Here is a 57,671-nt window from a genome sequence, read left to right as displayed (position 1 = left end):
GAGAACTTAAAATCCCGGCTATGGTTCGGGAATCAAGAGTTCAATGAGCGGCCGGATGGGCTAACTCTGACTTTGACGCAATATTTAGAGTAAGAGTGATGAGGGCTCACGCCTACAGCTTTCCTCTACAGCAGGTTATCCTAAGGCCCGCTTGACCAGCGGGCTTTTATTGTTATTCGAACTGATTATGCTTCAGGGACACGCGCGGCTATGGTTACTTTGCCTGCTTTTCTTTTATTTTTTCGAGGGCATGAGGCAGATTCTGAATAAACTTCACGCCAAGATAAAACGATCCTTTGCCGAGTAGCTTTGCCGTCGAGGCAGCTCGGGCCATACCTGTACCATGCGAAAAGTCATCCTTAACCTCACTCCAAGCATCGCCCATCATGTTGTCCAGCGACTCGCTGAATGAAGGACTGCTGTTTTCTTGCGTGTCTTCTTCCATGCGCTCTCTCCTTGATCAAATAAGCTCACATCAATGAGGTGAGCTTGCTGTAAAACGCGCTTCGCAAGTAATCAGGTCTCAACTGCGGAAATGATCTTCGCCTGACCGCGCTCCCGCTCTTTGATTTTTTCCTTCGCTTGACTCGCACTGCTCGCTCGCACGCTTGCGGTGACTACCGAAGAACTAGTGCCACGGGTATATGTTACGCGGAAGTTCTTGTCGCTCATCACTGTTTCTCCAAGTGATATCAAAGTGCCTAGAATATGAGTTTCTATCAGTTGGATCCAAAAAATTCAAGCTATGAGTGCCAGGCATTTCGTGATTTCTACCTGAGACGGTCTAGACAAGGGGCTTTAGTGCGCGACGGTTTCATCGAGTGCAGGCTTTCTGAAAAGAGCTGACAACGAATCTGATGCGGGAGAAGCGAAAGCGATAACAGCGCCGCTTGAAGGCTGAACAAGATATGCGGCCTCAGGTCGCCCTTACCGTTTCTCAACCGCAGGTGTATCGTATTCGCCTTTTGCGGGCCCCAGGCCCGTCGCTGATACGTGAGGTAGTTGAGTTCATGTCCTTTACCCGTCGACAAATACTCGGTGGTCTGGCCGGTCTTGTGGTGGTTGGCGTGGGGGCCGGTGGCGCGTCGCGTTACTGGCTGGGGAAAATGGCCGACGCCGAGGCTGGCCACGACTATGAGCTGATCGCCGCGCCACTGGATGTCGAACTGGTGGCCGGTCACAAAACCGAGGCTTGGGCGTTCGGCCCGTCGGCGCCGGGCACCGAGTTGCGGGTGCGCCAGGGCGAATGGCTGCGGGTGCGCTTCATCAATCACCTGCCGGTCGCGACCACCATCCACTGGCACGGCATCCGTCTGCCGCTGGAAATGGATGGCGTGCCCTACGTCTCGCAGCTTCCAGTGTTGCCGGGCGAGTACTTCGACTACAAATTCCGCGTGCCGGACGCCGGCAGCTACTGGTATCACCCACACGTGAACAGCAGCGAAGAACTCGGTCGTGGCCTGGTCGGCCCGCTGATCATCGAGGAGCGCGAACCTACCGGTTTCAAGTACGAAAAAACCCTGAGCCTCAAGAGCTGGCACGTCGATGAAGAGGGCGCGTTCGTCGCGTTCAGTGTTCCGCGTGAAGCGGCGCGAGGCGGCACGGCCGGGCGGCTATCGACCATCAATGGCGTGCCGCTGCCGGTGATCGATTTGCCTGCCGGGCAAATCACTCGCGTGCGTTTGCTCAACCTCGACAACACCCTGACGTATCGCCTCAACATCCCTGGTGTCGAAGCGCAGATCTACGCGCTGGACGGCAACCCGATCGAACCACGGCCATTGGGCAAGGAATACTGGCTCGGCCCCGGCATGCGCATTTGCCTGGCGATCAAGGCACCGCCGGCCGGTGAAGAGCTATCCTTGCGCAACGGCCCGGTGCGCCTGGGCACGCTGCGTTCGGTGGCAAACACCGACGCACCGACCCAGTGGCCGCCCGCGCTGCCCGCCAACCCGGTGGCCGAGCCGGACCTGGCCAATGCCGAGAAACTCAACTTCAATTTCGAATGGGTGGGTTCGGTGTCGGTCAACGTCGACAACGGCAAGCCGCCAAGCCTGTGGCAGATCAATGGCAAGGCCTGGGACATCACCGACAAGACCTGCGCCGACCGGCCGATCGCCAAGCTCGAAAAGGGCAAGAGCTACATTTTTGAATTGAAAAACATGACCCAGTATCAGCACCCGGTTCACCTGCACGGCATGAGCTTCAAAGTGATTGCCTCGAACCGGCACAAGGTCATCCCGTACTTCACCGACACGTACCTGTTGGGCAAGAACGAGCGCGCGCAAGTGGCGCTGGTGGCAGATAACCCGGGGGTCTGGATGTTCCACTGCCATGTGATCGACCACATGGAAACCGGCCTGATGGCCGCCATCGAGGTGGCGTGATGCGCCAGATTCGTCCCGCTGCAATTATCGACCGCAGTCGCGACCGCGACTTCATGCGCGAAGCCCTGACCCTCGCTGCCCAAGGCGCAGCCCTCGGTGAAGTGCCGGTGGGCGCGGTGTTGGTGCAGGACGGGGAAATCATCGGTCGCGGCTTCAACTGCCCGATCAGCGGCAACGACCCCAGCGCCCACGCTGAGATGGTCGCGATCCGTGCTGCGGCGTTGGCCGCCAGTAACTATCGTTTGCCCGGCAGCACCCTCTACGTGACCCTTGAGCCGTGCAGCATGTGCGCGGGCTTGATCGTGCATTCGCGGATTGCGCGGGTGGTGTACGGCGCGCTGGAGCCCAAGGCCGGGATTGTGCAGAGTCAGGGGCAGTTTTTCACCCAGGGCTTTTTGAATCACCGGGTGCTGTTTGAAGGCGGGGTGTTGGCGGAGGAGTGTGGTGCGGTGCTCAGCGAATTCTTCAAGGCCCGAAGAGCCAAACCCGCAGACTGAACACTAATCAAAAATGTGGGAGCGGGCTTGCTCGCGAAGAGGGAGTGTCAGTTGACATTAATGTCGCCTGATACACCGCTTTCGCGAGCAAGCCCGCTCCCACATTTGAATCTCCATTGGGTAGGGAGATCGGGGTTTATTTGCGGGCGACGATGACGGCACGCATCGGCGCCGGCAGTCCTTCAATCGTCTTGCTGTGGTCTTCGGGATCGAGGAAATCGCTCAGCGACTGAAACTTCATCCACTCTGTCCCACGCTGTTCATCAACGGTGGTCACGCTGACATCCACACAACGAACATCCGTGAACCCGGCTCGCCGCAGCCACAACTCCAGCGCCGGCACCGATGGCAGGAACCATACGTTACGCATCTGCGCATAACGGTCTTCCGGCACCAGCACTTGTTGCTGATCACCTTCGATCACCAGCGTCTCCAGCACCAGCTCGCCGCCCTTGACCAGGCAGTCCTTCAGCGCCAGCAAATGCTCGATTGGTGAGCGGCGGTGGTAGAACACACCCATGGAAAACACCGTGTCAAAGCCTTCCATGTTCGGCGGCAGGTCTTCGAAAGGAAACGGCAGGTGCCAGGCATTCGGCTCGGACAGGTAACGCTGCACGGCCTGGAACTGGCAGAAGAACAGCCAGTTCGGGTCGACGCCAATCACGCTGTCGGCGCCGGCGCCGAGCATGCGCCACATGTAGTAACCATTGCCGCAGCCGACATCGAGGATGCGTTTGCCCTTCAGGTCCAGGTGCGGGGCAACCCGCGACCATTTCCAGTCCGAGCGCCATTCGGTGTCGACGTGCACGCCGAACAGGTCGAACGGCCCCTTGCGCCATGGCGACAGGCCCATCAGCGCCGTACGCATCTGCGCGCGAGTTTCGTCGTCGCAATCGGTGTCCAGCGTCAGGCCATTGAGCAAATCAACTTTGCTCGGCTGGATCTTCGGCAAGGCGTCCAGCGCACTTTGCCAGCGCTCCAGGTCGCCGTGACCCTTCTCCATTTTCTTGTCGAGTTGCGCTTGCAGGGTGTTGGCCCAATCGGCCAGCGGGGTGCCGGCCAAACGGCGGGCAAGGGGGGACAGATCAATCATGGCAAGGCAATCAACGAGGCAAAGTTAAGACACTGGAACCACGGCACGACTTTCGAGAACCCAGCGGCCAACAGGCGTTCGCGGTGTTCTTCGAGGCTGTCGGGCTTCATGACGTTTTCGATGGCGCTGCGTTTCTGGGCAATTTCCAGTTCGCTGTAGCCGTTGGCGCGTTTGAACGCGACGTGCAGATCGGTGAGCAGCGCGTGTTCTTCCAGATCGTTGAAGCGCAGCTTCTCCGACAGAATGAGCGCGCCGCCCGGCAACAACGATTGGCGAATGCGCGAGAGCAACGCGGTGCGCTGCTCGGGGGCGATGAATTGCAGGGTGAAGTTCAGCGCCACCACCGAGGCTGGCTGGAACTCGAGGGCGAGGATGTCGCCCTCGATCACTTCCACCGGCAACAACTCCTGGAACATCGAGTCCTGACCGTTGAGGTACTCGCGGCAACGCTCGACCATCGCCGCCGAGTTATCCACAGCGATAACCCGGCAACCGTCGGTGCGTACGTGACGGCGCAGGGCCTGGGTCACGGCGCCCAGCGACGAACCGAGGTCGTAGAGCACGCTGTTGGGCTGGGCAAACTGCGCAGCGAGCACGCCGAGGTTTTCGACGATGGTCGGATAACCCGGCACCGAGCGCTTGATCATGTCCGGGAATACCCGCACCACGTCCTCGTTAAAGGCGAAGTCAGGCACTTGGGCCAAAGGCTGGGCGAAAATGCGATCGGGTTCTTTGCTCACGGCGGTTCCGGCGGTGTAAATGGAAAGGCCGGCATTTTAGCCAAAAGGGCGCGGGGATGCTTGGGTTGTCCGACGTGGCGAGGGGATTTATCCCCGTTGGGCTGAGAAGCAGCCCCAAAATTGCCCGACAGGGTGTGTCAGGCAAAGTGTATGCATTGTTTTTACGACTGCTGCGCAGCCGAACGGGGATAAATCCCCTCACCACAAGGTTCAGCGCGGTTTCGGGCCGAACGCCGACGCTGTAATTCCCCATTGCCCGACCCAGTAGCTGAGGATGATCACATAGGGTGCCGCTTCGAACGGCAGCACAAACCGGCTGATGCCAATCACGCTATCAGAGAACACAAACGCCACGGCACCCGCCGCCGCCAGCAACGCCGAGCGCTTGGGCACGTCAGTGCCGAGCCGGGCCAGCGCCCGCCAAAGCATCGCGCTGATCGCCATACCGTAAACAATCACCGGCACCAGCAACGGCCCCAGCCCGTGGGAAATCAGAATCCCCAACAGCACTGCACCAACGACCAGCGCCAGGACCAACGGCAACATCGCCAACCGCCGACAATCGCTCAGGTACGCTTTCAAGTACGCCAGATGCGCCACCAAAAACGCCCCAAGGCCAAACACAAACAAATCCCCCGGCCATGCCAGCAACACATCACCGAGCAGAGAGAAGATCAAACCGAGGCTGATCCAGCGCCGATACTCGGTGGGCGGCGCGTCGTGCAGCCATCCCAGCAAGGCCAACACCGGCAACGGTTTGACCAACAGGCAAAGCAGCGCGGCATGCACACTCAGCCCGTAGAGAAAGGTCACCGCACCCATCAGTGCCAGAATCAGCCAGCCCACGATCAGTTAACCGAGATCGCGCAATCGAAGGTTTTGACCGCCGGGACTTCCGGCGCCCACGGCTGCGAGTAGGTCAGGCGCAAACGGCCAGTACCGGCGGCGAAGGACTGGAAGCGCCAGGTCGACATCCCGGCGCTGCCGACAATCCCGGCATCTTCCGGGTTGCTATAAACCTCGGGGCTAAGTGCCCGCAACACGCCGCCGGCGGAATCCTGAATGGACCAGCGATAACCCGTGGTCGGGTTGCTCGGCAGAATCACGATCAGATTTTGCCCGTTGCTCAACTTGGCCGGGCATTCGCTTTGTTTTTCCACGGTCACGTTCTGTTTCGGTTGCGTGGCGCAGGCGGCCAGCAAAGAAAGGGCGAGGGGGACCAACAGGCGGGTGGGGGACATAAGATCAGCGGCTCCGGCATTCACGACGAACGGCGAGCATAACTGAAGATGCGACAAAGTGTGACGGTCAGGTCGGGTTGGTGTCCGGGCTGACGCCATCGCGAGCAGGCTCACTCCTACAGGGGTTTGTGGTGAACACAGGATTTGTGAACACCACCTCTCACTGTAGGAGTGAGCCTGCTCGCGATAACGGTAGTCATGTCACCAAAGAACTATCAGAACAATATCTTCGCCACATCCGCAAAGCGCTTGGCAAAGTGCACGGTAATCCCTTCCTTCAGGTACTCCGGCAATTCCTCAAAGCTGCCACGGTTCGGCTCCGGCAGGATGAGTTCGAAGATCTTCTGCCGCCGCGCCGCGATCACTTTCTCGCGCACCCCGCCAATCGGCAGTACATGCCCGGTCAGTGTCAGTTCACCGGTCATGGCGATGCCTTTTTTCGGTGCCTGGTTGCGCGCGAGGGAGAGCAGGGCGCTGGCCATGGTCACACCGGCGCTCGGACCGTCTTTCGGTGTGGCACCTTCCGGCACGTGCAGGTGGACGAAGGCTTCATCGAAGAACTTCGGATCACCGCCAAACGACTTCAGGTTGGAGCTGACGTAGCTGTAGGCGATTTCCGCCGACTCTTTCATCACGTCGCCCAGTTGCCCGGTAAGTTTGAAGCCACGGTTGAGCGTATGAATCCGCGTCGCTTCGATCGGCAGGGTCGCGCCACCCATGCTGGTCCAGGCCAAACCGGTGATGACACCGGTGCCGGACAGCACTTGCTCGTTGCGGAACACTGGATGGCCGAGTGAAGCTTCCAGGTCTTTCGGGCCGATCTTGATCACTGCTTGCGGCTCGTCGATCAGCTTGACCACAGCTTTGCGCACCAGTTTGCCGAGTTGTTTTTCCAACTGACGCACCCCGGCTTCACGGGCGTAACCGTCGATCAAGGCTTTCAAGGCACTGTCGCTGATGGCCAGGCTGGTTTTCGCCACGCCGGCCTTTTCCAATTGTTTTGGCCACAGGTGACGCTTGGCGATGGCGATTTTTTCTTCGGTGATGTAGCCCGACAGGCGAATCACTTCCATCCGGTCGAGCAACGGGCCGGGGATAGAGTCCAGGGTGTTGGCGGTGCAGACAAACAGCACTTTCGACAGGTCCAGGCGCAGGTCCAGGTAGTGGTCGAGGAATTCGACGTTCTGTTCCGGGTCGAGGGTTTCGAGTAGCGCCGAGGCCGGGTCGCCCTGGTAGCTCTGACCCATCTTGTCGATCTCGTCGAGCATGATTACCGGGTTCATCACTTCAACGTCTTTCAACGCCTGCACCAGTTTGCCCGGCTGCGCGCCGATGTAGGTGCGTCGATGGCCCTTGATCTCTGCTTCGTCGCGCATGCCGCCGAGGCTGAAGCGATAGAACGGCCGGCCAAGGGATTCAGCGATGGATTTGCCAACGCTGGTCTTGCCCACGCCCGGCGGGCCGACCAGCAGCACGATGGAACCGCTGATCTCGCCTTTATAAGCACCGACCGCGAGGAACTCGAGGATCCGGTCCTTGATGTCGTCGAGGCCAGCGTGGTGTTTGTCCAGCACCTTGCGCGCGTGCTTGAGGTCGAGCTTGTCCTCGCCATACACGCCCCACGGCACGGCCGTCGCCCAGTCGAGGTAGTTGCGAGTGACCGCGTACTCCGGCGAACCGGTCTCGAGGATCGACAGCTTGTTCATTTCCTCTTCGATGCGTTTCTGCGCCTGAGGTGGCAGGACTTTGCCTTCCAGGCGTTGCTCGAACTGCTCGATGTCGGCGCTGCGATCATCCTTGGTCAGGCCCAGCTCTTGCTGGATGACCTTGAGCTGTTCCTTGAGGAAGAACTCGCGCTGATGCTCGCCGATCTTGCGGTTCACTTCGGCGGAGATTTCTTTTTGCAGGCGCGCAACTTCGACTTCCTTGCGCAGCATCGGCAGGACTTTTTCCATGCGCTTGAGCATCGGCACGCAGTCGAGCACTTCTTGCAGTTCGCCGCCGGTAGCGGACGTGAGCGCGGCGGCGAAGTCGGTCAGTGGCGACGGATCGTTGGGGCTGAAGCGGTTGAGGTAGTTCTTCAGTTCTTCGCTGTACAGCGGGTTGAGCGGCAGCAATTCCTTGATCGCGTTGATCAGCGCCATGCCGTAGGCCTTGACCTCGTCGGTCGGCTCGGTGGGCTGGTGCGGGTATTCGACTTCCACCAGGTACGGCGGGCGATGGTGTTTGAGCCAGGTTTTGATCCGTACCCGGGTCAGGCCCTGGGCGACGAATTGCAGTTTGCCGTTTTCACGACTGGCGTGGTGCACCTTGACCAGGGTGCCGTACTCCGGCAGTGCCTTGGTGTCGAAATGGCGCGGATCTTCCTGGGGCGTGTCCATGTAGAACAGGGCCAGGGAGTGGTGATCGGATTTGCTCACCAGGTCCAGGGTTTCAGCCCACGGTTCTTCATTGACGATGACCGGCAGCACTTGGGCCGGGAAGAACGGGCGGTTGTGGATCGGGATGATGTAAACCTTGTCCGGCAGGTTCTGGCCAGGCAGGGCGAGGCCTTTGCCGGTGGAGTGGTGTTCGATTTGGTCTGTTTCGGCGTATTCGCTCGGGTCTTCAGGGAATTCTTGCTGGTCGCTCATGGGGCACCTGCGCAATGGGGTATGGGTCTTAGATGGGGCAGGTGGGGGGTGGTTTCAATGGGGATGGATATTTCAAGGTGTGTGTTCAGGTTTTTGACAGGTCTTTTGGACTTGGCGGCCTTAGGGCCGACCATGTTCTTGGTGGTGGTGTGTATATCCATTTTTGCGGTAACGGCGGCTGGCGGTTTCGCCCTTACGGCGAGGCACCTTTTCCAAACGCCGAAAAGGTAACCGAAAAGGCTTTGCTCCTGCGTGCGGCCCGCTCGCTGGGGCTCGGGGTTCCTTCGCTGCGGGATTGATCCGGGGGCATCGCCTACGGTTTGCTGCGCTGCACCTCCTCTCGATGTGTTTGGCTGCGCCAAACGGTCGCTGCGCTCCCACCCCCGGATCATTCCCTCCACTCAGCCTTCCGACGTCGCCCTTGGATCAAGATCAAGGGCTGCAGCCGAGCTAACGCTCATCCTGCGAGTGGTGCGGCTGCGCCGCGAGTTTCATGTAGGAGCTGCCGCAGGCTGCGATCTTTTGATCTCGCTCTTGAACTTGAACTTGAACTTGAACTTGAACTTGAACTTGATCTTGATCTTGATCTTGTAGGAGCAAAGCTTGCTCGCGAAGGCGGCCTGACAGCCGACCCATTTCTTGCAGGCAGCACAGAAACAGCCTGACAGCCGACTCTTCTGCTTCAGGTGGACATCAATCCTGTGGGAGCTGGCTTGCCAGCGATGGCGGTCTTAAAGCTCACTAATTTTTAACTGGCTGTAATCAACTCCAATGTGCAATTGAGTCTGCGCGCGATCATGGCGCTGAGACGCTCGTCGGTGGGTGTTGCTATCTAAGCTATATCCCGTCGCCGTCACTGGATTATTGGATCTAAAAACCTGTCAGATCTGTCAGGTGTTTCTCTTGCGATTCACCCGCACGATCTGCGCTCCACTTTGCAATTCAACGGAGCTGAATATGACTGATGCCAATGTTGTGACCTCAAGTACCTCGGGAGTTTTTACGGCGAAGATTCAGAAGGGGGATTTTATAGCGACTGAGGTCAGTGTCTTTTTTGATGGCGAATATTGGCATTGCTACGGTGCAGAGAAAACCGCCAGTTTCGGGGATCACAGAACGATCTACATTCATGTGAAACAACTGCAACCAGACGACCTGCCCACTTTCCATAAGCTCACGTATCGCTCCCTGTTAGGCAATGTCCTGGAGCGTGCCAGTGCGGATGCAGGTACGGTTACCATTGATTTCAGCCCGACGGCTGGCCGATACCGGATGTCTTTCGATGTAAAGGCCAAAGATCTGTCAAATCTCGATATCGATATTCTGGGTGAATTTGATCTGGTTACGCAGTAACGACCCTGGTTCTACAGGGCTGCACGCGTGGGCGGCTGCGATCGAATGTCAGTCCACTCCGCACGCGCGCATTGGAGCATCAGCCTTGTGCAGGTAGTTCCACGTTATCCAGCACGCGATTCACCGCCAGCTCTGCCAGCATGATGATTTGCTGGATCGCCAGGATCGTATGCCGCTGCGGCGTATCCACATAAGCGGCAATATCGCTGGTCATGATGCTGGCCGAGGCCAGTGATTCGCAGGCGTGGGCCAGCAGGCTCTCGTTATCCATGTCGCTGACGACCTGGAACATGGTGCTGGGTTTGTGGGATTTCAGCGTAATGGCGGAAGGTTTCAGGTAGTGGTCGAGCGCACGCTCGGCGGCTTCGTGAAATTTTTTCGAATCTGGAGATTGGTAGGGGAAGTGTCGTCGGTTTCGGGGGATTGGGGGTAGGTTTGAACATGGTGAGACTCCAAGTGAGAAATGGAGCCGCCACTGACTATTGCCGCGAAGCAATTAAGGGTGGCAGCTGTACGCAGGTTCGCGGACCGAACATTTGGCAACTCGGCATACCCGAAGGTATCCCGCGCACAGCCGCCATCAAACCAAACTACTAGCACCGAAGCGCTCTGGTTTGGGCCGGCGATTATGCATCAAATCGAATGAACTACTCGGGCCGCGACGCCCGTTCGCTGAATATGCAGCGACCCCCGAGCCTATCCAGCCAATTTCCGAGGCACAACCGACGCGACTTGTCGGAAAACTCCGCGCAATTTTCAGCGTCTGTAGGACAAGCACATTTCCCACAGGCCAATGCGGATCAAACTTGTGGGAGCGAGCCTGCTCGCGATAGCGGTGTGTCAGTCACATTGATGTTGAATGTGCTGCCGCCTTCGCGAGCAGGCTCGCTCCCACAGGGTCCTCAGGTGTATGCAGAAATGTTGGGCACAAAAAAGGCGATGACCCTTGCGGGACATCGCCTTCTTCTTTACCGCCGCTAAAACTTACTCGGACAGTTTGTAAGCGATCACGTAGTCGCCCATTTTGGTGCCCAGCGAGCCGTGGCCGCCAACGACGAGCAGTACGTACTGTTTGCCGTCCTTGCCGGTGTAGGTCATTGGTGTCGCTTGGCCGCCGGCCGGCAGGCGCGACTTCCACAGTTCCTTGCCGCTGTTGACGTCATAGGCGCGCAGGTACTGGTCCAGCGTGCCGCTGAGGAAGCCGACGCCGCCCGCAGTCACCATCGAGCCGCCCATGCTTGGCACGCCGATCGGCAGGCCGATAGGCAATGGCGAGCTGTCGCGGCTGGTGCCGTTTTTGCGTTTCCACACCACTTTGTTGGTGGTCAGGTCGATGCCGGTGACATAGCCCCAGGCCGGGGCCTGGCACGGTACGCCGAACGGCGACATGAGCGGGTGCATGGTGACTGCGTACGGCGCGCCAGCATTAGGCTGGATGCCAGCGGTTTCGCTTTCGCGCTTGCTGTCAGCCGCCACTTCGGCGCGGGGGATCAGTTTCGAAACGAACGCCATGTAGTTCGGGCTGGTGAACAGGATCTGGCGAACCGGGTCGACCGAGACGCTGCCCCAGTTGAACACACCGACGTTACCCGGATAGATCAGGCTGCCCTGCACCGACGGCGGGGTGTACTGGCCTTCGTAACGCAGTTCCTTGAACTGGATGCGGCACAGCATCTGGTCAAACGGACTGGCGCCCCACATGGCTTTTTCGGTCAGTTCCGGGGCCAGCAGGTTCAGGTCCGAGCGCGCCTGGGTCGGTGCGGTGCGGTCGCCTGGTACTGCGCCTTGCGGTACCGGAATTTCGCGAATCGGCACAATCGCCGTGCCATCGCGACGGTCGAGCACATACAGGCTGCCCTGTTTGGTCGGTGCGATCAGCGCCGGCTTCACGCCGTCGGCAGTTTTCAGGTCAAGCAGGGTCGGCTGGCTGCCGACGTCCATGTCCCACAGGTCGTGGTGGGTAAACTGATAGTTCCAGCGAACCTTGCCGGTGGCGAGGTCCAAAGCCACGAGGCCGGCGCTGAATTTCTCTGCGCCGGGCATGCGGTCGCCGCCCCATTGGTCAGGCATCTGGTTGCCCAGTGGCAGGTAAACCATGCCGAGTTTTTCGTCGACGCTGGCCAGGGACCACATGTTCGGCGAGTTGCGGGTGTAGGTTTTGCCCGGCGCCAAAGGCTCGGTCGCCTCCGGATTGCCGCTGTCCCAGTTCCAGACCAGGTGACCGTCATGCACATCAAAGGCGCGGATCACGCCGGAAGGCTCGTTGGTCGATTCGTTGTCGGTGACGTGACCGCCCATGATCACCAGATCACGGGTAATCGCGGCCGGGGAGGTGGCGTAGTAGCCGCCCGGCGTGAACGGACCGATACCCTGAGTCAGGTCAACGGTGCCTTTATTGCCGAAGCCTTCGCAGACCTTGCCGGTGTCGGCGTTGATCGCGATCAGGCGTGCATCGGCGGTTGGCAGGTAGAGACGACGCGGGCAGGCCTGGGCAACGGCTTTCCCGGCTTCGGAGATGACAGCGGTCGAGGCATTGGCAGACTTGGCGTAGTCGTTCTCGTCGTAGTAAGAGACGCCACGGCAGGTCATGTGGGCGAAGCCCTTGAAGCCCACCGGGCTCTTGATCTGCGGGTCGAAGCGCCAGAGTTCCTTGCCGGTGTCCGGGTCCAGCGCCAGCACTTTGCTGTGAGCGGTGCAGGCATAGACCATGCCGTTGACCTTCAGCGGCGTGTTTTCGTTGGTCAGCTCTACCGGGTCATCGGCGGTCGGCAGGTCGCCGGTGCGGATACGCCAGGCTTCCTGCAACTTGCCGACGTTGGCCGGGGTGATTTGCTTCAGCGGCGAGTAGCGGTCACCGAATTCGGTGCGGCCATAGGCCTGCCAGTCGCCATCGGGCATGGCCGGGGCGGTGCTGGCCATATCGGTTGTGTCGCGGCCCAACTCGCCGAAGACTTCACCCGGATGCGTGAATTGACTGGCAACGGCGGTGGCGCCGGACAGAATCACGGCGACGCTCAGCGCAGCGGTGCCTAGCGGTGCAGCGCCATCGCGCAGCAACGGTCGGCGGAACCACGGCAACAAGAGAACTACGCCCAGCGCGAACCACAACGACAGGCGCGGCACCAGTTGCCACCAGTCGAGGCCGACTTCCCACAGGGCCCAAACGGTACTGGCGAACAGCACCACTGCGTACAGGCCCAGTGCTGCGCGGCGAGCGGCAATCAGCAGCACGCCGCTCAGCGCGAAGCCGATACCGGCCAGCAGGTAATACAGCGAGCCGCCGAGCATGCTCAGCTTGATCCCCCCGGCCAGCATGGCCAAGCCCATTAGCAGAAGCAGGATACCGAGCAGGCTCGGCAGCAGACGGCTTCGGCTCAAAGCACCATCAGTGCTCATAGTGTGGTTCTCCGTGACGTTTAAGTAGTCCCGCGCTAGTTCACTGTAGATGACGATCAGGCGTGGGTATTGGTTCAGATAAAAACTTGTCTAGCTAACGAATTTCATGTGGGAGCGAGCCTGCTCGCGAAAGCGGTGTGTCAGTCGACTTCTTTGGTGAAGTTGAAATTGCTATCGCGAGCAAGCTCGCTCCCACAGGGGGGTGTGGTGTGGGTTAGAACGATGAGGTGATTTTGATCCCGCCAATCAGCGCGTCATCGACCTCGTCCACGCCACCGGGGTGGCGGATGTATTGCAGGTTCGGGCGCACGGTCAGCCAGTTGGTGACGTGCACGCCGTAATAGAGTTCGGCGCTGTATTCGGTGTCTTGCGGCGGCAGGAACGATGGGTCGTCGTAGTCGTAGACGGCACGGGCCTGATTGGTCGCCTCGGCGTTCTTGCGATAGGCCGGGTTAACGTGAACCCGGGCCAGGGCGAAACCGATGTCGTCTTTGGTGCGCGCATCGAACAAGCCTTTGTAGACGACGCCCGCCTGGACGTAGTTGTCGATGGCGTTGGTCTTCTTGTCGTGCATCGTGCCGTTGGCGAACACGCTCAAGCCACGGGAGTTGTCGCTGGCGCGGCTGGTGATCTGCTGCTGCACACCCAGCCACACGCCGTGCTTGCTCGACGCGCTGCGATACGCTTCGCCGCTCAGCGCTGCGGGCTGGCCATTGCTGTCTTTGTAGGCGTCTGTGGCCTTGGCGTTGCTGTAGTAATAACCGGCGCGGTACTCGCCCGGCAGGCCATTGAGCTTCGGCGACCAGACCAGTTCAATCGGCAGGATCGCGCCTTGGGTGCCGCTGCCGCTGAGCTTGAAGCCATTGCCGCGATCGAGGTTCGAGGGGTTCTGCTCATAGGCGCCGATTTGCGCGTAGAGCTCCGGCGTCAGGTGATATTTGACCCGCATTGCCCATTGGCTGACCGGCCAGTTGTACCAGATGCCGCCGACCCAGTTGCCGACCTGCGAGCCACAGAAGGCCAGGTTCTGGAAGTCGCACGGGAAGCTGTTGAAGTCTTCGCCTTCGCCAAAGCGGCCGACCTTGATGTCGAGCTTCTGGTCGAAGAATTTCTGCTGATACCACATCTGCGTCAGGCGCCAGGTCTGGCCACGGCCCCAGACTTCCTGGGCCGAAGTGAAGCCGCCGACGCGTGGATCGTTGATCCGGTCGTTGCTGATGTTGTTGCCGTTGCGTTCGGTGATGGTTAGTTGAAATTCGGCGTCGTCCCAACCGAGGATCTTCTGCAGGTCCAGGTGCGTGCCGAGGCCGAACTGGTCGCTGTAGCGGGCGGTGCGGTCGTGGTCATAGCCGCCATGCAGGTTGCTGCCCATTTCGCCGGTGTAATCGACTTTGAAGTCATAGCCTTTTTCCGAAAGTTCGCTGCGCGTGCCGTTCCAGTCACCGAGCATCCACGGTGAGTCGCTATCAAAGGCCGGGGCCGCGTGAACGCAGGTGGCGAGGCCCAGCGCGGTGCAGCCGCCAAGGGTGCGCAGTACTGAGGTAGCGCTGTCTCGGGAGAAGGAAAAATCGGGCATGGATAAGTCTTTTTTTGGTGTTTTCGGGATGCAATTCGAGCGCTTCAATATGTCGCAGGCAGTGAAGCGTTTCAGCTTAAGGGCGGCAGGATAATGATCTGTAACAAAAAGACAAAGGGCTTTTGCAGACATGCAGCATTTCGCAATCGGTAACAGTGCGGCAAACGGGCGCATTGTGGGCCGTGTGCTGGCCTGCGATCTTTGCGGGTTGGCCTACATTTGAAGGTAGGCCTTCCACCCGATCACCCCCTCGGCTAAGGTGCGCGGCTTCTTTATTCTTTCTTCGCGCAAAGGCCCGGCATGACCGAACTGAACAACAACCCGCTGCACGGCGTGACCCTGGAACAGATCCTCAACGTCCTGGTCGAGCACTACGAATGGTCGGGGCTGGCCGAGCGTATCGACATTCGCTGCTTCAAAAGCGATCCGAGCGTCAAATCGAGCCTGACCTTCCTGCGCAAAACCCCGTGGGCGCGGGAGAAGGTTGAACATCTGTACGTGAAGTTGATGCGCACCAAGCGCCCGGTCTGAGATGGACGCCGTCTGGCGGCGACGCCTGATCACTTGCGCTGCCGTATTGGGTTGGGCGGGATTGGCTATTCAGCTTTATCTGATTTTCTTCGCGCGTTTGAGCGTCAACGCCAGTCTGTTGGGCGGGCTGGTGAGCTTTTTCAGTTACTTCACGATTTGGACGAACACGCTGGTGGCGACGGTGTTGACCTGCGCTGTAACTGATCGCGAATCCGCCGCACGCCGCTGGTTTTTAAAGCCGTGGGTGAGTAGCGGGATTGCCGTGAGTATTGTCGTGGTCGGTCTGGCCTACAGTATTTTGCTACGGCATTTGTGGCATCCGGAGGGTTGGCAGTTTGTTGCTGATGAATTGCTGCACGACGTAATGCCGCTGCTGTTTTTGGGGTATTGGTGGTTTTGCGTACCGAAGGGCAGATTGCGCCTGTGGCATCTGCCACTGTGGCTGATTTATCCGCTGGTGTATTTCATCTACGCCTTGCTGCGCGGGCATTTGCTGGGCGCGTATGCGTATCCGTTCATTGATGTGGCGGTGTTGGGTTATCCACAGGTGTTTATTAATGCCGGGGGGATATTGGTGGGGTTTGTGGTGATCGGGTTGCTGGTAATCGGCCTCGACCGCTGGCGCGCAACCCGATCTTCACATCAGTGAGGAACATGTGCTGGATGAGAACTTCTGGTGAATGAGAACCTGTGGTGAGGGGATCACCAACCACAGGTCATCACTGACCACAGGTCATCAGTAACCACAGGTCATCGCTGACCACAGGTCATCGCTGACCACAGGTCATCATTGACCACAGGTAATCATCAACCACAGGTGATCACCAGAAACAGCGGATTTGTGTCACTCCTCTTCAGGAGTGCCATCCGCCCGCCAGTAGCCCACCGCTTTGACGAACTGATCATCCAGCCCGTGCTCATCCAGCAGCACCCGGCGGATCTGCCGTGACACTTTGGTCTCGGTCGCTATCCACGCGTATAGATCGCCACTCGGCACCTGCAATTGCTTCACGGTAGTCAGCAGGTTGTTCTTGCCGCCGTCACGCAACACCCAGATCACATTGACCTGCGCGGCGCTTTCCAGGCGTTGCTGTTCGGCGCCGTTCGCCACTTCGATGATCACCAGCGCGCGGCGATTGGCCGCCAGGCCTTCCAGGCGTCGGGCGATGGCGGGCAGGGCGGTTTCGTCGCCGATCAACAGGTAGCTGTCGAAGATGTCCGGCACGATCATCGAACCCCGTGGCCCGCCGATGTGCAGGAACTGACCCGGCTCGGCCTGCTCGGCCCAGGTCGAGGCAGGGCCGTCGCCGTGCAGGACGAAATCGATGTCCAGCTCCAGCGAATCCAGGTCGTAGCGACGCGGCGTGTAATCCCGCATTTCGGGCATTGGTCCGTTGTCCTTGCCAGCGCCAAGTACCATCGTTTCCAGCGCCGCTGTTTGCGCCGCGTTCTGCGGGAACAACAGTTTGACGTGGTCGTCCGTGCCGAGGCTGACGAAGCCCGCCAGTTCCGGCCCGCCCAAGGTAATCCGACGCATGCGAGGCGTCAGGTCGACCACACGCAGCACTTCAAGCTTGCGGCGTTTGATTTCGTGCATCACGCGGTGAATGGTTTGGGTATCGACTGCAGTCATTCGGCTTTCTCCGAGGCAGGTTGAACGGCGGGGCCGTCGACGATGGCTTTGGCGGTGTCGTTGAGCAGGTCACGCACGCGGATGATTTCTTCCGCACTCCAGCGCCCGTGATGCATTTGCAGTGCATGACGCAGGTTATGCACCGCTTCATGGATTTCGGCCGGGCGATCATGGCCGCGCAGCGAGCGTTTGCTGACATCGATGCGCATCCGCACACCTTCCAGGGCAATCGCCTGGTCACTCAGGGATAGACGTCCGGCGTCGGTCACGCTGTAGCGTTTTTTGCCGCCCTCGGCGTCACCGGCGATCATTTCGCTTTCTTCCAGAAAGGTCAGGGTTGGGTAAATCACCCCGGGGCTGGGGCTGTAGGCACCGTCGAACATGCCTTCGATCTGGCGGATCAGGTCGTAGCCGTGGCACGGCTGCTCGGCGATCAGCGCCAGTAACAGCAGTTTCAAATCGCCAGGGGCAAAGACCCGTGGGCCACGGCCGCCGCGTTCGCGGCCTGGGCGTTTCTCGAAGCCGTCGCGGCCGTCACCGTGTTCGCGGTGGGAATGATGGTCTCTCATTTTTTGCGTTCTCTCGTCGTGTTTAGATACAACTTAAGATATATCTTACGGATCGTGCAAGCACAAATGACCAACGGTCGTCACCGCCACCACGAGCGCGACGCGCCCGCAAGGGGGCACCGGTTAAGCGTTTTTCGCCGCGACGGAAACAATAAAGCCCTATACAGCGTTATTTAAGTTTGGTTAATTACTCTAAAGCATCAACACTTTCCTTGTTTTATGGGCGCTGTAGTTTGTGTCTTACAGAAGTAGCGCGGCGCTTAGTTTTTAAAGTCTGTCGTGATGTAGTACGGGTCTTACAGTCAGCTTGTTATTTTTCCTGAAAGTTGCAATTTTTCTTTCAAGTTTGATAGCACTTTGGCTACGTGTTCGCCGGAAACAGCCTGCTTATTTCATGGTGGGAATAGGGGAGTATTCCTCGGCGCTGAAGGTTCACTTTCTTACATGGTTAAAGCAGGGTTTATTGACTCTTCCGATCCTGTAAGCAGCGCTGGACTTCAGCCAATTCCCACAAAGAAAATGACAGGAAGTTAATCATGCTCAAGCAACTTGCGATCGCTACTCCTCTGGTCTTGCTGACACTGAGTGCTTCGGTGGCCTTTGCGGCCGAAGAATCGCGAACTTCGATCAATATCGTCGCGGACATTCCGAGCAAGGTGTTCCACGCCCAGCCGGTCGATCCGAACTTCGGTAAAAACGAAGAAATGCGCTACGTCATTGGTGCCGGCACGCTGTCTCCGGTTCGTGGCACTTACGACATTCAACACAGCCAGGGCGCCGTCGGCGCTTATGTCGAAGGCCGGCCACAGCCACTGTTCAACGGTTCCAATACCATTGCGCTGACTTATACCTTCAACGGTAGAACCCTCACCGGCGCATCTGAAGAAGTTGTAGGCGATACCGAATCCAACGGCGGCATGCGTGCCGACCTGGTGATCACGGCCGCCAAACCTGCCGATGGCCAGTTCGGTCTTTACACCGCCACACCGGTGGTGATGTTCGACGCGATTCCACGCGTAAAGCCATAAGGCACGTTTCACTATTGCCTGTCATGGGTGATGAGTTCGCCCGGCCGGTCGCTATCAGTTAGCGCCCGGTCGGCGTTCGGCCGGTCAAACAAAAAGAGTAATCAGTTCATGTTCCCGATGACACCCATCGCGGCTGCGCTTGCGCTGTTGTTTTGTGCCAGCGCGGCGGCGGCTCCGGTTTCCACCGGTTCTACACCGCGAAGTCTGTTGGCCCAGGCCAAAGGTCTGCCGGCGGAGTTCGAGGAGCATTTTTTTGATGTGCCGCTGGCGGTTCGCGTGGAACTTGATCAGCAGCCGTTGGGGGAGGCGATGGTCGTGCTGTCTCGCGATGACCGCATCACCCTGCTCGAATTTACCGACACCAGCGACAGCCGATTCACGGCGGCCGAACGCGACACCTGGGCCAGTTACCTCAAGCCCGGCGTGGCGCTGGGCGACTGTATCGGACAATGCCCGGAACAGATGCTGGCGGTGCACTACAACCTGGAAAACTCGCTGGTATCGATCCTCACCGAGAACGCTGAGCGCGACACTGAAGTCAAACGCTACTACGACCAGCCCGAAGGCGGCAGCAGCGGGCTGATGCTGCGCAATCAGCTCAACCTCAATGGTGGTCAGGGCCAGGACCTGGGCGGACGCTTTGGTCTGGAAGCCAGTGGCAGCCTCGGCAGCTGGAGCCAGACGTTCAACATGCAACTGGCCCGGCTGGGTGGTCCGGATGACCAGCTCTACCACGCGGTACATGAGCTTTACACCCAGCGCGAATTGCAAGGCAGCTTCGCACGCCTGGGTTATTTCACCCCCAATTCAGAAGGGCTGACCCGCCAACCGCGAACGTTTGGCACCAGCCCCGACACCGCCGTCGGCGTCATGTTTGGCAGCTCCGACAGCCTGGCAATCAACAGCCCGATGCCCAGCGTGTATCCGATCTACGTCACGGCCAACCGCCAGGCTTCGGTCGAGATCCTGCGCGACGGTTTGCTGATCAACACCCAATCGGTGCCCGCCGGCCTGCAGACCCTCGACACCCGACCACTGCCCGGCGGTATCTACGAAGTGGAAGTTCGGCTGATCGAAGACGGCCAAATCACCAGCACCAGCCAGGAGCTGGTCTACAAGCCCAACAACTGGCGCAACCTTGATGAGCGCTGGCGCTACAACCTGTTTGCCGGGCAAGAAACCAAGCTGCTGAGTAACTGGGACCAACAGGCCAGCGGCAGCGCGACGGCCGGGGCTTCGCTCAACTACTTGATGCATCCACGGGTGATTCTCGGGCTGTCGGCGCGGCAGATTCGCGAAAAACTGCAATACGGCACGTCCATCGACTGGACCCTGGCCAATCACATCAGCCTGTACGCCAACGTCTACCAGACGCAAGACCACGGCACCGGCGTCGATCTGCAAAGCCTCTATAACTACGGCTCCGGCAGTGTGGTCTTCAGCCACAACCGCAGTTGGCTCGATACCACGGATACCTACGACACCCTGTCGGACGGCACCCGGGTGCGGCAACGCAATGTGTTTGTCGGCGAGACCAGCAACTCATCCCTGGCGCTCAATCATCGGGTCAGCAGCAAAAACTCGGTAAATGCCCGGGTTTCTCATAGCGAGGGCAATACCGAAGGCGTTGGTGTGGATCTGGGCTGGACCCAGCGCACCGTGTTCTTCGGCAGTGATGCCAACTGGCGGCTGGCATTGTTCGACCGCCCGGGCAGTTACAGCAGCGGCGATGCGCGCAATCGCGGGGTCGACCTGAGTCTCAACCTGGCACTGGGCGCACCGGGCGAGCAGATTTCCGGCAGCCTCGGCTCTCGCACTTCGCGCGATGGCGGGCGTGACAACAATGCCTCCCTGACGTACCGCAAGGATTTGCAAGACCACCTGCTGCAAAGCGTCTCGGCCACGGCGATCGCCGACACCTATGGTTTGGGGCTTTCCGGTACTGGCAGCTTCCAGAGCGACGCGGTCAACGGTGACGGCTTTGTGCAGCGCTCATCGTTCAACGGCAACCTCACCGGCGGCCTCAACCTGGACAGCACCGTTGCCCTGAGCGGCCAACACCTGACCATGACCAGTCAACACGACCGAGGTGGCGCCGGAATGATCGTCGATGTGGAGTCCGATATCGACGGTATCGCCTTGCGCGCCGACGACTTCAGCGGTGGCAGCGCAGCCCTGAAACCTGGGCGAAACTTCATCCCGATTACCGCGTATCAAAACAGTTCGGTGAGTTTCGACTTCGAAGGTAATCACGTGCCTGCCGCCAGCATCGACCCGCCGCGCACCCGTTATCACCTGAACAAGGGCGGCGTGGAGTATCGCAAGGTGCGGGTGATGAAAACCCTGACCGTGTTAGGGCGGCTGGTCGACTCCCAAGGACAGCCGCTCAAGGGCCATCACGTGATCAATCACGCCAGCCGCGGGGTGACTGAAGTCGATGGGTTCTTCTCCATGGAAATGAACGCCGGTGCGCCGACGCTGGAAGTGCGCCAGGGCAATCAATTGCTCTGCCAGTTCCGCCTCGATGCCAGTCGTCATCGCAGCGAAAACAACGTGTTGATGATCGGTGACCTGCGGTGCACGCCGGACACCCTGGCCGACGCGGCCATTGCTGCTGAAACCGCAGGTTGATGCTGCCTTTAACCCGCTCACTCGCTGTTGCAGCCCAATGCGGCTGTGTTGCAAATACAGAGGCAAATCAAATATGAAACGTTTGTTGGCAGTTGGTTTTTACCTGTTCGCGCAAGTTGCTGTGGCCGCCCCGCAGATTAATGTCGGCACGGTGTACGACTATCTGGACGGCGATAAAAGTACGTACCTCAAACGGGTTTTCAACAGTGGCGACAGTACCGCTTTCGTCAAAATCAATGTGCTGGAAATCATCTTCGATGAGCAAGGCGCCGCCCGAGAAATCCCCCTGCAAACTCCCGCCGGCGCCAGCGCTCGTGACGGTTTGATGGCCAGCCCGGCACGCCTGATCGTCCCGGCCAACGGCACCCAAGGCACGCGTTTGCTGTACATGGGCGAGCGGGAAAAAGAGCGCTATTTCCGCGTCCGGTTTGTTCCGGTGGTTCCCGAAAAAGCCGATGAGTTTGCACTCACTGACGAAGAACAGACGGACTACAAAAAGGACTTGGCGGCGGGCGTGACGGTGTTGGCGGGTTACGGCACGGTGTTCTTTGTCCGGCCGAAAAATACTCGGTTCGACAGCGTGATCGACGACGGCAGTGGCCAGTATCAAATCCGCAATAACGGTAACAGCGTCGTGGTCATCGACGAATTCAAGGACTGTGTTGCGGGCAATGAGCAGGACTGCCAGCCAACCACCAAACACCACATCCTGGCGGGGCGCACTTTTCGTTTCGACAAACAGTCCGGGCGTCATTACCGATTCACCGTGATAGAAGGCGCGGCGAAAAAGAAGGTCGAAGTGAAGGGTTAGACGTCACGCCATTCGGAGGCAGAGGATCAATCATGAACAGGCGAAAAGTTGCACTGGTGGCGCTAACCGGGTTGGTGCTGGCCTGCACTTGCGCCCATGCGGCGCGTGAGGAACATGAGTTTGAAGTGTCGGTGAGCATTCCCACTTCCAGGTTTCATGTGTTGCCGGCCGACCCCGGCTGGATCAGCCGCGAACAGCGCTTGCAGTGGAGCTTGCTGAACTCGACGCTCGGCGGACTGCGCAAGGATTTTGATGTGAAGAACGAGGGCGGTGCGATTGAAGCGCGCCTGGAGGGTTTGGCTTATCTGTCCAATGGCGACGACCGCCACGATATCGATCTGCAGGTGGTGTTCAACGGCAAAGCACTGAAGGTTGGCGAAGCGGTCGAGGTGGTGTCTTCGGCCGATGGCCGGCAGGGAAAACGCGTGCTGTTGGAAATCACCCCACAGCCGCCGGACGATGGCGTTTACAAACCGGGCAAATATTTCGGCAACGTCAACATGATGTTCAACGCCGTTTTGCCGGGTGCCTGATAACCCCTAAGGCCCGGATGGAGCAGGAAGCAATCATGATCAATTTGTCAGGACGCGTGATCGTCGCATGGCTGGCGAGTGTCGCCGTAACGTCGGCGTCGGCGGCCGAGAAAAATATCGAAGCGCTGTTTCGGCCGGACTCGGCCAACCCGCAAAACAACGAGTTCGTTAACCAGACACCTTCGGAGGGTTTTTGCCTTCAAATACCGGAACATTGCAAACCGGAGGGCCTGTTCAGTCTGATAGCGCCCATCGCTTTCAGATCCCGCGGCCCGATTCAGGCTTTTCACACCGATCCGCGGCAAGGCGGGATGGCCAAAGTGCCTTCGCATTGGCAGAAGATTCAAGTCGAGCATGAATCCGGTGCCCAGGAAACGGTGGAAATCCGCATTGCAGGCATCGGTCATGAGTCAGGCCTTTCTGAGGCGGTGACGGTCATCGTGGAAGGCCAGGCTGGTGATGACATCAACGCGGCCTGGTACCTTTTATGGACGGGTGGTGCGTGGCGAGAGGCGCCGCCACCTTGTCTGGGAGTAGGCCGTGCAACGTTGGGTTATCACGGCTACAACAGCTTCTGGAAAGTACCGGTCAATGCCGGGACGTGCGCGAAGCAGGCGCGGTTCACCATTCCCGCTTTCCACTATCAGTATTTTGTTTATGGCTACGAGTTGCGCACGCCTAAGCCGCTGACGATGAAGTCGGGTCGATACTACGGGAGCATTGACTACACGGTTGGACCAGGCATGGACTTCGACATGGGCGATCTGATGATCCCCAATGACAATCTGCTCCGGTTGAACTTCACCCTGATCGTCGAGCACATGCTCAAAGTCGAAATTCCACCCGGTGGCACCACGATTGAATTGACCCCGCAAGGCGGATGGCAGGCATGGCTTGACCAGGCCCGCAAGCCGACGCGATTGTTCCGCGATCAAACCTTCAATCTCTGGACCAGTTCGCGCTTCAAGATGCAGATGCGATGTCAGTACGACGCAGGTGACACTTGCGCGGTGCAAGACCCTGCGGGTAATCAGGCACCACTTCAAGTCGCGGTAACGCTGCCCGCAGGCCTGACAACCGAAGGCGGACGCGCCGTGATCCGCCAGCCGCTGCGCGTCAGCGGCGTGGGCACCGAAATGTTCCAGCCCGGCATTTACGTCGATCGCAAACCGGGAACGCTGCACTTCGACATCGAACAGGGTGATGTGGCCAACATGCTGTCTCGCGAAGCCGCTACGTATAAGGGCAACGTCACCGTGATCTGGGATTCCGAGGTCGGATAAACAAGCAAAGACAATCATTGATCCAAGCGCTGTTCGGCGGTTCCCAAGAGGTTTAATGCATGAAGGTTTTACGCGTTTTCCAGCGATGGGCAGGCTCGCTGATTCTGCTGTTTGTGGGGCTGTCATCGGCAAATGCCGAGCAGGTCTTGATCAATGCTTCGTTCAAACCGGACTCGGCTCATCCGCTGCGCAATAAATTTACCAACGACACGCCGGCCAGTGGATATTGCGCGCAGGCCCCCCAGCAATGTAAAGACAATGAAATGTTCAGTTTGCAGGTGCCCATCCAGTTCAATTCGCAAGCACCGATTTTGGCCAATCACGGCTCAATCCGTCAGGGCGCCATGTTCGAGGTCCCGACTCAGTGGCGAGATCTGACGGTCACTCATCTGGGAACGGGGGAAACCAAGACCCTGAAAGTTCGCATCGCAGGCCTGGGCTCAACGTATGTGACCGAAGACATCATGAAACTGGTGGGGCCCCAACCTGATTACCGGGAGGCACACTGGAAGTTGTGGGACGGAACATGGGTAAACACTCCGCTACCTTGTACCTACAGTGGTGTGGCGTTTTATTGGGATCACGCCTACAAGTTTTTCTGGAAGACGCCCAACCAAGGGGTGTGCTCTCGGCAGGCGAAGTTTGATATTCCTTGGCTGCGTTATGACTACCTGGACTTCGCTTACGAACTGGAAACCCCGAAACCGTTGGAAATGTCCTCGGGAGTGTATGTTGGCCATCTGACCTACACGCTGGGTCCCAGAGCTGATTTCGACTTTGGCGACATCATGCTGCCGTCCAGCTCCGCGCTGACGTTGAACTTTGAGCTGGAGGTTCAGCACACACTCAAGGTGGATATTCCTCCCGGCGGCACTCGTGTGGAGTTGGTGCCACAAGGTGGCTGGCAGGCCTGGTTAAGTCAGGGGCGCAAGCCCACTCGACTGCTGCGTGATCAGACCTTCAATATCTCGACCAGCTCGCGCTTCAAGATGCTGATGAAATGTCAGTACCCCGCAGGCGACACCTGCGCGGTGCAAGACCCCGCGGGCAATCAGGCCCCTCTGCAAGTTGCCGTAACACTGCCCTCGGGCCTGACAACCGAGGGCGGGCGCGCAGTGATCCGTCAACCGCTGCGGGTCAGCGGCGTGGGCACCGAACTGTTCCAGCCCGGTATTTACGTTGATCGCAAACCAGGGACGCTGCACTTCGGCATCGAGCAAGGCGACGTGGCCGACATGCTCTCTCGCGAGGCGGCAACGTATAAAGGCAATGTCACCGTGATCTGGGATTCCGAGGTCGGGTGATCGGGTGAAACCACAGCAGTGGTGGTCTGCGGATTCACCCGGTCAGGGTCGTTTCAAAGACCGATTTTTTCAGGGCATCGCGGGTCTGCTGGCGGCTGAGTTGTTGTTCCTGGTCACCCAGATCGCTAAACAGCCGCTCGTACAGCGAGTCCGGCATCGGCTGCCCGGTCAGCACTTGCTCTTTGGGCACGGCGAGCAATCTCGCCAGATCCTTGATCTTGTCGCGTAACGCCGTTTTTTGCAGATAGGGCTCCGTGGAACCCGCCCATTCAGCCTGCGCGGTACGCAAGTCGTCGAGCTGCGAGGCTTTTTCCTCAAAGCGGGTTTTATTGGCGTAATACTGATCGGGGTAGGCCTCGCGCAGGAAGTCAGCCCAGAACGGTTGCTCCAGCATGCTGTTGATCAAGCCGTCACCCACCTCCATCGCTTTCACCGTTTCAAAGGCTTGATCGATTTTCGCCTCACTCACGCCGGCGGTCAGGCGAAACAGCATGTTCTGCGATTGCCACGGCAACTGCAGACGGGCGGCCAAACCGGTTTGATAGGCCAGATAGACCTCGACTACGTCCGGGTCGCCCCCACGGCTGCTGATGTCGGCCTGAGCGATATCGTTGACATGATCCAGTCGGGTCGCGCCTCTGGCCAATGTCACCAGTTTTGGCTCAAGCATCTCTCGCGAAGTTGACGAGAGCCGTGCCTCCGTCGCCAGCACTTTGATGCCCATCTGGTTGAACACTTGTGCACCGGCATCCCGACAGTTGACCGGCGACGTGGCCATGTCGAACAACTCCTGACGCAGGTCTTTGTCGACATCGATGGCATGGATCATCCGCCAGACACGGTCACTCAGCTGTTCCCGTGCAGACCCGCCCATCCGGTAGTCGGCCGACCGGGTCAGGTCATTGATAATCCTGAAGAAGCCCGCCGAGTTAGGCTCTGAAGCGAGGTCAGGCCAAGCCTCCGGGCGGTAGATACCGCGCCCGGGTGTTTGATGGAACAGCACCTCGTCATTCGCCGGCCAGCGCTTCAGCATGTCGGTTGTGGTCGCAGAGGCAACATGCTCGGGAATCAGTCCCACCGACTTACGATAATTCTCGTAGACGGTGCGCTGAACATCCGGGAGCTGCTCAGTGAGCAGACGGGTACGGGCAACGATGAAGGCGTTGTCGGAGCCCGACACAACATGGGGGATTTCGTTGATCGGATTACCCAGCATGTCGAGAAAAAATTGCCGTGGCCGGCGCTTTTCAAACAACCCTTTGGGCCAGGTCTTCAGGCCGGTGTCGTTCAACGACAAGATACTCAAGCGCGGCATCCGACTGACATCCGGCGTCAACCCCAAGGGGTTTTCGTCCAGACGCAAAGTCTGCAGGCGAGTGAGGTTTTTCAGTTGTTCGAGCGTGTCCGGCGTCAACTGAATGCGGTTACCCGACAGGCGCAGGGTTTCCAGTTGGCGCATCCGGCCAATGCTGTCTGGCAGAGTCTTGAGCTCGCACTTTCTGGCGCTCAATTGACGCACGTGCCGGAAGTCGTCGAGCAATCCAGTGGGCCCCTCATTGAGTGGGACGTTGTCGAGCGTGAGGCTGGTGATCTGTTCGAGCCAGGGCTTCAGATCGGGCAGTTTTTGCCACCAGTGCTCAAGGTTATAGCGGCGCAGTTCCGAGGACAGGTCCAGCGCGTAACCGGTTTGCGGGGTGATACTGGCTTCGCCCGGCGCCGTGAATTTACGCTCGAAACAGGCCATCAGCCTTTCCGACAAATGCAGTCCACCGTCGACCATGAACGACAGATTATGCGTACCGCCATCTCCGGCATCCCAATCGACAACCTGCTCGAAGCGCCACGTATTGAGGGTCACGCGCAGTGTGTCGAGTTCCTCTTCAATACGCCGGATGCCAGCCTCGGCGTCGCCTTGCGCGGTCAATGCCTGAGCGAACCCTTGCACCTGGTTTTCATTGAGGTGCGGGTAGATATCCTGAACGCGTTCGTGCAGGGTTTGCGCGGATCTGGAGTAACCGGGGCCGCCGAGCAATTTGATGGTTTCCGTCGTTGCGGTGCTTCTCAGCGGTGGCTCGGCCAGCAAGGTTCGGCGTACGCTCGGGTGTTCGGTTTTGGCCAGAATCCATTGCTTGAACCCTGCGGCGTCATCGAGGCGATAACCCAGCGCCTGGCGCTGTTCGCTCGGCAGGGCAGCGAGAATTGATTGAAAAAGATCGCTGGCGTGTTCTTGCAGGGGTTGCCCCTCAGCGTCGTAGGCCGTGTATCGGGAGTCCTGATCCTTGATCAGCGTACGCACGGTGGCAGCATCTTCGGCCCCTACGCTGCTGTTCAGCAGGCCATCAAGCGATTGCTGGCGAATGTCGATACGCAGTTGCGCCAGCGTATCGCTATGAATTCGCAAGGCGTTGAGCGCCAGTCGCTCGGTGTCGGCAGTGGCCAGCCAGTCATGATGGAAGCCTTGCCAGGCGTGGGTTGCACGGGCTTCCAGTTGCAGCTCATTGCCCAGTTGTTTCAGGCGCAACGGCAGGTGTTGATGCTGGCTCATCAAGTCGAGTTCGCCCGGCGTTGCGTTGCCCAACAAGGTGTCGGTGATCGTCACCGGCAAGTTCGGCAGAGCCTGTTTCAGCAGTTGTCTGGCTGGACTGGCGGGTGTTTCATCATTTTCGTAACGCTGATTAAACAGCTCGTTGCGCAAGGATTTCGCGCTGCTGGCGATGCGTGCTTGCAGTTGCTCTTCGTTGTCGATGAGCATCGGTGTGCCGTTGGCCTCCAGTGTTTGCAGGATGCTGGACAAACCCTGCCCCTGAACAATTTGCTGGTCACTCAACTCAACCACCAGTTTCTTGCCTTGAGCGGATTTCGCCGCAGTCGATTGCCAAAGCGTCTGGCCGCGGCTGTCTTTGAGTCGCAGCGACACATCGGCGGGCCAAAGCCCCTGCGCCTCGATGACTTGTAACTGGCTGGCCGTATCGCGTTTGCCCAGCGCCTGCATCCACGGGTTTTTACTCGTGACCTGATTTACAAAGCCGCTGACGTCGTGCTCGAGAGTGAAGCGCTGCAACGTGTCAGCCAGCAGGGGCGGCACGCCGGCGTTGTCGCGGTACATGCGGCGCAACACGTCGGGGGAGGTGGCGCTGGTCTTGCGGATCAGTTCGAGTCGTTGCGGATCAGTGAAGGGATCTATCGGATGGCCAATACGGCGCATCAACGTAGCGTTATCCCAGTCTCGCGGTGTTTCGCCTTCAATGACATAGCTCCCCGCGCCGTTGTGCCGAACGGGCAATTCAAGCGCATTCGTGCGGGTCGGGTGACGGACGCGGAGTTCGCCCGTCGCCGGGTGTTTCGCAACCTCGTAATGATGCTGCTCCACGCGTAACAGGGTTTTGCCCCTGTGCTCATACAAGACCTGGCTGTCTTGCGGGATATCCTGCGAGAAAGGGCCGGTGAAGCGATAAGGCTTGAGGTCTGGTTTCCATAGTCGCGTCGCACCATTGGGCAACCGGACGGCTTTCAGGTTCTCGATAAAGGGTGACACGGTGTAGTGAAAGACTGGCGCCAGTGCCGCGGCGGTAGCGAGGTTTTCGATCACATCGGTCAGGTGGGCCCAGCCTGCCTGTCGGTCACCTTCGCTCAGCTCCACTGCGCCTTCGAGCACTTCGTCGAGCAATTGCCCGGCGGTGATGACCAGCATCAATTCGCCCAGTCCCGGTACTACCAGCGCCAAAGCCCCGAAAGTGATAAAGCCGATATTGAGGTAATTGGCCCAGCGCTCCGAACGTGCCTTGGCATCTTCATCGGCGTTGGGCACAGCGATGACCCTGGCATCGCTGAGCAGTCGATCGAGGGCTGCCTCGTGCAACACCGGCCACAGCTCGAAATTCTCCCAGAGCCCTTTGCCCGGAAGGTTGCAGTCAATGATGTGGAAGTTCGGCGCCTCTATCGGTTCCTGGCGTACACCCACGTCTCGTGGCGGTGGAATGTCGATGTGCGCAATCAGCCGCTCACCCAGTTGCACCCATTCATGATGGCGCCATTTTTCCACGAACGACTGCGATGGGCCGTCATTGACCGTTTTGATGAACCGTCGGAAGTAGTAAGGCCGATCTTTTTGTGCAACGAAGCGGCTGAAAAACATTTGGTAGGCGGTCGGTTTGCCTGCATCGACGCCTTTATCGCTGCCAATGGCACGGGCGGTCAGTTGGCGGGTCAGTACCTGTTGGAACGCCTGGTAGCTGGGGTAGCGTTTGAGCGGATGTTCGGGGTCGCCAGGAATCCACGCAAACAGCGCGCCGTTGCTGTAGCGCTGAAACTCGCACGGCATGAACAACATGCACTCGCTCAGGCGTAATCCCATGATGCTCAGGCCACGCAAACGCAGTTGTTTGTCGCCATCCATGATGACGCTGTCGCCGCTGACGACTTTCATCAGCAGATCGTAGTCGGCTTGCCGAATGTCTTTTTCACCAGCGCCAGACAGGCTGCAGTCTGCAACGACTGCTTGTGATAGGCGCTGTTGATTTGTCGCAACAGGTTTTCCACCAGGCGATTATCCGGTGGGCGCAGGAAGTGCTTCAAATAGCTTTGGTATTGCTCGCCGATGTTCAGGCGCCGACATAGACGGGCGAAAGTGTCGACCTGCACCTGGGTGACTATCGGTTCGAAGTGACCGTTGTTATCCGGGCGGCTGATGAAACACGAACTCTCCTCATAAAAGCCCGGCCGGGTTTCGTCGTATTCAAAGTTGTGCAAGGCCGCTTGCAGCAGTGACAGGGTCTTGACCGTCAGCGCTTCGCTCTTGAGCCCGAAAATACCGAGGCTTTTCGGCGCGTACAGGCGCAACCAGGTGTTGTCGGCATCGAAACTCGCGTCGAGTTTGTGCAGCTCAGGTTCCAGCAGATTTTTTGCAAAGGTTTCGATGCTCTGGATCTTGTCGAACAAGGCGTCCCGTGCGTTTTGTCGCCTGTGAAGGGTTTCGGTGGCGTGTTGTAGCGCTTGTTGTTGATCGGACGAAGCCTTGGTGAACCAGCCCGGGAGCACCGGTCTGGTCTCGCGCAGCTCGGCGCGGCGTTTCGCCGAAGCCTTCAGGAGTACCGGTGGGATGGCCTTTTTCAAGGTCTCGAAGTGAATGCCCCGTGCACGGGAGTCAGACATGCGCAAAATCCTTTTGGCGTTGAAAGGATTTTCAGTGTGCGCGGCTGTTCAGCGGTGTATGCGATACATAGTTATCGTTTGTGTATCGGGGTGTTTGCGGGTTTTACCGCCTGTTTCAGTTGCGCTGGGCGACGACGGGCGCCTCGCACTGGGTATGTGAATCCGGCTGCAAATACGGCGTCAGAATCGGCGCCATCCCTTTGAGCACCTGTACCGGCAACGCCGAAGTGAATTTGAATGTTTCAGCGGAGCGCCCCGGCACGAACGCGGTCAAGGTGCCGAAGTGGTGATCGCCGATGTAGAACACGAAAGTCGCGGTGCGGTTGATCGATTTCGAACTGAGGATCCGCCCACCAGCACCAATGGCTTCGATGCGGTTATCCCCGGTGCCGGTCTTGCCGCCCATGGCCAGCGGTGTGCCGTTCGGCAGTTTGAAACTGCCGGCCACCCGTTTGGCGGTACCGGCGTCTACCACCTGCGACAAGGCTTCGCGCATGGCCGTCGCCACCTCGGACGGCATCACTCGTTTGCCAACGTTCGGGTCATTGATCAACTGCGTTTCATACGGCGTATTGGCTGCGAAGTGCAGGCTGTCGATGCGCAATGTTGGCATCCGCACGCCATCGTTAAGGATGGTGCCGATCAGTTCGGCCAACGCGGCCGGCCGGTCGCCGGAGCTGCCGATGGCCGTGGCCAGCGAAGGGACCAGGTGATCGAACGGGTAGCCGACTTTCTGCCAGCGTTGGTGAATGTCGAGGAACGCTTCGATCTCGAGCATGGTGCGGATACGACTGTCACGGGCACCCTTGTGCTTGCTCTTGAACAGCCAGCTGTAAACCTCCTGGCGCTCAAACTCACTGGCTTTGACGATCTGGCTGAACTTGGCGTCGGGGTTGTTCAGCAAGTAGCCGATCAACCACAGGTCCAGCGGGTGGACCTTGGCGATAAAGCCCTGGTCCGGCAGGTCGTAGGCGCCGGGGCCGTAGCTTTGATAGAGGCGGTCGAGGCGCTCATCGGTGAGTTTTTCGTTGAGCTTGTCGGTGCTTTTCACGCCTTTGAGGTGTGAGCGCACAAACAGGTTGAAGCTTTCCTGACTGGCTTGCGGCAGCAAGTAACGGTGCACGGCGGCCAGGCGCATGGCGGTGGGGTGCATGCCGTCGAGGAAGGTATCGAGTCGGGCTTCGGTGTCTTTGTTCTGATACTTCTTCCAGAACCGCAATAGGAACGAGGTGCCTTCGCGGTCGGCGAACTGGGCCAGGTATTCCTGACGGCGCGGGTCTCTGTCATCGCCGAGCAATTCGGCGCTGCTGTTGGGTCCGGAATAGGTGCTGTAGCGCACCAGGTCGCGCATCAGCCGAATGAACGGCAGGTTGATCGACTCACGTATGGCGTCGCGCAGGCTTGGCATACGGCCGTTGTCTTCATTGCGGAAGTTATGGAACACGTGCAGGCCGCCACCGGTGAAAAACGCCTCGCCGGGGCTGGCCGAGTATTTACGGTCCAGCGCTGCGCCAAGCATTTTCGGCAGGCTGCGGTCGGAGTTCTGGATCAGGTAATCGACGGCCCAACGGCTAATACGATCCTGCTCGGGAACCGGAGTTTTCTTCAGCTCGGCAACGGTCTTGTCGAGGTATTTATCGTGCAGCTCGGAAATGATCTGCAAGTACGTGGTCAGCACGCGCATCTTGGCGGTGGAGCCCAGTTCCAGTTTGCTGCCTTCGTTGATGTCGAAGGGTTGGTCGGTACTGTCGGTCTGTACCCGCACGCGCGAACCGTCCGGGGTCAGTTCGAACAGGGTGAAGCTGTAGCGCACCTGAGTGGTACTGGTCGGCGTCAACAGGCGCTCGCCGATCAGGCCGATCTGCCCGGCAAAGACCGGGTCGGCCAGATGTTTGAGGTACTCGGTGGCCTGAGCCTGCAAGTCGCTCTGCAAGGTGGTGGTGGCCGACAGATCGAGGCGGTCGAGGTCATACAGCGGACGGTTAAGCATCGAGGCCAAACGACTGCGGGCGGTGCTGATGCCTTTGTTGGTTTCGATCGGCTGGATGGTCGGTTGGGTCTGCCAGTCGCGGTAGGTCACCTGACTGGCCAGCGCGGCGGCGGCGAGCGGTGCATCGATGACGTTGTTCTGGGCGAGCAGGCGAATGTGGCTGTCGGTGAGGTCGGCCAGTTCTTCGTGGCCCTTGGTCAGGTAATGGGAAGGGCGGCGCTGGGCGATCATGAGCGAGAGCATTTCACGCAGTGCCAGGCCTTTTGCTGCCATGGTTTTTGGATCCGTGGCGGTGCTGGCCAGACTTTCATTGGCCTTGCTGAAATCGGCGCCGTACCAGACACGCAAGCCCTCGGCCATGCCATGCACTTCGCCGTGGCCGGGGACGGCCGATAGCGGCACGCTGTTGAGGTAGTCGCGCACCACATTTTGCCGCACCTCCAGCGTTTGCGGGCCGGGCTGATAGGCGCGCACGCTGGCGGAAATCATCTGCCGGATCTTCTCCGCTCCCGACACGGTCAAGCCGTCGGGTGAGTGGCGGTATTTCTCAAGCTGTGTCGCCAGGGTACTGCCGCCCGCCGACTGCCCCGGCAAGTGCATCAGCTTGGCCACTTGGGACCACGCGGCCATGCCAAACCGTGGCCAGTCCACCGCCGGGTTGGCCAGGGGCTGCTGGGGGTCGAGCAGGAAGCGGTTTTCGATGAACAGCAAACTGTTGACCACCACCGGCGGGATCGATTCGAAGCTGGAATAGAGCTGTTGCGGATAGTTGAACTGGTACAGCGGAGCGGCGCGGCAATCGGTGATCGACAGCCCGGCCTGGATTTTCTCCGAATACGGTACGAACAAGCCGTGGTCGCTGTACTTCAGCAGCGCCGGGGAAAAGCGGGTTTGCGAGGCAATCACATAGTTACGCTTGATCAGCCGCGGCAGGAAATCCCCCATCGAGCTGTAGCCCAGCCGCAAATCGAACGGGCCGGCGCCGGGGTAGCGAATGGCGTCGCTGGGCCCGGGTTGCAGTTCGTAACTCAGGGACGCGGCAAATTTGCTGACTTCCCGGGCCTGAAACTTCGAGGTGCGCATTTCCTTGGCGGCAGCCAGGCCCAGCACGATCAGGATAATCAGCAGCAGCAACCAGAACGCCTTCCAGCCATGCTTGGAACGGCGGGGTTTTTCAGGTGGCGGCGCGTCATCCACACGTTCAGTTGGAACTTCGGTCTTGCTCGAATCGCTTTGCCATAACGCGCCCATAGTCGACTGATCCATTCACGCAGATTGATCGGACTTGTCTGAAGCTTAGACGGTGGTTGGCGATGGTGAAAAAATTGTGAAGGGTTGGGGCTGGGGAAGTACTGAATAAATCTGGAAGCAGAGCAGATGGCTTTGAGCTTCGGAGATTTTGTGGCGAGGGATTTATCCCCGTTGGGCTGCGAAGCGGCCCCAAAACCATGCAGTGCGGTGTGTCAGATATACCGCGTTGACTGGATTTGCGACTGCTGCGCAGTCGAGCGGGAGCAAGCTCCCTCGCCACAGGTTATCTAAACCATTGAAATCGGGGTTAGAGCCAGCAGGCATCCCAGAGCGGGTAGTCGCCGATGTTTTCAACCAGACCAGCCCGTAATGGGTTGGCCACGATATACCGGGCGAAAGGGAGCAGATCTTCATCATCACGAATCGCACGGTCGTGAAAGCCGCTCTGCCACAACGGCCCTTCGTGTCCGGTCTTATGATTAACGGCCAGAGTGCAGCGCGCTTTTATTGCACCAATGACCTCGGCAAGCGTGCCGCTTTGCAACTGCATCAACCAATGGAAATGATCAGGCATCACCACCCATGCGATGGACTCTACGCAGCCTTGGTCATGCGCCTTGCGAAGCTCTGTCACCAGAAGTCGGCCTGTTTGCCAGTCTGCAAAAACGGGTTGGCGGTCGTGAATGACTGAGGTGATGAAGTAGGCGCGGCCAGGTTCGGAGAACCGGCCTTGGCGCAGACGGTGGGAGTTGGGTTGGACGGTCATGTTGCTTCCTTGCATTGATTGATCACACAACAAGACTAGTGCCAGGTCATCCCACTCGGATCTGCAATGCCTGAAGGAAATTTCTGAAGTGAATGAAGGACCTGTGGCGAGGGGGTTTACCCCCGTTGGGCTGCGCAGCAGCCCCAAAACAGTCACTGCGATATATCAGACAAAACGCGATGGCTGGTTTTGCGACTGCTGCGCAGCCGAACGGGGGCAAGCCCCCTCGCCACTGGAGTTCATCTGCATAGCGAGTGAGTTAAGGCTGGAAGTGGCCGGGATAGAGCTTTCCAACGGTCAATGCTTGCAAAGCAGGGACATGACGATGCACCAATGCTGTGCAATACTTGGCGCCGTTTCTACGGGTGATGACCGGGCATAAACCCAGGTAATGCCCCTCCGAAAACCGGGCTTTTGGCGGGACTTGTCGCTAAATGTTTTGGTTTATAGAGTGAAAATCCCTGCAATAAGCTTTTTATACTGCACGCCCGCTGATCTTGCAGGTTTTGTCCTACAAGACGGGTTTGCCCACGAGGCAGGCCCGGTTTCAGACAAGCAACGGCTTATCGGTCGACGCTTCGACACTCGGTGGTCACATCCAATAACAAGACGAGGTTGCACCCCTATGCCAGTTGGCAATCACCTGCCCCAAGGCGAGACCGCTCAGGGCGGCCCGCTCAAACGAGAACTCGGCGAACGGCATATTCGCTTGATGGCGCTCGGAGCCTGTATCGGCGTCGGCTTGTTTCTCGGCTCGGCCAAGGCTATTGAAATGGCCGGCCCGGCCATCATGCTGTCCTACATCATCGGTGGTCTGGCGATCCTGGTGATCATGCGCGCCCTCGGCGAGATGGCCGTGCACAACCCGGTCGCCGGTTCCTTCAGCCGTTACGCTCAAGATTATCTCGGCCCACTGGCAGGCTTTCTGACAGGCTGGAACTACTGGTTCCTGTGGCTGGTGACTTGCGTCGCGGAAATCACCGCCGTGGCGGTGTATATGGGCGTCTGGTTCCCCGAGGTGCCGCGCTGGATCTGGGCGCTGTCGGCGCTGATCAGCATGGGCACCATCAACCTGATCGCGGTGAAAGCCTTCGGTGAATTCGAATTCTGGTTCGCCCTGATCAAGATCGTCACCATCATTGCGATGGTCGTCGGGGGTGTCGGTGTGATTGCGTTCGGCTTCGGTAACGACGGTGTAGCACTGGGGATTTCCAATCTGTGGGCCCACGGCGGCTTCATGCCCAACGGCGTGCAAGGCGTGTTGATGTCGTTGCAAATGGTGATGTTCGCCTACCTCGGCGTCGAAATGATCGGCCTGACCGCCGGTGAAGCGAAGAACCCGCAGAAGACCATTCCCAACGCGATCGGCTCGGTGTTCTGGCGGATCCTGTTGTTCTACGTCGGTGCGTTGTTCGTGATCCTGTCGATCTACCCGTGGAATGAAATCGGCACCCAAGGCAGCCCATTCGTGATGACGTTCGAGCGTCTGGGCATCAAAACCGCCGCCGGCATCATCAACTTCGTGGTGATTACCGCGGCGCTGTCGTCCTGCAACGGTGGCATCTTCAGCACCGGCCGCATGCTTTACAGTCTGGCGCAGAACGGCCAGGCCCCGGCCGGTTTCGCCACAACCTCGAGTAATGGTGTACCTCGTCGCGCGTTGCTGCTGTCGATCTTCGTGCTGTTACTGGGTGTGCTGCTCAACTACATGGTCCCGGAAAAAGTCTTCGTCTGGGTCACCGCGATTGCCACCTTCGGCGCGATCTGGACCTGGGTGATGATCCTGCTGGCCCAGCTCAAATTCCGCAAAGGTCTGAGCGCCAGTGAACGTGCCGGTCTTAAATACAAGATGTGGCTGTACCCGGTGAGCTCCTACCTGGCGCTGGCGTTTTTGGTGCTGGTGGTCGGCCTGATGGCGTACTTCCCGGACACCCGCGTGGCGCTGTATGTAGGACCGGCGTTCCTGGTGCTGCTGACGGTGTTGTTCTACGTGTTCAAGCTGCAACCAACCAACGTGACGCAAGGCGCGGCGCGTTCGGTTTCTTGAGTGTGTAACGCCTGAAACGCAAAAGCCCCGGTCTTGATGATCGGGGCTTTTTGTTGCGGCACGTAGTTTACTGTGGCGAGCGAGCTTGCTCGCGCTGGGGCGCGCAGCGGCCCTAAATGCAGACACCGCAATCCTTCAGGTGTACAGCATCGACCGGATTACGACTGCTTCGCAGCCGAGCGGGAGCAAGCTCCCTCGCCACAGGTAACGCATTCACAACAGGTAAAGCGGTCACAACAGGTAAAGCATTCGCAACGTTCGGCTTCTTAAGTGGTAGGCGCTGTAACGACAAAGCCCCGGTCGAGAGATCGGGGCTTTTTTGTGGCTCTCAGGATGTGTGTAAAACCTGTGGTGAGGGGATTTATCCCCGTTGGGTTGCGCAGCAGCCCTAAAACCATCCACCGCGGTTTAACTGGAAAACCGCACGCACAGGTTTTACGACTGCTGCGCAGCCGAGCGGGAGCAAGCTCCCTCGCCACAGGTAAAGCATTCACCACAGGTAAAGCAGTCACCACAGGTAAAGCAGTCACAACAGGTAAAGCATTCACAACGTTCGGCTTCTTAAGTGGTAGGCGCTGTAACGACAAAGCCCCGGTCGAGAGATCGGGGCTTTTTTGTGGCTCCCTGGATGTGTGTAAAACCTGTGGTGAGGGGATTTATCCCCGTTGGGTTGCGCAGCAGCCCTAAAACCATCCACCGCGATTTAACTGAAAAACCGCACGCACAGGTTTTACGACTGCTGCGCAGCCGAGCGGGAGCAAGCTCCCTCGCCACAGGTAAAGCAGTCACCACAGGCCAAGCAGTCACAACAGGTAAAGCAGTCACAACTGGCCAAGCAGTCACCACACGTAAAGCATTCACAACAAGTAAAGCAATCACCACGGGCATGCCTCTCTAACGACTGCTGGGACCCGAGTAACCACCGGTCTGATAGGCCGATACAAAACCGCGAAGCAGGTTCAAAGCTTTATATCCACCCCGAGGCGCGGCCATGAGAATCAGCGATTTTCTCGTGCGAGAACTTGGCCGACGTCAGGTCGTGCTGTTTTTTCTGCTCGCGACTTCGCTGTACGTTCTGCCGCTGATCCTCGCCGACTTCCCCTACATCGACGACAACTGGCGCGCACTGGCCGCCGGTAATGCGTGGGCCGGGCAGGGGCGGCTGTTCAGCGATTGGTTGTATCAACTGCTGACTTTCACGGGCGCCGCGCCGGACATCTTTCCGCTGCCGCTGTTGATCGCCACTGTGGCCATGAGCCTGGCCCTGACGCGGCTGACCTTTCACTACTTCGCCGAACCGACACTGGCCTGTTGCCTGGTGCCGTTGCCGCTCTGGTACAACCCGTTCCTGCTGCAGAATCTGTCCTACCAATACGACGGCCCGAGCATGGCGCTCAGCCTCGTCGCGGTGGTTTACGCCATTACGTTTCAAGGCTCATCCCGAGTGCAGCGTTGGCTGCTCCCGGCGACATTGCTGGCGCTGGCGATCGGTCTTTATCAGATCAGCCTCAACGTGTTTATCGGGCTGTGCGCAGTAGAGTTGATTCGGGCGATTGACCGTCGAACCGATGTGCTGGAAATGCTCGGCTGCAAACTCGCGCAGCTGATTCTGGGTGTGCTGATTTATGCCGTCACCGCTTACCCGTTCATGGAATCCGGGCGCGGCGAGTTCCTCAACGGGAGCGCCAATCCGTTGCTGCAGTTCGGCATCAATATCGGGCGGGTTTCAGAAAAGGTCGCATTGCTGTTTCAGGGGGCTACGCATGGATATTCGCTGGGTTGGTGCTCTGTGCATTGGTGGGTGGGTGGCGAATCGGCAGGCAAATCTACAAGCACCCGAAGCAGCGTTTATGGTTTAGCTTGATCGGCTTGCTGACCCTGCCAGTACTCATCCTGCTGGTACCCGGAATCACCCTGCTATTTCGTGATTTCAACGAAGGCGCACGCACGCTGATGGGCTTCGGTGTACTGCTGATTTTTCTGTTCTACCTCGCCCTTCATGGCCTGGCACCGTTCCACCCACGATTGCCCTTGCTGCTGATGATCCCGCTGCTGGCAACGCTGTCGCTGTCCTTCGCCTACGGTCGCGTGATGACGATGCAGAAAGCCTTCGCCAGCCATGCGCTTTACAGCCTCAGCCACGACATCGCCGCGCACCGGGAACTGCGCGACGCCAAGCGAATTTATCTGTCGGTGAGTTATTCCGATCACTGGTTGATCGGTGCGCAGGCGACTTTCAAACAGCAGCCGGTGCTGCGTTATTTGCTCAATATCGACTATTACCTGCTTGCGGAAAACTTGCCGCGCGCAGGCATCACCAACGTGGTTGCCGAGCGAGAAAGACGCAATGCCACGCACGTCGGTTACCTGGGTTATCCGACGTTTGTGGAGAGCCAGTATTACCGGATTTATCTGATTGGCGATTACGGATTCATTGTGATGAAGGAGCCGCCGCGCCTTCACTCTCTGCATTGGTAGCGCTAACGACCATTCGTCGGAAGAGGGCCTGCGCCTGTAATTTCTGACAGTAGACCGCACCTGCCTCCTGCCTTAGTTTCAAAGCCTGACAACTGGGTGGTGGCAAGGAGTGGCGATGAAAGGATTCTCTGCGCTGATGATCGTTGGCCTTGCCGATGGCCTGATCCATTGGCAAGTGTTTTTCGTACTGTGCAGCGCTGTCGGGTTGACGCAAGCGGCGAGCAACTTTGCGGCATTTTGTGTGGCCGCAGCGTTTTCGTTTTATGTGAATGCGCTTTACACCTTTGAGCCTGGAACCTGTGTTTTCACCTACCTGCTGTTTATCGCGATGATGGGCGGGGTGAGTTTTGCTACGGGTTTATTAGCGGATACGTTCAACTGGCCAGGACTGGTGACGGTTGCTTCCTTTACCGGACTGAATCTGTTGTTGGGATACATCTTTTTCAGATTCGTGGTGTTTCGCGGGCAGCGCGTGTGAAGCGCTTGCCCGCTGGTTTATTGCGTAATGAATACCCACTGACAGTCATGCTGGATCGCTTCGCACTGGCGGGTGTGATTGTTCTTGCGTTGTGGGTGCGCCTCTATGCAATCGAGCAGCCAGGAATCTGGTACGACGAGGCTGACAGCTTGCTGTTGGCGCGGGAAGCGCCCGCTCGAATCTGGCAACTGACGGCTCTGGATGTACATCCGCCGCTTTACTACGTGCTGCTGCATTATTGGTTAATGATTTGGGGCGAAGGGGCATTGCCGATAAGGCTGACAACTCTTCAGGGATCAGGCTACCGCCAGCTCACTCGGCTCAAAACTATCCGCCCGCGCCATCTGCCACATCCGCGAGTAAAACTCGCCATTCACTTCCCCGGTGAGCAATTCCCCCGGTTTCAAAAACACATGCAACTGCGAGAACAATTTGATCTCGGTCGCCGACATGCGCCGCACCAGATGCTTGGCCGACAACTGCGAAGGATGTTCCAAACCCGCCGCCGCCAGCATTTCCGCCAGAGCCTTCAACGTATTGCGATGGAAGTTGAACACCCGCTGAGCCTTGTCCGGAACCACCAGCGCACGTTGGCGCAGGGTGTCCTGGGTGGCGACGCCGGTCGGGCATTTGTTGGTGTGGCAGCTTTGCGACTGGATGCAGCCGATGGCGAACATGAAGCCCCGGGCGGAGTTGGCCCAGTCGGCGCCGATGGCCAGGACGCTGGCGATGTCGAAGGCGCTGACGATTTTGCCGCTGGCGCCGAGTTTGATCTTGTCCCGCAGGTTCAGGCCCACCAGCGTGTTGTGGACGAACAACAGGCCTTCGCGCATTGGCACGCCGATGTGGTCGGTGAATTCCACGGGGGCGGCGCCGGTGCCGCCTTCCTTGCCGTCGACGACAATAAAGTCCGGGAGAATGCCGGTTTCCAGCATGGCCTTGGCGATGCCCATGAATTCCCACGGGTGACCCAGGCAGAACTTGAAGCCCACCGGTTTGCCGCCGGACAGTTCACGCAGTTGCTGGATGAAATGCATCAGTTCGATCGGCGTGGAAAACGCGCTGTGGCGTGACGGCGAGATGCAGTCTTCGCCCATCATGATGCCGCGGGTTTCGGCGATTTCCTTGGTGACCTTGTGCTTGGGCAAGATGCCGCCGTGGCCGGGTTTCGCGCCTTGGCTCATTTTGATTTCGATCATCCGCACTTGCGGGGTTTGTGCCTGGGCGGCGAAGCGTTCCGGGTCGAAGCGGCCGTCGGCGGTGCGGCAGCCGAAGTAGCCGCTGCCCAGTTCCCACGTCAGATCGCCGCCATTTTCCCGGTGATAGGCGCTGATGCTGCCTTCACCGGTGTCGTGGGCGAAGTTGCCGAGCTTGGCACCCTGGTTCAATGCGCGAATGGCATTGGCGCTCAGAGAGCCGAAGCTCATGGCCGAGATGTTGAACACCGAGGCCGAGTACGGCTGGGTGCACTGCGGGCCGCCAACCATTACCCGGAAACTGCTCGGGTCGCTCAATGGTGCCGGGCGCATCGAGTGGCCGATGAACTCGAAACCTGACTGATAGACGTCGATCAGCGTGCCGAACGGTTTGTCGGCGCTTTCGTTTTTGGCCCGTGAATAGACCAGCGAACGCTGGGCCCGGGAGAAGGGCAGGGCGTCGCTATCGGATTCGAGCAGGTATTGGCGGATTTCCGGGCGAATGCCTTCTACCAGATAACGAATGTTGCCGAGGATCGGGTAATTTCGGCGCACCGCGTGGGGGCTTTGCATCAGGTCGAAGATGCCGACCAGGCTGAGGATGCCGGTGACGGCTGTGATCGGCCAGAGCCAGTCGTGCTCCAGAAAGGGCAGGCTGGCGAGGGTGAATATCACGCAGACGGCAAAGAAGGCGTAGCGGCTCAGGAGTGACAGGCTCATACGGTTTCCCTGGGTTCGGACTCGGTCATTGTTTGGCAATGCTGCATCTTGCTTTTTGTGGCGAGGGAGCTCTGTGGTGAGGGGGCTTGCCCCCGTTGGAGTGCGAAGCACTCCCAGCATTCCTTCAGGCAACCGCATCAATTGGTTTCACGACTGCTTCGCAGCCGAACGGGGGCGAGCCCCCTCGCCACAATGGTTTTGCCCGAAATTACGGTTAACCATTTCAGGCATTCTGCGCCTGGAGAAATATCGAAAACAGCTCGGATTGGGATTTGATCCCCAGCTTGCTGTACATGTGTTTCTTATGGACTTTCACGGTTTCGACGGAGATTTCCAGCTTACGGGCGATTTCTTTACTGGAGCAACCGCTGAGCATCAATCGCCCGACATCCAGCTCCCGAGCGGTCAACTGCGCACCTTTGAGTTGCTGCACCGAGGCTTCCAGCTGTACCCGCCAGTCGACCTGCGGTGGTGCCGGCGCCAGGGCCACGACTTCGTTGATTTCATAGGGCAGGCGCTGGCGTAACAAACCCAGCACCCACGGCTGGATCAGCGACAGCAACGCAATCTGCTGGCCACTGAAGCGCTGCTTGCTGCCCAGCGACAGGCACAGCGTGCGGTCGCCTTCGAGTTGGCAATTGAACTGGATTTCGTCGGCCACCACATTCAGACGAAAGTAGCGCTGGTAATACTCGGTCAGCTCGAAGTGCTCGGGGGCCACTTCCGACAGGCGATAGAGCCCGGTGCGCGATTGTTCGCGGCAGGCGATGTAGAACGGGTCGAGCAGGTACAAACCGCGCAGGTAATCCTGGAACAACTGATCGGGGCTGCCGTCCTCGCCCGGGCATTCGGCGAACACCAGCGGGTGCTGATCGGCGCTGAAAAGCAACGCCACCCAGCTGTCGAAGGTCACGTATTGATCCAGCAACCGGACAAGCTGCGTCCAGAAATTGGGCTTGTCGAGGGCGTCGATCAGTTGCCCCACCGAGCGGTGCCAGGCGATGTCACTGAAGGAAAGTGTCATCGGTATACCTTGAATGGCCGGCCGGTTGCTGCTGCGCATACTGGCCCACAGAAGGCTGGCCGGCAAACTTGTCGTCCGGGCCAACGCCTTCGCGAGCAGGCTCGCGAAGGCGTCAGATCTGCCGCAGAAGTCATCTTGAAAGTGGCGAGCATTAGCCCGGCGTGGGATCCTGACGACTTTTCGCCCAAGGCTATTTACACCCCATGACACTGACATCCGCCGGTTCGTCCCGCATCATCCGCATCGCCGCTGCTCTGCTGCTTAACGCGAACGGCCAAACCCTGCTGGTTCGCAAACGCGGCACCACTGCATTCATGCAACCGGGCGGCAAAATTGAAGCGCATGAATTACCGGTGCATGCCTTGGCCCGAGAGCTGGAAGAAGAACTGGATCTGCAGATCGATCCAGCGCAGGCGACCTTCTTGGGTCAGTTCTCCGCACCTGCCGCCAACGAACCGGGTTTTGTCGTACAGGCCGAGATCTTTCAGCTGACCATCGACGCGCAAGTCACTCCGGCTGCTGAAATCGAAGAAGTGATCTGGATCGACCCGGCCACTGATCCTGCTATTGAACTGGCGCCATTGACACGGGACGTGATCCTGCCGTTTTATCGAGCCTCGTTGACCACGATCGCCTGATCAAAACAGGACCAAAGGGCTGCCCCATGATCCCGCTCCAAGACTTGCTGATTTTCGCCGCCGCTGCATTGCTGATGGTCCTGACGCCGGGGCCGAACATGATCTACCTGATCTCCCGTTCGATCTGCCAGGGGCGCAAGGCCGGCGTCACCTCATTGCTTGGCGTGGTGGCGGGGTTCTTCGTGCATTTGTTCGCTGCCGCGGCCGGTTTGACCGCGGTGTTTCTGGCCGTGCCAATGGCCTATGAAGTACTGAAATGGGCCGGCGCCCTATATCTGGTGTGGCTGGCCTGGCAGGCAGTTAAGCCCGGTGCTCGCTCGCCGTTCGAGGCCCAGCAATTGCCGCCGGATTCGTCGCGCAAACTGATCACCATGGGCTTTCTCACCAGCGCCCTGAATCCGAAGATCGCGGTGTTTTACCTGTCGGTGTTCCCGCAGTTCATCAGCCCGGAACATGGCTCGGTGTTTACCCAAAGCATTATTCTTGGCCTGACCCAGATCAGCGTGAGTTTCTGCGTGAACCTGCTGATTGCATTGTTCGCCGCCGGGATCGCCTCGTGGTTCGTCAAGAACCCGACCTGGCTCGCGGTGCAGCGTTATTTCATGGGGTTTGTGCTGTCGGCACTGGCCGTGCGGCTGATGTTTGAACAACGTAAGGCGGCTTGACCATGTGGATCGAACGACTGGATGCCAGCCATGCCCTGAACTATCGGGCGCTGATGCTTGAAGCCTACGACCTGCATCCGCAAGCGTTCACTTCCAGCGTACGCGAGCGCGCCACGATGCCGTTGAGCTGGTGGGAATCGCGGTTGACCAGCAAGCTCGACGCGGTGTTTGGCGCGTTCGAGGATAGCCAGTTGGCCGGCATCGTCGGCCTGGCCTTCGAACCCCGGGAAAAGGCCCGGCACAAGGCGACGTTGTTTGGCATGTACGTGTCTGGCACCGTCCGCCAGCGCGGGCTCGGCTTTCAACTGGTGCAGGCGGCGTTGGCTGAAGCGCAAAACCATCCGGGCCTGAGGCTGATCCAGTTGACCGTTACCGCTGGCAACGAAGCCGCGTTCAAGTTGTATCAACGCTGCGGCTTCATCCAGTACGGTTTAGAACCGTTGGCGGTGCGAGTGGGCGAGGAGTACTTCGACAAGATCCATATGTGGCGAGAAGTCTGACACCCCGACAATCCCCTGTGGGAGCGGGCTTGCTCGCGAATGCGGTCTAACATTCAACATTGATGTTGGCTGACACACCGCTTTCGCGAGCAAGCCCGCTCCAATATTTGATCGCACTTCAGGTCGATAACGATTAGCGAACCGCGCTAACCCCATCCAGCGTCGAGAATGACGTGTCCTTTGCCGTCAGCAAAAAATCGCGCATATACGGCGCGTCCAGCATGTCGGCGCGAATCCCGGCGTACAACGTCGCAAACAACCCTTTCTCGCCCAGCCGCTTGGCCTTCACGTAACCCCGTGAGCTGTATTCATGCAGCGCCCAATGCGGCATGCCGCACACGCCGCGACCGCTGGCCACCAGTTGCATCATCATCACCGTCAGTTCCGAGGTCCGGACCTGTGCCGGCTCGACGTCCGCCGGTTCCAGAAACCGCGTGAAGATGTCCAGCCGATCCCGCTCAACCGGGTAAGTGATCAAGGTTTCCGTGAGCAAATCTTCCGGCACGATATAAGCCTTGTTCGCCAACCGGTGCTGATTGGCCACCGCGAGCATTGCTTCATAGGTGAACAACGGCACATAGGTGATCCCGGCCAGTTCCAGCGGATCGGAGGTCACCACCAGATCCAGATCGCCACGGGCCAGGGCCGGCAGCGGGGCGAAGGAGAAGCCCGAGGCCAGGTCCAGTTCGACTTCCGGCCAGGCATCGCGGAACTGGTCGATGGTCGGCATCAGCCACTGGAAGCAACTGTGGCACTCGATCGCCATGTGCAGGCGCCCGGCGGTGCCGCCGGCCAGTCGCGCGATGTCGCGCTCGGCGCCACGCAGCAGCGGCAGGGTCGCGTCGGCCAGTTGCAGCAGGCGCAAACCGGCGCTGGTGAAACGCACCGGTTTGGTCTTGCGCACGAACAACGGCATGCCCATACGCTCCTCCAGTTCCTTGAACTGGTGAGACAGGGCCGACTGGGTCAGGTGCAGGCGATCAGCCGCATCCACCAGGCTATCGGCTTCGCGCAAGGCGTGCAGGGTCTTCAGGTGACGGATTTCAAGCACCGGGGGCTCCATGAGGAAAACTTGTGATGAACACGAAAAGGTTGAGTTTGTCTCATGTTGGCGGGGCTGTCGACAGGGGCTGCTCGCGGCCGCGCACATGACCACTCGGCAATCTTCATCAAACTGTCACGCAACTGTGGCAGCGCGCTTGAACAAACTTCATCAGACTCGCGCTCTACTGGGGTTCTGCGTTTCGGTGTTTTTCATGCGTGTATTTCTTTTACTGGCAGCGCTGTTGTTCGGCCTGCCGTCCTTTGCGGCGTCGCGCTGCGATGTCAATGTTCCGACCGAGCACGTCGATCTGGATCAGGTGAGCCTGGCGTACCAGAGCATCGGCCGTGCGTCCGATCCGGCGTTGCTGTTGGTGATGGGCCTGGGCGGGCAGTTGATTCACTGGCCGGACGAGGTGGTGGTTGCGTTGTGTCAGCAGGGCTTTCGGGTGATTCGCTACGACAACCGCGACGTAGGGCTGTCGACCTGGCGCCAGGCCCCGGCCAACGCCAACCTGACTTTTGAAGTGTTGCGCTACAAGCTCGGTTTGCCGGTGGCGGCGCCGTACACGCTGACCGACATGTCTGAAGATGCGCTGGGGCTGATGGACGCCTTGCACATCGAGCAATTTCACGTGTTGGGCGCGAGTATGGGCGGGATGATCGCCCAGCACCTGGCAGCGATGGCGCCGCAACGGGTCGAGAGTCTGACGCTGATCATGACCAGTTCCGGGGCTGAAGGCTTGCCGGCGCCGAGTGCGGCGTTGGTGCAGTTATTGTCGCGGCGCAGTGCACCGAATCGCGAGGTGGCGTTGGAGCAGCAAGCCGATTTGCTCGCGGCGCTTAGCAGCCCAAACGTGAGTGATGATCGAAAGCTGCTGCTGCAACAGGCTGCCGCGTCGTACGACCGGGCGTTCAACCCCGAAGGCGTGAAACGTCAGATCATGGCGATCCTCGCGGAGCCGAGCCGGGTGGCGTTACTCAACCAATTGCGGGTGCCGACGCTGGTGGTGCACGGCACGGCGGATCCGTTGTTGCCGGTGATGCACGGCGTGCACCTGGCGGCGCATATCCGTGGCAGCCAGTTGAAACTGATTCCGGGCATGGCCCATCGTTTCCAGGAAGCGTTCAAGGCGCCGTTACTGGCGGCGGTGTTGCCGTACTTGCAGGCCCACCGCGAAGACACCTCGCATTGGGCGCAGATTGAGCCGGTGGTGGGCGGGAATCTGCTGTAACCGATCGATTTGTGGCGTCTGCTCCGGCCTCTTCGCGAGCAGGCTCGCTCCCACATTGGAGAGCATTCCTTTGTGGGAGCGAGCCTGCTCGCGAAGGGGGCACCACAAACTCCGGGCCAGGTGTATCGTGCAAACTTTCCCGCACGATTTCCCCTCACGAGGTGTTTGATGAATTCCGCTTTGAAAATCGATTTCGTCAGCGACGTGTCCTGCCCCTGGTGCGTCGTTGGCCTGTACGGCCTGACCCGGGCGCTGGACCAATTGGGTGACGAAGTGCAGGCCGAGATCCGTTTCCAGCCGTTCGAGCTGAACCCGAACATGGGCCCCGACGGCCAGAACATCACCGAACACATCACCGAAAAATACGGCTCGACCGCCGAGCAATCGCAGAAAAACCGCGAGATGATCCGCGCCCGTGGCGCCGAAGTCGGGTTTGCCTTCCGCACCGACGGCAACAGCCGCATCTACAACACCTTCGACGCCCACCGCTTGCTCTATTGGGCGGGGCTGGAAGGGTTGCAGTTCAATTTGAAAGAGGCGCTGTTCAAGGCGTATTTCACCGATGGCGGCAACCCGTCCGATCCTCGCCAATTGGCGCAGATCGCTGAAAGCGTCGGGCTGGACAAGGCGCGGGCCGAGGCGATTCTGGCGTCGGACGAGTACGTCAAAGAGGTCAAAGAAGAGGAACAGCTGTGGCTATCGCGCGGGGTAAGTTCGGTGCCGACGGTGGTGTTCAACGGCCAGTACGCGGTCAGTGGCGGGCAGCCGGTGGAAGCGTTTGTTGGGGCGATCCGCCAGATCATGGCCGAATCCAAGGGCGGCACCGTTAACGGCTAGCAATGTAGCCCTGTAGGAGCTACCGAAGGCTGCGATCTTTTGATTTTTCTGTCTCTCAAGATCAAAAGATCGCAGCCTTCGCCAGCTCCTACAGGGCATGAGGGTTTTTCAGCTGTGCAGGCGTACCCAAACGCTGACGAGCACGGTCGCGGCGATCAACCAGCCTACCGCAGCCACCGCCAACGAAGCCTCCAACCGCATCCGGTCGACCATCACGTACAACGTCGCCAAATAGACGAAGTACGGAATGATCGACCACATGCCAAACACGATGGTGGTCTTCAAATCGTCTACCGAACGACCCTTTCCAACGATGTAATGCGCAATCAAGGCAAAGGTTGGAAACAGCGGCACCAAGCCTGCGATGTAGTAGTTTTTGGTTTTGGCCAGCGCGGCGAGGATCAACACCACCCCCGCGCCCAGAGCAGCCTTGAGAATCAGGTCCATCAGTGGCTCAACCCATACTTCTTAACTTTATCGAACAGCGTGGTCTTGGCCATCCCCAGTTCCAGGCTGGCCTGGGTCAGGTTGCCGCCGCTGCGTTGCAAGGCGTCGTTGAGCAAGTTGCGTTCGAAAGCTTCCACCGCTTCGGCGAAGGCCAGGCCCTGATTGCTGCCGCTGGCACCGGACTTCTTGAAGGCTGGCAGACCGAGGGCAAAACGCTCGGCGACGTTGCGCAGTTCGCGCACGTTGCCCGGCCAGTCGTGGCTCATGAGGTTGGACAGGGTCTGGTTATCCAGGTCCGGCACCGCGCGGTCAAAGCGCAGGGACGACTGCTGCAGGAAATGCTCGAACAGTTGCAGGATGTCTTCGCGACGTTCGCGCAGTGGAGGCAGTTCCAGGGTCACCACGTTGAGACGGTAATACAGGTCGCTACGGAATTCGCCGGCCTTGCTCGACTCATCCAGATCGGACTTGGTCGCTGCAATCACCCGGCAATCCACCGCCACGCTCTGGTTCGAACCGAGGCGTTCGAGGGTACGTTCCTGCAACACCCGCAGCAGTTTGATCTGCAACGGCAACGGCATGCTTTCCACTTCGTCGAGGAACAGCGTGCCGCCATCGGCGTGTTCAATCTTGCCGATCCGCCGTTTGCCAGCGCCGGTGAAGGCGTTGGCTTCGTGGCCGAAGATTTCGCTTTCGAAGAGGTTCTCTGGCAGGCCGCCGCAGTTCAGCGCGACGAATTGTTTGGTATGGCGCCGACTGAAGTCATGCAGGCAACGGGCGACCAGTTCTTTACCCGTCCCGGTCTCGCCTTCAATTAGCACGTTGGCCGAGGTATCGGCGACGTTGGCGATTAATTCGCGCAGGTTCTGCATCGCAGGCGAGCGGCCGATAATCCTGCCTTCGAGGGAATCACGCTCGGCGAGTTGCCGGCGCAGCGACGAGACTTCACGGGCCAGGCTGCGTTGTTCCAGCGCTCGCCGGGCGACGTCTACCAGACGTTCCGGGGAGAACGGTTTCTCCATGAAATCGTAGGCGCCTTTCTGCATCGCGCCGACGGCCATGGAGATGTCGCCGTGGCCGGTAATCAGCACCACCGGCAGGCTGCGATCCCGGGCCTTGAGCCGGGTCAATAATTCCAGGCCATCGATGCCCGGCAGGCGGATATCGCTGATGACGATGCCGGCAAAGTTCTCGCCGACTCGCTCCAACGCTTCTTCGGCGCTGCCCACGCCGACGCAGGGAATGTCTTCCAGGGTCAGCGCCTGTTGGCAGCCGAGCAACACATGGGGGTCGTCTTCGACGATCAGCACACTAAGGTCGTTGTTCATATTGGCTCGGCGGGAGTGGGGCTTACCAACGGTAAACTGAGGACGAAGGTGGTGCCACCGCTGGCCGGGTGTTCGACACCCAAGTGGCCGCCAGTGGCCGCGGCCAGGCTGGCGGAGAGGGTCAGGCCGAGGCCCAGGCCCTGTGCGCCGGGTTTGGTGGTGAAGAACGGTTCGAACAAATGCTTGCGCGCTTCGGCGTCGATGCCGTGGCCGTTGTCGCGCACCCGCAGGCGATATTTGCCGTCGAACTCTTCGCCTTCCAGCCACAGTTCCGGTAGCGGTTGGGCCTGCATGGCGTCGAGGGCATTGCCGATCAGGTTGACCAGAATCTGTTCAAGCCGCGTCTGGTCGATCTGCACCTGCACATCTTTGAAGTCGCGATGCGGTTGCAGGTGAGCGCTTTCCACCCGACTGCCGAGCAGTTGTAGCGCCGCGTCGACGGCTTTGCCCAGACTGGCCTGGCCCTTGTCATCGCCGCGTTTGGCGAAGGAGCGCAGGCTGGCGGTGATCCGGCCCATGCGGTCGATCAGTTCGTTGATGGTTTTCAGGTTGGTGCTGGCGACGTCCAGCTGACCGCGCTCGAGGAAGCGCACGGTGTTGCCGGACAAGGTCCGCAGCGCGGCCAGTGGCTGGTTCAATTCGTGGGCAATGCTGGTCGACATCTGGCCGATGGCCGCCAGTTTACCGGCCTGGACCAGTTCATCCTGAGCCCGGCGTAACGTCTCTTCGGCCTGGCGGCGTTCGCGGATCTGACCTTTGAGCCGTTCGTTGCTGGCCCGCAGGTCGGTGGTGCGTTCGGTAATCCGACGCTCCAGTTGATTGTTGGCTTCCTGCAAGGCTTCCCGGGCGGCGAGGCGGGTGGCGATGACCTTGCGCCGTTCGTTCCAGGCAATCAGCAGGAACGCCACCAAGGCAAACGCCACGGCCACCAGAATCCCCTGATTGATTGCTTCACGACGTAAGTCTGCCAGCGGCGTGAGCAGGGTGAAATTCCACGGGGTGTCGCTCAAGGGCCGGGTCTGGGCCAGGTAGGTGATGTCTTGTTCGTCGGAGGCCAGTTCGCTGTTGGCGGGGAACGTCAGTTTCTCCACGCCTTCGGCCAGGGTTTCGCGGGCCAGGGGTTGCAGTTCGTTCAGCGGGAACCAGTAGTACTGAAGGCTGCGGGCGAGTTTTTCCTTGGTCTCGTCGCTCAGCGGCACCACTGACTTGAGCCGCCGCGCCGGATCGCTGGAGAGAATGATGATGCCGTTCTCATCGCTGACGAAGGCTTCCAGGCGCGCGCGCTGCCAGCGTTCTTCCATGGCTTCGAGACGCACCTTGACCACCGCGACGCCGATGATCTTGCCGTGTTCTTCGAGGCCGTGAGCCAGGTAATAACCGGGTTCGCCGTTGGTGCTGCCGATGCCGTAGAACCGCCCCGGCTGGCCTCGGATGGCATTCTGGAAATAGGCACGGAAGGACAGGTCTTCACCGAGGTAACTGTCGACATCGCGCCAGTTGCTGGAGGCCAAAACGCGACCGGTGGTGTCCATCACATAGATAGCCCGACTGCGGCTGCGCCGGTTCAGGCCTTCAAGGTAATCGTTGACCGTTTGCCGGGTTTGCGGCGTTGGGTCGTCGAGCAGTTTTGAAACACTGGATTCAAGTTCCAGCAGGCTGGGCAGGTAGGTGTACTTGCTGATCTCGCTCTCGACGGCGCGGGCGTGCAGTTCCAGCTGACGCTGGCCGTTCTCGCTGAGGCTGCGAATCCCGTAGTGCTCACTGACCCAGAAGCCGATGTAACCCAACCCGATCATCAGGGCGATGACCAGCGGCGGCAGGAACAGATGGCGAATCAGACGGGGTTTCACGGCGAGTGATGGCGGCGCTGCGCGATAGAGAGTGGGGTCGCATTTCATCACAGATGCCTTGGGTCAACCACAACACAAATCTAGAAGCCACCGCCGATCCAATGTGGGAGCGGGCCTGTGGTGAGGGGGCTTGTCGGAACGCCGCATCGCCCCGTTCGGCTGCGAAGCAGTCGTAAACCCATTGCATGCGGTTTAACTTTGAAATGCCGGGGCCGCTTCGCGACCCAACGGGGGCAAGCCCCCTCACCACACAAACCCGCTCCCACAGTTGGGGAGCGGTGCCTTTCTTAGTGCTGCAAAATCTTCTCGAGGAAGTGCTGCGCACGCTCGGAGCGGGCGTTGATGTCGCCGAAGAACTCCTCTTTCGGGCAGTCTTCAATGATCTTGCCAGCGTCCATGAAGATCACCCGGTCGGCCACTTTACGGGCGAAGCCCATTTCGTGGGTCACACACATCATGGTCATGCCTTCCTGGGCCAGTTGCACCATCACGTCGAGCACTTCGTTGACCATTTCCGGGTCGAGGGCCGAGGTCGGTTCGTCGAACAGCATGACGATCGGGTCCATGGCCAGCGCACGGGCAATCGCCACACGCTGTTGCTGGCCGCCGGAGAGTTGGCCCGGATGCTTGTGAGCATGGGCCGACAAACCGACGCGCTCCAGCAATTGCAGGCCTTTCTTGGTGGCTTCTTCCTTGCTGCGGCCCAACACCTTGATCTGCGCTATGGTCAGGTTTTCGGTGATAGTCAGGTGCGGGAACAGCTCGAAATGCTGGAACACCATGCCCACCCGCGAACGCAGTTTCGGCAGGTTGGTCTTTGGGTCGGCGATGGACGTGCCATCGACGATCACGTCGCCTTTCTGGAACGGTTCGAGCGCGTTGACGCATTTGATCAGGGTCGATTTGCCTGAGCCCGACGGGCCACAGACCACAATCACTTCGCCTTTTTTGACCTCGGTGCTGCAATCAGTCAGTACCTGGAAGTCGCCATACCACTTGTTGATGTTCTTGATAGAGATCATACGGCAAACCTTTTTTGCAGACGCTTGACCAGCAGCGAGGCGGCAAAGCTGATTGTGAAGTACACGAGACCTGCGAAGATCAGGAACTCATTGGAGCGGCCGATGATGTCGCCACTGGCGCGCGAGGCATTGAGGAAGTCCACCAGGCCGACGGTGTAGACCAGCGAGGTGTCCTGAAACAGGATGATGCTTTGTTGCAGCAACAGCGGGGTCATCTTGCGAAACGCTTGCGGCAGGATGATCAAACGCATCATCTGGCCGTAGCTCATGCCCAGTGCCTGGGCTGCGCCCATCTGGCCCTTGGGAATCGACTGCACGCCAGCGCGGACGATTTCGCAGAAGTACGCCGCTTCGAACATCATGAACGCCACGATGCACGAGGTGAACGCGCCGATCGGGGTGTCTTCGCCGGTGATCCAGCGCAGCACGAACGGCACCGCCAGGTAGAACCAGGTGATGACCAGCAGCAGCGGGATCGAACGGAAGTAGTTCACGTAGGCGCCGGCAACCCGCGACAGCAGTTTGCTCGACGACAGGCGCATCAGCGCCAGGATGGTGCCGAGGATCAGCCCGCCGATGATGCCCAGCGTCATCAGTTGCAGGGTCATGACCATGCCGTTCCACAGGCCGGGCAGGGACGGAATAATGCCGCTGAAATCGAAATCCATCATTTACCCCCTACGGAGATCAGGCCGGGTACGGCGACTTTCTTCTCTATCAGGCGCATCAGCAGCATCAGGCTCATGTTCAGGGTGAAGTAGATCAGGGTCGCCAGGGTGAAGGCTTCGAACAGGTTGGCGGAGAATTCGGCAGTCTGTTTGGTCTGTGCGAGCAACTCCATCAGGCCGATCAGCGAGGCCACGGACGAGTTCTTGAAGACGTTCAGAAATTCCGAGGTAAGCGGCGGAATGATGATGCGGTAGGCCTGGGGCAGCAGCACGTTCCAGTAGATCTGCGGCAGCTTGAAGCCCATGGCACGCGCGGCGGATTCCTGGCCACGTGGCAACGCCTGAATGCCGGTGCGCACTTGTTCGCAAACCCGGGCGGCGGTGAACAGACCCAGGCACACGACAACGCTCAGGTAGGCCGAGGTGGTCGGGTTCAGGTCTTGCTTGTACCAGTCCTGCAGGTTTTGCGGCAGCAGATCGGGCACCAGGAAGTACCAGATGAACAGCTGAACCAGCAGCGGCACGTTACGGAAGAGTTCGACGTAGCAGGTCGCGATGCCCGATACGACGCGGTTCGGTACGGTGCGCATGACACCCAGGATCGAGCCCAGCAGCAAGGCAACAATCCACGCCACGACGGCGATGGCGATAGTCCAGCCCAAACCGGAGATGTACCAGTCGAGATAGGTCTCGCTGCCCACGCCGGTGGACTTGAAGAACACGCCCCAGTCCCAGTTGTAATTCATTAGGGTCTCCCCTCGGATCGATCAATGTACAAGTGCCCGCTTGGGGAAGCTCCGTTCCCGCCCAACCTGGGTGGCCTGTGTGGTACAGGCCACTAAGATCAGGCACACGCGATCGGCTCGACAACCACCGGTTCGAGTGTTTCCAGAAAATGCCAGCAGGGAATGACAACCACCTGAAAGGGCAGGCGCCCTCTCAGGAGATAGGGTTAGTCAGAAATCAGGATTTTTTGTCGTCAGCCGCTTTGTCGGTCGGGCTGGCGATCAGCTTCTTGAGTTCGTCGCTCATCGGGAAGTTCAGGTTCAGGCCCTTAGGCGGGATTGGCTGCATGAACCATTTTTCGTAGATCTTGTTGATCTCGCCCGACTTGTAGGTGGCTACGATCGCGTCGTCTACAGCCTTCTTGAATGGTTCGTCGCCCTTGCGGACCATGCAGCCGTAGATTTCGTAGGACTGTGGAGTGCCGGTAACGGCCCAGTCATCAGCCTTCTTGGCCTTGGCCGCTTCACCCGCCAGCAAGGCGTCGTCCATCATGAAAGCAACAGCGCGGCCCGATTCCAGCATCTGGAAGGACTCGCCGTGGTCTTTGGCGGAGATGACGTTCATGCCCATCTGCTTGTCGGCGTTCATCGACTTGAGGATGCGCTCGGACGTGGTGCCCGCGGTGGTCACGACGTTCTTGCCCTTGAGGTCGGCGAAATCCTTATACACGGAATCTTTCTTCGTCAGCAGGCGGGTGCCGATTTCGAAGATGCCGACGGAGAAGTCAACTTGCTGCTGACGCTCGATGTTGTTGGTGGTGGAGCCGCACTCGACGTCCACGGTGCCGTTTTGCACCAGCGGGATACGGGTTTGCGAGGTGACCAGGTTGTATTTGACCTGCAGGTTTGGCAGGTCGAGGTCTTTCTTGATCGCTTCGACGATGGCCAGCTGGATGTCGTGGGAGTAGCCGACCGGTTTGCCGGACGCATCAGCGATGTAGGAAAAAGGAATAGAGGCGTCGCGATGACCCAGAGTGATGGTGTTCGACTCTTTGATCTTCTTCAGTGTGCCGGTGAGTTCGGCAGCGAAAACTGGAGTGGTAATCAGAGCGGCAGCAATGGCTGCGCCCAGGATATGGGGAACGATGCGCATCAAATTTTCCTCGACATTGTTTTTTTTATGGAGCCAGTTCGTCGGCCCTTTTGTGCTTCGAGTGCCTGGGTGCTCCTGAAGATTGGGCACGGCAGTACATTCGTCCCAGAGTGTAGAGCATGACTCGTGCCAGGCCAGTCTGATGTAGTTAAGTGGATGATTTATAACGTTATTAAAGTTTTGTGATGGTTTGTTTGGGCATAACTGATCCGGTTTACCGAATCGACCGGGAAGTCGCGTTCGGAAAACCGAACGAGCAACAGCCCCTCACCCTAGCCCTCTCCCGGAGGTAGAGGGGACTGACCGCCGCGATTGGGAGAGATGCACCGACGTGAGATACCGAGTCGAACGCAGATTGGGAATCCCACTGAGATCGGCTCCCTTCCCCCTCTACCCCTTGGGGGAGAGGGCTGGGGTGAGGGGGAAAAATTCAACTGACCCAATCAGATATTGAAGAATCCACACAACAAAAAGCCCCTGAATCTCACGATTCAGGGGCTTTCGTATAACCGGATTCCCGATCAGGCCGCTTCGATCTTGCTGCGGTTCTGCTCGACCTTGCTCAGGTAGTCCGCGAGCTTCTGCTGTTCGGCTTCGGTGGTGAACAACCCCAGTTTGCTGCGGCGCCACAGAATGTCGTGAGCGGTGGTTGCCCACTCTTCGCTGCACAAGTAATCGACTTCGCGGGTGTAGAGACCGCCGCCGATGTGTTCACCCAGGTCGCTGAGGCTCTGCACGCCTTCGAGCATGCGCCAGGTGCGGCTGCCGTAGCTGGTAGCCCAGCGGCGGGCGATTTCGGTGGGCACCCAGTCGAACGTGTCGCGGATCCGTGCGCTCAAGGCTTGCGGGGTGGTCATGTCTTCGCCGCCGGGCAGGGTGGCCGTCGCGGTCCAGCTTGGCTTGATCTGCGTGAAGTACGGCGCCAGTTGAGCCAGCGCCGACTCGGCCAGTTTGCGATAGGTGGTCAGCTTGCCGCCGAACACCGACAGCAGTGGTGCTTCTTCGCCACTGCCCGACAACGCCAGGGTGTAGTCGCGGGTCACGGCCGATGGATTGTCTGACTCGTCATTGCACAGCGGACGCACACCGGAATAGCTGTGCTGGATGTCCTCGCGGCTGACTTGCTTCTTGAAGTGGGCGTTGACCACTTTGAGCAGATAATCGGTTTCGCCTTCGGTGATCGCCACGGCAGCCGGGTCGCCGGTGTACTCGCGGTCGGTGGTGCCGATCAGGGTGAAATGGTTCAGGTACGGAATGGTGAACACGATGCGCTGATCTTCGTTTTGCAGGATATGCGCGTGTTCGCCTTCGTACAGTTTTGGCACGATCAGGTGGCTGCCCTGGATCAGGCGGATACCGTACGGCGAATCCATTTTCAGGTCGTCACGAATGAACTTGGCGACCCACGGGCCGGCGGCGTTCACCAGCGCCTTGGCGCGGATCGAAAACAGGCTGCCGTCAGCACGTTCCAGATTCAGGTGCCACAGGCCCTTGGCGCGACGGGCGCTGACGCAACGGGTCTGGGTGTGAACGTGGGCACCTTTCTCGCGAGCGGCCATGGCATTCAGGACCACCAGGCGGGCATCGTCGACCCAGCAATCGGAGTATTCGAAGCCTTTGGTGATTTCGCTTTTCAGCGGGCTGTCCGGACCGAACTTCAGGCTTTTCGAGCCTTCGAGTTTTTCACGTTTGCCCAAGTGATCATAAAGGAACAGGCCGGCGCGGATCATCCACGCAGGGCGCAGGTGCGGGCGATGTGGCAGCACGAAGCGCATCTGCTTGACGATGTGCGGGGCCTTGGCCAACAGCACTTCGCGCTCGGCCAGGGCTTCGCGTACCAAGCGGAATTCGTAATGTTCGAGGTAGCGCAGGCCGCCGTGGATCAGCTTGCTGCTGGCGGACGAGGTGTGGCTGGCCAGATCGTCCTTTTCACAAAGGAACACCGAAAGACCGCGACCGGCGGCATCCGCTGCAATCCCCACACCATTGATCCCACCACCGATGACGGCGATATCGTAGACCTCGGCGAGAGGGGGAGTAGGCAAGGTAGAAGTGGGCATCGGCTGGCCTCGGGCTTTTATGATTTTCGATATTTGAATTCGAACATTAATGTTCATTTGCGAAAATGGTAGCCCATAAAGGCGCCCACAGCTAGTCAACTTCGATTGAAAATACTGATCGAAGGGCCATTAAAGGAAAATTTACGAACATGGGATGCGCTTAATGGCGCGAGAGGTGTGTTGTTTGAGTGATCGCTTTCGCTACCAGGCTCGCCCCCACAGTTTGAAATGCATTCCAGTGTGGGAGCGAGCCTGCTCGCGAAAGCGTCGGTACAGCCAATGAAGATAAGAAGGGTTAAACCACTTCCAGCCGAATCTTGTGCTGACTCAACAGCTGCGCCAGCGCCGGAACGGGCTGCTGATCAGTCACCAGGCAATCAATCAAACTGATCGGCCCCAAACGAATCATGGCATTGCGCCCGAATTTGCTGGAGTCCGCCGCCAGAATCACTTTCCGGGCGTTGGCGATGATCGCCTGGGACACCCGCACTTCCTGGTAATCGAAGTCCAGCAGGCTGCCGTCTTCATCGATACCACTGATGCCGACGAGGGCGAAATCAACCTTGAACTGGTTAATGAAGTCGACACTCGCCTGGCCCACCACACCGCCGTCACGCCGCACGTTACCGCCGGTCAGCAGGACATCGAAATCGTCCTTGGCACTGAGCATTGAGGCGACGTGCAGGTTGTTGGTGATGATTTTCAGGTGATTGTGGTTGAGCAGCGCCCGGGCAATCGATTCGGTGGTGGTGCCGATATTGATGAACAGCGAGGCGTGATCGGGGATCTGGGCCGCAATGGCTTCGCCGATACGCTGCTTTTCATCGCGCATCTGGTCGGCGCGCATGGCGTAGGCGGTGTTTTCGACACTGGAGTCGTAGGCTGCGCCGCCGTGGTAGCGACGCAATAAATTGGCTTCCGCGAGCTGATTGATATCGCGGCGAATGGTTTGCGGTGTAACGACGAACAGCGTAGCCATTTCCTCGATGCTGACATAGCCGCGTTCGCGGACCAGCTCGAGGATTTGCTGCTGACGGGGAGGCAGATTCATGGGGCTTCCTTTGGGCTGCCGTGCAAAATTTGCCCATGATGCCGCAGGAATCTGCTCCCTACCAGTTACATACCGATACGAGTACTTACGTTGGCTTATTCAGCGCCTTCA

The 57,671-nt window shown here is 59.0% G+C and carries 46 protein-coding genes and 2 pseudogenes (1 of these 48 running past the window's edge); 19 read left to right on the top strand and 29 right to left on the bottom strand.

Going from position 1 to position 57,671, the window contains the following annotated elements; genetic code table 11:
- Nucleotides 1-214: 214 nt before the first annotated feature.
- A complete protein-coding gene (locus JFT87_RS27145) occupies nt 215-445 on the bottom strand; it encodes a hypothetical protein (RefSeq protein ID WP_201206419.1) in 231 nt (76 codons plus the stop codon).
- A 565-nt stretch (nt 446-1,010) separates the two neighbouring features.
- Between JFT87_RS27145 and JFT87_RS27140 the strand changes: the two genes are divergently transcribed.
- Nucleotides 1,011-2,387: a multicopper oxidase family protein gene (locus JFT87_RS27140; protein WP_201206417.1), complete on the top strand. Its 1,377-nt coding sequence runs from the start codon at nt 1,011-1,013 to the stop codon at nt 2,385-2,387.
- Nucleotides 2,387-2,884 carry a tRNA adenosine(34) deaminase TadA gene (tadA, locus tag JFT87_RS27135; protein ID WP_201206415.1) on the top strand — a complete coding sequence of 166 codons (498 nt, stop codon included), beginning with the start codon at nt 2,387-2,389 and terminating at the stop codon, nt 2,882-2,884. Before JFT87_RS27140 ends, tadA begins: the two co-directional genes overlap by 1 nt.
- 136 nt (nt 2,885-3,020) lie before the next feature.
- Here the strand turns inward: tadA and cmoB are convergent, their stop codons facing one another.
- From cmoB to lon, 5 genes are all read right to left on the bottom strand, one after another.
- Nucleotides 3,021-3,977, bottom strand: a complete 957-nt coding sequence (gene cmoB, locus JFT87_RS27130) for a tRNA 5-methoxyuridine(34)/uridine 5-oxyacetic acid(34) synthase CmoB (RefSeq protein ID WP_201206413.1) — start codon at nt 3,975-3,977, stop codon at nt 3,021-3,023.
- The gene (cmoA, locus tag JFT87_RS27125) at nt 3,974-4,717 is read right to left on the bottom strand and encodes a carboxy-S-adenosyl-L-methionine synthase CmoA (RefSeq protein ID WP_201206411.1); all 744 of its coding nucleotides are present in this window, start codon (nt 4,715-4,717) and stop codon (nt 3,974-3,976) included. The genes cmoB and cmoA overlap by 4 nt, the downstream gene beginning before the upstream one ends.
- 210 nt (nt 4,718-4,927) lie before the next feature.
- Nucleotides 4,928-5,563, bottom strand: a complete 636-nt coding sequence (locus tag JFT87_RS27120) for a lysoplasmalogenase (protein WP_201206408.1) — start codon at nt 5,561-5,563, stop codon at nt 4,928-4,930.
- A 2-nt stretch (nt 5,564-5,565) separates the two neighbouring features.
- Nucleotides 5,566-5,958 (bottom strand): protease inhibitor I42 family protein, encoded by a 393-nt coding sequence (locus tag JFT87_RS27115; protein WP_201206406.1) that lies wholly within the window; start codon nt 5,956-5,958, stop codon nt 5,566-5,568.
- A 215-nt stretch (nt 5,959-6,173) separates the two neighbouring features.
- A complete protein-coding gene (lon, locus tag JFT87_RS27110) occupies nt 6,174-8,591 on the bottom strand; it encodes an endopeptidase La (RefSeq protein WP_207200225.1) in 2,418 nt (805 codons plus the stop codon).
- A 957-nt stretch (nt 8,592-9,548) separates the two neighbouring features.
- On the opposite strand from lon, the gene JFT87_RS27105 reads away from it, so the two are divergent.
- Entirely contained in the window at nt 9,549-9,944 is a 396-nt protein-coding gene (locus tag JFT87_RS27105) for a hypothetical protein (protein WP_201206404.1), read from the top strand.
- 79 nt (nt 9,945-10,023) lie between these two features.
- On the opposite strand, the pseudogene JFT87_RS27100 reads toward JFT87_RS27105, so the two are convergent.
- From JFT87_RS27100 to JFT87_RS27090, 3 genes and pseudogenes are all read right to left on the bottom strand, one after another.
- Nucleotides 10,024-10,387: pseudogene (locus JFT87_RS27100) on the bottom strand (DUF6124 family protein).
- A 541-nt stretch (nt 10,388-10,928) separates the two neighbouring features.
- On the bottom strand, nt 10,929-13,340 hold the full coding sequence (locus tag JFT87_RS27095; protein ID WP_201206402.1) for a glucose/quinate/shikimate family membrane-bound PQQ-dependent dehydrogenase: 2,412 nt from the start codon (nt 13,338-13,340) through the stop codon (nt 10,929-10,931).
- Between the two features lie 214 nt (nt 13,341-13,554).
- Nucleotides 13,555-14,916, bottom strand: a complete 1,362-nt coding sequence (locus JFT87_RS27090; protein WP_201206400.1) for a carbohydrate porin — start codon at nt 14,914-14,916, stop codon at nt 13,555-13,557.
- A gap of 300 nt (nt 14,917-15,216) precedes the next feature.
- Here JFT87_RS27090 and JFT87_RS27085 point away from each other — a divergent pair, with 300 nt between their 5' ends.
- Both JFT87_RS27085 and JFT87_RS27080 read left to right on the top strand, forming a co-directional pair.
- Nucleotides 15,217-15,447, top strand: coding sequence for a VF530 family protein (locus JFT87_RS27085; RefSeq protein WP_201206398.1), 231 nt, complete (start codon nt 15,217-15,219; stop codon nt 15,445-15,447).
- Between the two features lies 1 nt (nt 15,448).
- A complete protein-coding gene (locus tag JFT87_RS27080; protein WP_201206396.1) occupies nt 15,449-16,096 on the top strand; it encodes a Pr6Pr family membrane protein in 648 nt (215 codons plus the stop codon).
- A gap of 195 nt (nt 16,097-16,291) precedes the next feature.
- Here JFT87_RS27080 and JFT87_RS27075 read toward each other — a convergent pair whose 3' ends face one another.
- Nucleotides 16,292-17,080 (bottom strand): siderophore-interacting protein, encoded by a 789-nt coding sequence (locus JFT87_RS27075; protein ID WP_201206394.1) that lies wholly within the window; start codon nt 17,078-17,080, stop codon nt 16,292-16,294.
- A complete protein-coding gene (locus JFT87_RS27070) occupies nt 17,077-17,649 on the bottom strand; it encodes a PadR family transcriptional regulator (protein ID WP_201206392.1) in 573 nt (190 codons plus the stop codon). The genes JFT87_RS27075 and JFT87_RS27070 overlap by 4 nt, the downstream gene beginning before the upstream one ends.
- Nucleotides 17,650-18,185: 536 nt before the next feature.
- Between JFT87_RS27070 and JFT87_RS27065 the strand changes: the two genes are divergently transcribed.
- From JFT87_RS27065 to JFT87_RS27040, 6 genes are all read left to right on the top strand, one after another.
- A complete protein-coding gene (locus JFT87_RS27065; RefSeq protein WP_201206390.1) occupies nt 18,186-18,677 on the top strand; it encodes a CS1 type fimbrial major subunit in 492 nt (163 codons plus the stop codon).
- 108 nt (nt 18,678-18,785) lie between these two features.
- Nucleotides 18,786-21,308, top strand: a complete 2,523-nt coding sequence (locus JFT87_RS27060) for a CS1-pili formation C-terminal domain-containing protein (RefSeq protein WP_201206388.1) — start codon at nt 18,786-18,788, stop codon at nt 21,306-21,308.
- Between the two features lie 73 nt (nt 21,309-21,381).
- Complete coding sequence (locus tag JFT87_RS27055) at nt 21,382-22,119, top strand: molecular chaperone (RefSeq protein WP_201206386.1); 738 nt, start codon at nt 21,382-21,384, stop codon at nt 22,117-22,119.
- A 32-nt stretch (nt 22,120-22,151) separates the two neighbouring features.
- Nucleotides 22,152-22,652: a CS1 type fimbrial major subunit gene (locus JFT87_RS27050; protein WP_201206384.1), complete on the top strand. Its 501-nt coding sequence runs from the start codon at nt 22,152-22,154 to the stop codon at nt 22,650-22,652.
- A 35-nt stretch (nt 22,653-22,687) separates the two neighbouring features.
- Nucleotides 22,688-23,935, top strand: coding sequence for a hypothetical protein (locus JFT87_RS27045; protein ID WP_201206382.1), 1,248 nt, complete (start codon nt 22,688-22,690; stop codon nt 23,933-23,935).
- 59 nt (nt 23,936-23,994) lie between these two features.
- Nucleotides 23,995-25,239, top strand: coding sequence for a hypothetical protein (locus tag JFT87_RS27040; protein ID WP_201206380.1), 1,245 nt, complete (start codon nt 23,995-23,997; stop codon nt 25,237-25,239).
- A gap of 34 nt (nt 25,240-25,273) precedes the next feature.
- Here the strand turns inward: JFT87_RS27040 and JFT87_RS27035 are convergent, their stop codons facing one another.
- From JFT87_RS27035 to JFT87_RS27020, 4 genes are all read right to left on the bottom strand, one after another.
- Nucleotides 25,274-29,665 (bottom strand): NEL-type E3 ubiquitin ligase domain-containing protein, encoded by a 4,392-nt coding sequence (locus JFT87_RS27035; protein WP_201206378.1) that lies wholly within the window; start codon nt 29,663-29,665, stop codon nt 25,274-25,276.
- Nucleotides 29,665-30,390, bottom strand: a complete 726-nt coding sequence (locus JFT87_RS27030; RefSeq protein ID WP_201206376.1) for a dermonecrotic toxin domain-containing protein — start codon at nt 30,388-30,390, stop codon at nt 29,665-29,667. Before JFT87_RS27030 ends, JFT87_RS27035 begins: the two co-directional genes overlap by 1 nt.
- A 115-nt stretch (nt 30,391-30,505) precedes the next feature.
- Nucleotides 30,506-33,631 (bottom strand): transglycosylase domain-containing protein, encoded by a 3,126-nt coding sequence (locus tag JFT87_RS27025; protein WP_201206775.1) that lies wholly within the window; start codon nt 33,629-33,631, stop codon nt 30,506-30,508.
- Nucleotides 33,632-33,938: 307 nt separating this feature from the next.
- Nucleotides 33,939-34,397 (bottom strand): REP-associated tyrosine transposase, encoded by a 459-nt coding sequence (locus JFT87_RS27020; RefSeq protein WP_201206373.1) that lies wholly within the window; start codon nt 34,395-34,397, stop codon nt 33,939-33,941.
- Between the two features lie 625 nt (nt 34,398-35,022).
- Here JFT87_RS27020 and JFT87_RS27015 point away from each other — a divergent pair.
- The 3 genes and pseudogenes from JFT87_RS27015 (at nt 35,023) to JFT87_RS27005 (ending at nt 39,400) form a co-directional block, all read left to right on the top strand.
- Entirely contained in the window at nt 35,023-36,444 is a 1,422-nt protein-coding gene (locus JFT87_RS27015) for an amino acid permease (protein ID WP_201206371.1), read from the top strand.
- 991 nt (nt 36,445-37,435) lie between these two features.
- Nucleotides 37,436-38,922: pseudogene (locus tag JFT87_RS27010) on the top strand (glucosyltransferase domain-containing protein).
- A gap of 115 nt (nt 38,923-39,037) precedes the next feature.
- Nucleotides 39,038-39,400: a GtrA family protein gene (locus JFT87_RS27005; RefSeq protein WP_201206370.1), complete on the top strand. Its 363-nt coding sequence runs from the start codon at nt 39,038-39,040 to the stop codon at nt 39,398-39,400.
- Between the two features lie 17 nt (nt 39,401-39,417).
- Here JFT87_RS27005 and JFT87_RS27000 read toward each other — a convergent pair whose 3' ends face one another.
- The 3 genes from JFT87_RS27000 to JFT87_RS26990 form a co-directional block, all read right to left on the bottom strand.
- Nucleotides 39,418-39,636, bottom strand: a complete 219-nt coding sequence (locus JFT87_RS27000; protein ID WP_201206367.1) for a hypothetical protein — start codon at nt 39,634-39,636, stop codon at nt 39,418-39,420.
- Between the two features lie 60 nt (nt 39,637-39,696).
- Nucleotides 39,697-41,316, bottom strand: a complete 1,620-nt coding sequence (locus JFT87_RS26995) for an FMN-binding glutamate synthase family protein (protein WP_201206365.1) — start codon at nt 41,314-41,316, stop codon at nt 39,697-39,699.
- Nucleotides 41,317-41,539: 223 nt separating this feature from the next.
- On the bottom strand, nt 41,540-42,340 hold the full coding sequence (locus JFT87_RS26990) for a helix-turn-helix transcriptional regulator (RefSeq protein WP_201206363.1): 801 nt from the start codon (nt 42,338-42,340) through the stop codon (nt 41,540-41,542).
- A gap of 203 nt (nt 42,341-42,543) precedes the next feature.
- Here JFT87_RS26990 and JFT87_RS26985 point away from each other — a divergent pair, with 203 nt between their 5' ends.
- From JFT87_RS26985 to JFT87_RS26975, 3 genes are read left to right on the top strand one after another with little or no spacing between them, the layout of a single operon-like run.
- Entirely contained in the window at nt 42,544-42,978 is a 435-nt protein-coding gene (locus tag JFT87_RS26985; RefSeq protein WP_201206361.1) for an NUDIX hydrolase, read from the top strand.
- Nucleotides 42,979-43,004: 26 nt separating this feature from the next.
- A complete protein-coding gene (locus JFT87_RS26980) occupies nt 43,005-43,643 on the top strand; it encodes a LysE family translocator (RefSeq protein ID WP_201206359.1) in 639 nt (212 codons plus the stop codon).
- 2 nt (nt 43,644-43,645) lie between these two features.
- Nucleotides 43,646-44,143, top strand: coding sequence for a GNAT family N-acetyltransferase (locus tag JFT87_RS26975; RefSeq protein ID WP_201206357.1), 498 nt, complete (start codon nt 43,646-43,648; stop codon nt 44,141-44,143).
- A gap of 133 nt (nt 44,144-44,276) precedes the next feature.
- Here the strand turns inward: JFT87_RS26975 and metR are convergent, their stop codons facing one another.
- The gene (gene metR, locus JFT87_RS26970; protein WP_123515140.1) at nt 44,277-45,194 is read right to left on the bottom strand and encodes a transcriptional regulator MetR; all 918 of its coding nucleotides are present in this window, start codon (nt 45,192-45,194) and stop codon (nt 44,277-44,279) included.
- Between the two features lie 205 nt (nt 45,195-45,399).
- On the opposite strand from metR, the gene JFT87_RS26965 reads away from it, so the two are divergent.
- Nucleotides 45,400-46,419, top strand: a complete 1,020-nt coding sequence (locus tag JFT87_RS26965; protein WP_201206355.1) for an alpha/beta fold hydrolase — start codon at nt 45,400-45,402, stop codon at nt 46,417-46,419.
- A gap of 168 nt (nt 46,420-46,587) precedes the next feature.
- A complete protein-coding gene (locus JFT87_RS26960) occupies nt 46,588-47,256 on the top strand; it encodes a DsbA family oxidoreductase (RefSeq protein ID WP_201206353.1) in 669 nt (222 codons plus the stop codon).
- Nucleotides 47,257-47,364: 108 nt separating this feature from the next.
- Here the strand turns inward: JFT87_RS26960 and JFT87_RS26955 are convergent, their stop codons facing one another.
- The 10 genes from JFT87_RS26955 to glpK all read right to left on the bottom strand — a co-directional run.
- Nucleotides 47,365-47,694 carry a GlpM family protein gene (locus tag JFT87_RS26955; RefSeq protein ID WP_201206773.1) on the bottom strand — a complete coding sequence of 110 codons (330 nt, stop codon included), beginning with the start codon at nt 47,692-47,694 and terminating at the stop codon, nt 47,365-47,367.
- An 8-nt stretch (nt 47,695-47,702) separates the two neighbouring features.
- Nucleotides 47,703-49,031, bottom strand: a complete 1,329-nt coding sequence (locus JFT87_RS26950) for a sigma-54-dependent transcriptional regulator (RefSeq protein WP_201206351.1) — start codon at nt 49,029-49,031, stop codon at nt 47,703-47,705.
- The gene (locus JFT87_RS26945) at nt 49,028-50,929 is read right to left on the bottom strand and encodes a sensor histidine kinase (RefSeq protein WP_201206350.1); all 1,902 of its coding nucleotides are present in this window, start codon (nt 50,927-50,929) and stop codon (nt 49,028-49,030) included. The genes JFT87_RS26950 and JFT87_RS26945 overlap by 4 nt, the downstream gene beginning before the upstream one ends.
- A gap of 239 nt (nt 50,930-51,168) precedes the next feature.
- Entirely contained in the window at nt 51,169-51,903 is a 735-nt protein-coding gene (locus tag JFT87_RS26940) for an amino acid ABC transporter ATP-binding protein (RefSeq protein WP_201206348.1), read from the bottom strand.
- Entirely contained in the window at nt 51,900-52,571 is a 672-nt protein-coding gene (locus JFT87_RS26935; protein WP_416350755.1) for an amino acid ABC transporter permease, read from the bottom strand. The genes JFT87_RS26940 and JFT87_RS26935 overlap by 4 nt, the downstream gene beginning before the upstream one ends.
- Nucleotides 52,571-53,317 carry an amino acid ABC transporter permease gene (locus tag JFT87_RS26930; protein ID WP_201206344.1) on the bottom strand — a complete coding sequence of 249 codons (747 nt, stop codon included), beginning with the start codon at nt 53,315-53,317 and terminating at the stop codon, nt 52,571-52,573. Before JFT87_RS26930 ends, JFT87_RS26935 begins: the two co-directional genes overlap by 1 nt.
- 217 nt (nt 53,318-53,534) lie before the next feature.
- Complete coding sequence (locus JFT87_RS26925; protein ID WP_201206342.1) at nt 53,535-54,449, bottom strand: glutamate/aspartate ABC transporter substrate-binding protein; 915 nt, start codon at nt 54,447-54,449, stop codon at nt 53,535-53,537.
- Nucleotides 54,450-54,970: 521 nt separating this feature from the next.
- A complete protein-coding gene (gene glpD, locus JFT87_RS26920; RefSeq protein ID WP_201206340.1) occupies nt 54,971-56,509 on the bottom strand; it encodes a glycerol-3-phosphate dehydrogenase in 1,539 nt (512 codons plus the stop codon).
- 295 nt (nt 56,510-56,804) lie between these two features.
- Nucleotides 56,805-57,560, bottom strand: coding sequence for a DeoR/GlpR family transcriptional regulator (locus tag JFT87_RS26915; RefSeq protein ID WP_027922833.1), 756 nt, complete (start codon nt 57,558-57,560; stop codon nt 56,805-56,807).
- A 95-nt stretch (nt 57,561-57,655) separates the two neighbouring features.
- Nucleotides 57,656-57,671, bottom strand: partial view of a glycerol kinase GlpK gene (gene glpK, locus JFT87_RS26910; RefSeq protein WP_201206338.1) — the 3' portion only. Its footprint extends 1,490 nt past the window's final position; 16 of the gene's 1,506 nt are visible here — the last part of the coding sequence; the start codon falls outside the window, past its right edge; the stop codon is at nt 57,656-57,658.

Origin of the sequence: Pseudomonas sp. TH15, assembly GCF_016651105.1 — a bacterium.
Classification (GTDB): Bacteria; Pseudomonadota; Gammaproteobacteria; order Pseudomonadales; family Pseudomonadaceae; genus Aquipseudomonas.
Note: the sequence above shows the minus strand (reverse complement) of the source record. Positions and strands in the feature narration are given on the sequence as shown.

Coding starts and splice junctions, on each gene's coding strand:
- JFT87_RS27145 (WP_201206419.1), bottom strand. CDS start 445: ATGGAAGAAGACACGCAAGAAAACAGCAGTCCTTCATTCAGCGAGTCG.
- JFT87_RS27140 (WP_201206417.1), top strand. CDS start 1,011: ATGTCCTTTACCCGTCGACAAATACTCGGTGGTCTGGCCGGTCTTGTG.
- tadA (WP_201206415.1), top strand. CDS start 2,387: ATGCGCCAGATTCGTCCCGCTGCAATTATCGACCGCAGTCGCGACCGC.
- cmoB (WP_201206413.1), bottom strand. CDS start 3,977: ATGATTGATCTGTCCCCCCTTGCCCGCCGTTTGGCCGGCACCCCGCTG.
- JFT87_RS27115 (WP_201206406.1), bottom strand. CDS start 5,958: ATGTCCCCCACCCGCCTGTTGGTCCCCCTCGCCCTTTCTTTGCTGGCC.
- lon (WP_207200225.1), bottom strand. CDS start 8,591: ATGAGCGACCAGCAAGAATTCCCTGAAGACCCGAGCGAATACGCCGAA.
- JFT87_RS27105 (WP_201206404.1), top strand. CDS start 9,549: ATGACTGATGCCAATGTTGTGACCTCAAGTACCTCGGGAGTTTTTACG.
- JFT87_RS27095 (WP_201206402.1), bottom strand. CDS start 13,340: ATGAGCACTGATGGTGCTTTGAGCCGAAGCCGTCTGCTGCCGAGCCTG.
- JFT87_RS27090 (WP_201206400.1), bottom strand. CDS start 14,916: ATGCCCGATTTTTCCTTCTCCCGAGACAGCGCTACCTCAGTACTGCGC.
- JFT87_RS27085 (WP_201206398.1), top strand. CDS start 15,217: ATGACCGAACTGAACAACAACCCGCTGCACGGCGTGACCCTGGAACAG.
- JFT87_RS27080 (WP_201206396.1), top strand. CDS start 15,449: ATGGACGCCGTCTGGCGGCGACGCCTGATCACTTGCGCTGCCGTATTG.
- JFT87_RS27075 (WP_201206394.1), bottom strand. CDS start 17,080: ATGACTGCAGTCGATACCCAAACCATTCACCGCGTGATGCACGAAATC.
- JFT87_RS27070 (WP_201206392.1), bottom strand. CDS start 17,649: ATGAGAGACCATCATTCCCACCGCGAACACGGTGACGGCCGCGACGGC.
- JFT87_RS27065 (WP_201206390.1), top strand. CDS start 18,186: ATGCTCAAGCAACTTGCGATCGCTACTCCTCTGGTCTTGCTGACACTG.
- JFT87_RS27060 (WP_201206388.1), top strand. CDS start 18,786: ATGTTCCCGATGACACCCATCGCGGCTGCGCTTGCGCTGTTGTTTTGT.
- JFT87_RS27055 (WP_201206386.1), top strand. CDS start 21,382: ATGAAACGTTTGTTGGCAGTTGGTTTTTACCTGTTCGCGCAAGTTGCT.
- JFT87_RS27050 (WP_201206384.1), top strand. CDS start 22,152: ATGAACAGGCGAAAAGTTGCACTGGTGGCGCTAACCGGGTTGGTGCTG.
- JFT87_RS27045 (WP_201206382.1), top strand. CDS start 22,688: ATGATCAATTTGTCAGGACGCGTGATCGTCGCATGGCTGGCGAGTGTC.
- JFT87_RS27040 (WP_201206380.1), top strand. CDS start 23,995: ATGAAGGTTTTACGCGTTTTCCAGCGATGGGCAGGCTCGCTGATTCTG.
- JFT87_RS27035 (WP_201206378.1), bottom strand. CDS start 29,665: ATGAAAGTCGTCAGCGGCGACAGCGTCATCATGGATGGCGACAAACAA.
- JFT87_RS27030 (WP_201206376.1), bottom strand. CDS start 30,390: ATGTCTGACTCCCGTGCACGGGGCATTCACTTCGAGACCTTGAAAAAG.
- JFT87_RS27025 (WP_201206775.1), bottom strand. CDS start 33,631: ATGGGCGCGTTATGGCAAAGCGATTCGAGCAAGACCGAAGTTCCAACT.
- JFT87_RS27020 (WP_201206373.1), bottom strand. CDS start 34,397: ATGACCGTCCAACCCAACTCCCACCGTCTGCGCCAAGGCCGGTTCTCC.
- JFT87_RS27015 (WP_201206371.1), top strand. CDS start 35,023: ATGCCAGTTGGCAATCACCTGCCCCAAGGCGAGACCGCTCAGGGCGGC.
- JFT87_RS27005 (WP_201206370.1), top strand. CDS start 39,038: ATGAAAGGATTCTCTGCGCTGATGATCGTTGGCCTTGCCGATGGCCTG.
- JFT87_RS27000 (WP_201206367.1), bottom strand. CDS start 39,636: ATGCAGCAGCACGTAGTAAAGCGGCGGATGTACATCCAGAGCCGTCAG.
- JFT87_RS26995 (WP_201206365.1), bottom strand. CDS start 41,316: ATGAGCCTGTCACTCCTGAGCCGCTACGCCTTCTTTGCCGTCTGCGTG.
- JFT87_RS26990 (WP_201206363.1), bottom strand. CDS start 42,340: ATGACACTTTCCTTCAGTGACATCGCCTGGCACCGCTCGGTGGGGCAA.
- JFT87_RS26985 (WP_201206361.1), top strand. CDS start 42,544: ATGACACTGACATCCGCCGGTTCGTCCCGCATCATCCGCATCGCCGCT.
- JFT87_RS26980 (WP_201206359.1), top strand. CDS start 43,005: ATGATCCCGCTCCAAGACTTGCTGATTTTCGCCGCCGCTGCATTGCTG.
- JFT87_RS26975 (WP_201206357.1), top strand. CDS start 43,646: ATGTGGATCGAACGACTGGATGCCAGCCATGCCCTGAACTATCGGGCG.
- JFT87_RS26965 (WP_201206355.1), top strand. CDS start 45,400: ATGCGTGTATTTCTTTTACTGGCAGCGCTGTTGTTCGGCCTGCCGTCC.
- JFT87_RS26960 (WP_201206353.1), top strand. CDS start 46,588: ATGAATTCCGCTTTGAAAATCGATTTCGTCAGCGACGTGTCCTGCCCC.
- JFT87_RS26950 (WP_201206351.1), bottom strand. CDS start 49,031: ATGAACAACGACCTTAGTGTGCTGATCGTCGAAGACGACCCCCATGTG.
- JFT87_RS26945 (WP_201206350.1), bottom strand. CDS start 50,929: ATGAAATGCGACCCCACTCTCTATCGCGCAGCGCCGCCATCACTCGCC.
- JFT87_RS26940 (WP_201206348.1), bottom strand. CDS start 51,903: ATGATCTCTATCAAGAACATCAACAAGTGGTATGGCGACTTCCAGGTA.
- JFT87_RS26935 (WP_416350755.1), bottom strand. CDS start 52,571: ATGGATTTCGATTTCAGCGGCATTATTCCGTCCCTGCCCGGCCTGTGG.
- JFT87_RS26930 (WP_201206344.1), bottom strand. CDS start 53,317: ATGAATTACAACTGGGACTGGGGCGTGTTCTTCAAGTCCACCGGCGTG.
- JFT87_RS26925 (WP_201206342.1), bottom strand. CDS start 54,449: ATGCGCATCGTTCCCCATATCCTGGGCGCAGCCATTGCTGCCGCTCTG.
- glpD (WP_201206340.1), bottom strand. CDS start 56,509: ATGCCCACTTCTACCTTGCCTACTCCCCCTCTCGCCGAGGTCTACGAT.
- JFT87_RS26915 (WP_027922833.1), bottom strand. CDS start 57,560: ATGAATCTGCCTCCCCGTCAGCAGCAAATCCTCGAGCTGGTCCGCGAA.